Genomic DNA, 57,131 nt, shown 5'->3' with positions numbered 1-57,131 from the left:
CCGACGGCGGCGGACCTGCCGCAGCCGAGCGGCATTCCCGGCGTGCCGACGAAGGACATTGGTGGCCGGTTGGCCCCGGTGAAAAAGGGCCTGTGGCTGCTCAAGGGGCTCAAGCACTCCCTGAGTGAGCAGGACCCCGCCCACCATGATGTGCCGCAGGCGAACCTCGCGCCGATCGAGGCCCGCTGGTTCAGCCTGAGCCGCGTCGACGGCGCCACCGTCACCACCGCCGACGGCCGTGGTGTCGTCTACCGCAAACGCGACCGTGCGAAGGCCGCAGCGCTCGCGAAGGAGGCCTACGCCCTGCAGAAGGAAGTGGCGGAACGCTTCGACGAGTTGCGTGAGCGCTACCGGGCCGCCCACCCGGAGCTGGTCTCCCTGCGCAGTTGGGAGCAGATCTTTGGCTAGTTTCACCGACCGCGAAGCAGACCTCCTGGTCGCCCTGCAGCAGCGTTGCGGCACCCCCCGGGTGCTGCAGGCAGCGCGCGGGCTGTCCCACTTCGGCGAGCACGCCCTCGGCTGGTTCGCGCTGGCGGGGGCGGGCATGCTGCTCGACCGCCGGCACCGCTGGGCCACCGTCGGCGTCTCCGCGTTTGTCTCCCACGCCGCCTCCGTGGTGCTCAAGCGTGTGGTGCGCCGCCGGCGCCCCCACGATCCCCGCATCACCGTCGGTGTTGCCACCCCCAGCAATTACAGTTTCCCGTCGAGCCACGCCACCTCCACCGCGGGCGCGTTGGTGGCGGCGGCGGTGATTCTGCGCACCCCGTGGCCGGTGGTGGGGGTGCCTGTCATGATGGCGTCGCGTATGGTACTCGGCGTCCACTACCCCAGTGATGTTGCCTGCGGCGCGGCGGTGGGTGCCGCCACGGCCGCCCTGGTGGCGCGAAAGGATTTCCGTTGAGTGAGCAACTGTTGGGCTCTGAGCCGCATACCGCCGGCGTGGAGCCGCCGGCGAGCGCGCAACCCCCGAAGAACCTGCCGGACGCCATGGTGAAAGCGCTGCGCCCGAAGCAGTGGGTGAAGAACGTTCTCGTGCTGGCCGCCCCGGCGGCCGCCGGCGGGGATGTGTTGTTCCACCACCGCACCCTCATCGATGTGGGCATCGCGTTCGCGGTGTTCTGCATGGCGGCGTCCGCCATCTACCTCATCAACGATGCCCGCGACGTGGAGGCCGACCGGGCGCATCCGACGAAACGCTACCGGCCGATCGCTGCCGGCATGCTGCCGGTGAACCTGGCGTACATCATGGCGGTGGTCCTCATCGTCGCCTCCGTCGGCGTGAGTCTGCTGGCGACGTCGGGTGTGAACTTGGCGATCGTCATGGCGGTCTACATTGCCCTGCAGTTGGGGTACTGCTTCGGCTGGAAGCACCAGCCCGTCATCGATATCGCCCTGGTGAGCTCCGGGTTCATGCTGCGCACCATGGCTGGCGGTGTCGCCGGCGGCATTGCGCTGTCGCAGTGGTTCCTGCTGGTGGCCGCCTTCGGCTCCCTGTTCATGGCCTCCGGCAAGCGGTACGCCGAAATCCTGCTCGCGAAAGAATCCGGGGCGAAGATCCGCAAGTCCCTGGAGGGCTACACCGCGACCTATTTGCGCTTCGTGTGGACCCTGTCGGCGACGGCGGTGGTCATGAGCTACGCCCTGTGGGGCTTCAACCTGTCGAAGGTGGCGGTGTCGCCGGCGGCGGGGGTGTGGTACCAGATTTCGATGGTGCCGTTCACGGTGGCGATCCTGCGCTACGCGGCCGACGTGGACCGTGGTGACGGTGGGGCGCCGGACGAGATTGCCTTGTCGGACCGGGTGCTGCAGGCCCTGGCGGTGCTGTGGATGGCGTGCATCGCGATGGCGGTGTACGTGATCCCGGGGTTGGGCTAGTCGCCACCGGGGCTCGTGCGGGATTGGATGGCAGAGATCATCCGATCCCGCATTTTTTGTGCCCAGGGGTGGTCGGGTGATGCCCATCATAGGTAGGAGAAGATGTGTGGCCAGGGGCTGCCGGTGTACGTTAAGGTAACGATTCGGTCTCAAGCGACGATGTAGCTGGAGAAATTCCCGCCCCTTTCTGTGGGGCCCGATGGCCAAGGAGAACCATGTCCCGACGATTGTTGCGTGCCCTCGGCACCAAGGTTGCCGCTGTGGCGGTGGCGGCCGCGACCGCGCTGACGATTGCCGCCCCGCCGGCGCACGCCGGCAACCGCGACTGGTTGCGGCCCGACGCGACCGGTACCTGCGAGTGGGATGGTGCCGGCTACTGGGTGCAGCGCTGCGACGTGTGGTCGCCGGCCATGGGCCGCGCCATCCCGGTGCTCATCCAGCCGGCGGGCCGCGGCGGCGACGCGGGCCTGTACCTGCTTGACGGCATGCGGGCCGACAATAACTTCACGGGGTGGACGGTGTACGCCGACGCCCCCGCCACCTATGCGGATTCCAATATCACTGTGGTCATGCCGATTGGTGGTGCGGGTTCCTTCTTCACGGACTGGGATGCCCCGGCCACGTTCAGCTCCTCGCAGCCGGTGATCTACAAGTGGGAGACCTTCCTCACCGCGGAGCTCCCCGGCTACCTGCAGCAGCACTTTGGGGTGAACCCGGGCCGTAATTCCATTGCGGGCCTGTCGATGGGTGGCACCGCCGCCCTGAACTTGGCGTCCCGGCACCCGAACCAGTTCCGCCAGGCGTTGAGCTTCTCCGGGTACTTGACGACGACGGCGCCGGGCATGCAGACGCTGCTGCGGATGGCGCTCATTGATACCGGCGGGTTCAACCTGAACTCCATGTACACCTCGGTGTTGTCGCCGCGGCGTTTTGAAAACGACCCGTTCTGGAACATGGGTGGCCTGCGCGGCATCGACACCTATGTGTCCGCGTCGACGGGGTTGTGGACTCCGGCTGATTTGAACCTCCCCTTGGCGTCGCGCGTCATGGGCTGGGCGCTGGAGTTCCTGTCGCGGAATTCGACGGTGGCGTGGGAGTTGAAGGCCCGGGCGATGGGCCTCAACCCGACGGTGGAGTACACGCCGGCTGGTGTGCACAACTGGGGTATTTGGACCGACCAGTTGCATCGCACGAAGGGCCGCGTGCTCGACGTCATGGGCGCCTGGTAAAGCGTCATCCCCGGAACGGCAAGGAAGTTCCGGGGATTTTTTTCTGACACGCCGGGTGCGCCCCTGGCAAAAGTCTCAAGTTCAACTTAAACTTGAGGAAAGTTTTGGTCGCGCCCGCGGCCACGCGATCCACACGCCCACCGGGGCGGCCGGGGGAGGGGAACCCCCGGGCGGCACACCCTTCGGTGGCGAGCTTCTGCGACCTGGTGTGGAGTCGCACGCCCAACGATTAAAGGACGTCACACCCTCCCATGCGCAACAGTTTTCAGTCCCCGAAGCGGCGCTACCTCGCCATCCCGGCGGCACTGGCCGTCGGCTTGGGCGCCCTGACCCTCCCGGCCGGCGCCCAGAGCTCCCTGTTTGGGTCCTCCAGCAGCATTTCCGACTACCTGCAGGACGATTCCGCCCCGGAGCGCACCCCGCTGCGCACCGACTTCCCCAAGATTGAGGGCCTCCCGGAGGGAGTGTCCGTGGAGAAGCAGGAGTGGCTCGGCGACCGGCGCGTCGCCCTCTACATCCGCTCCGCCGCCATGCCGGAGAAGCCCATCCAGGTGCAGATCCTCCTGGCCCGCGACTGGTTCTCCCAGCCCGATAAGACCTTCCCCGAGGTGTGGGCACTCGACGGCCTGCGCGCCAACGAGCAGGAGAACGGCTGGACCCAGCACACCAACATCGTCACCCAGTACGCTGACCGCAACGTCAACGTCATCCTGCCCGTCGGCGGCGAAGCCTCCTTCTACACCGACTGGGAGCGCCCGGACAACGGCAAGAACTACAAGTGGGAGACCTTCCTCACCCAGGAGCTGCCGGCGGTGCTCAAGCAGGGCTACCGCTCCAACGGCAAGCGCGCCATCACGGGCCTGTCGATGGGCGGCACGGCCGCCATCAACCTCGCGGAGCACCGCCCCGACCTCTTCGACTTCGTGGGCTCGTTCTCCGGGTACCTGGACACCACCTCGCTGGGCATGCCGATGGGCATTAGCGGCGCCCTGCAGGACGGCGGCGGCTACGACGCGAACGCCATGTGGGGCACCCCGGGCACGAAGCGCTGGGTCGACAACGACCCGAAGCTCGGCATCGAAGCCCTCAAGGGCAAGGTCGTCTACGTGTCCGCGGGCAGCGGCACCGACGACTACGGCAAGCCCGGCTCCGTCGCCACCGGCCCCTCCAACATGGCCGGCATCGGCCTGGAGGTCATGTCCCGCATGACGACCCAGACGTTCGTCGACCGCGCGAAGCGCGCCGGCGTCGACGTCATCTCCCGCTTCCGCCCCTCCGGCGTGCACAACTGGCCCTACTGGCAGTTCGAAATGTCCGAGGCGTGGCCCTACATGGCCGACGCGTTGGGCGTGCCGAAGGAAGACCGGGGCGCGGACTGCACCCCCGTCGGGCTCATTGCCGAGGCAACGAAGTCCGGCGAGTTCGGCACCTGCATCAACAACGAGTACGACCTCGCCGGCGGCAAGGCGGAGGACTTCACCGCCGGCCGTGCGTTCTGGTCCGCCGACACCGGCGCCCACGTCCTCATCGGCCGCATCAGCGCCCGCTACTCGGAGATGGGCGGCCCTGAGTCCTGGCTCGGGTTCCCCATCACCAACGAGCAGATCACCCCCGACGGGCGTGGCCGCTACGTGCACTTCCAGAACGGCTCCATCTACTGGACCCCGGAGACCGGCGCGCAGGCCATGCCGAAGGACATGTTCGACGCGTGGGGTGAGGAAGGCTGGGAGGCCGGCCTCCTCGGCTACCCGATCTCCGAGCCCGTCGCCGGCCCCGACAACAACGACAGCCTGCTGGTGCAGCAGTTCGAAAACGGCTACGTCGTCCGCAACGGCGACAAGGCCTTCGTCGTCAAGGGTGAGATCGCGAAGCGCTACACCGCCATCAACACCGTGAAGTCGAAGCTCGGCGCCCCGACCAGCAACGAGATCGCCATCCCGGGTGGCGTGCTGCAGAACTTCGACAACGGCAGCTTCTACTGGTCGCCCGCCACCGGCGCGCACTTCATCACCAACGGTGATATTCGCGACGAGTGGGGCAAGCGCGGCTGGGAGCAGGGTGAGCTCGGCTGGCCGACCTCCGACATCACCAACATTCCCGCCGGCGGCCTGACGATGGACTTCCAGCACGGCACCATCCGCCAGCTCATGGGCATCGTCCACGTCGACAAGAAGTAACCCGCCCAGAAGTCTCTGGCCCCACGGCTTGTTCTCACGCCGCGGGGCCAGACGTGCATATGCAAGGAGTACGCATGTCCCGATCCACTCTCATTGCCCTCGTCGCCCTGAGCGCGGGGCTTGTCGCCTGCGGCAGCGCCGCGGAGGAGGAGCAGGTGCCCAGCACCGTCGCCCCCCTGCCGCCCGCCGCCGCCCCCGCCGCGCCCTCCTCCTCGTCCGCGCCGGCGCGGACCACCACGACGACGCCCGCCCCGCAGGACCGCACGCGGGAAATCAGCGAAATCCCCACCGTCGCCCCGGGCCGCCCCGCCGAGGAGCAGGCCTACCTGGATGACCTGCCCGGCATCCGCGTCGAGGGCGTCGAAGACCAGCTGGTGGGCATCGCCCAGGACGTGTGCCTGGCGAAGTCCAACGGCACCACCAGCTACCTCGTCGAGGGTTTCGCCGGCCAGCTGCAGGAGCAGGGCTACCTCGATGTCGACCCCGCGGCGGCGGCCGCCACCATCACGGACGCGGCGACCCGCGCGTTCTGCCCCTAGGAGGCTCGCGTGAAAAAAGGCCTGACGATTCTCGCGGCCCTCGTGGTCGTGCTCCTCATCATCGGTGGCGTGTTCCGCTACGTCACCACCCGCGAGGACGCCCCGCTCGTGGCACCCCCGGCCCCGCCCGTCCCGGCACAGCCCGACTGGTGCCCCCGCGTCGAAGTGATTGCCGCCCCCGGTACCTGGGAATCCAGTGCCGAGGACGATCCCATCAACCCGCACGCCAATCCGCAGAGCTTCCTGCTCACCGTCACCCGCCCCCTGCAGGAGCGCTACGCGCCGGATGATGTGAAGGTGTGGACGCTGCCGTACACGGCACAGTTCAAAAACGTGCAATCCCCGGACGAGATGGGCTACGACGAAAGCCGCGACGAGGGGACCTCCCGGCTGCGGGCGGAGCTGCTGACGATGCACGAGCAGTGCCCAGCGACGAAGTTCCTCCTCATGGGCTTCTCCCAGGGGGCGGTCATCGCCGGCGACATGGCGAACACCATCGGCACCTCCGAGCAGCCGATCCCCGCGGAGAACATTCTGGGCGTCGCCCTCGTCGCCGACGGCCGCCGGGAGCCCGGCGTCGGCATCGACCCCGGCTACCAGGTGCCCGGAGTGGGCGCCGAGGTGTCGCTCGAGTTGCTCAACCCCGTGGTGCAGTTCGTCATCCCGGGGGCGACGATGCGCGGCCCCCGCGCCGGTGGCTTCGGCACCCTGGCCGACCGCACGTGGGAAATCTGCGCCCCCAACGACCACATCTGCGACCTGCCCATCGGGGTGACGGATGCGGTGGCGCGCGCCGAAGCGGTCGTGTCGAACACGGGCATCCACGCCCAGTACGCCACGAACCCGGACGCCCTGCCCGGGGTGACGGCCACCCAGTGGCTCATTGACTGGGCGAACGGGCTCATCGCGGACGTGCCCTAAAACAGGGGCAGTTGGTCGTCCGGCTCGTCTTTCGCCGGCCGCTGCCCGTAGCGGCGGGCCGCGGCGTGGCGGGTGATGCCGAGGAAGCGGCCAATGTCCTCCCACGTCGCGCCCGCGGCGCGGGCGTCGGCGACGGCGGCGCGCTGCCGTTCCTGGGCCTCGGCGGCGTCGATGGCGCAGGCTTGGACTCGGTGCAAGGCGCGCTGCAGTCGCGACGTCACAAGTGTCTCCCTCGGTCGGTGGGGGTGGGCTCGCAGTTAGTGTTGCACCCCCACTGCCTTTTCCGGCGCGCACAACACGCCACATCCGGTAATATGAGTGTTTCCTCAACTTCGCGTGGGGTGGGCGCTCAGTAGAGTAGACACCACCCCCACTATCTCAAGGAGCCCGAAATGGATCTGTCGCAGGCGATCGGCCAGTTCTTCGACGAACGTGGCAACATTAACCTGCCGCCCCAGCTCACGCTGGCCGGCCTGTCGGAGATGCTGTACCAGGCGGACACTGACGGCGGCCGGCACTGCCTGCGCTTCTGGGACTACTCCGCCAGCCGCGACGGCGTGGCCGTCGACTACACTCGCGACGGCATCAACACCCGCATCAAGGCCATCGCGGCCCGCCTGCAGCAGACCGGCACCATCGGCGACCGGGTGGCGATCCTCAACGGCAACGCGCCCGAGTACATCTTCGGCTTCATGGGCGCGCTCTACGCCGGCATGGTGCCAGTGCCGTTGTACGACCCGAACGAGCCCGGCCACGCCGACCACCTCACGGCGGTGCTCGCGGACGCGCAGCCGAAGTTCGTCATCACCACCCAGGCGGCGGCCGCCGCCGTGCGCCGCCTCTTTGCCGACCGGCCCGCCGCCGAGCGCCCCCGCATCCTCGCCGTCGACGCGCTGCCCGACACCGTCGCCGCCGACTACGTCAACCCGCTGACGACTGACGCGGGGCGGGCGGCTCTCGCCCACTCCCAGGGCGCGCCCGTCGACCTGCCGGCGTTTTTGCAGTACACCTCCGGCTCCACCCGCACCCCCGCCGGTGTGGTGCTGAGCAACCGCTCCATCATGACGAACGTGCTGCAGATCTTCGCCGCCGCCCAGCTGCGCACCCCGCTGCGGCTCGTCAGCTGGCTGCCGCTGCACCACGACATGGGCATCATCCTGGCGGCCTTCGTCACCATCCTCGGCCTCGAGATGGAAATGATGACGCCGCGGGACTTCATCCAGCAGCCCCGCCGCTGGACGCGCCAGCTGCACGCCCGCGATGAGCTCACCACCTACACGGTGGTGCCGAACTTCGCCCTCGAACTCGCCGCCCGCTACGGCCTGCCCGAGGACGGGGAGGAGCTCGACCTGTCGAGCATCGACGGCGTCATCGTCGGCTCCGAGCCCGTCACCCCGAAGGCGGTGGACCAGTTCCTCACCGCTTTCGCGCCCTTCGGCCTGCCGGACGGGGTGCTGCGCCCCTCCTACGGCCTGGCGGAAGCCTCCCTGCTGGTCACCACCCCGCAGACCCCGCAGCGCCCCCGGGTGGTGCACGTCGACCGGGAGGAACTCGCCGCCGGCCGCGCCGTCGTCGTCGACGACGGGGTGGCGCTCATGAGCAACGGCTCCGTGGTGCGCCCCCAGCAGCTCGTCATCGTCGACTCCGCCACCCGCGCCGAGCTGCCCGACGGGCAGGTCGGTGAATTGTGGTGCCACGGCGACAACATGGCCACCGGCTACCTCGACCGCCCGGAGGAAACCCTCGCGACGTTCCGCAACACGCTCGCCTCCCGCCTGCCGGAGAACTCCCGCGCCGAGGGCGCGGCGGACGACGACCGCTGGATGGCGACCGGCGACCTCGGCGTGTTCATCGATGGGGAAATCTTCATCACCGGCCGCATCAAGGACCTCATCGTCGTCGCGGGCCGCAACCACTACCCGCAGGACATCGAGTACACGGTGGAGCACGCCTCCACCCACATCCGCCCCAACTGTGTCGCCGCCTTCGCTCTCGACGCCGACGAGGACACCGAACAGCTCATCATCGTCGCCGAACGCGACCTCGGCACGAGCACGGATGGGGATGCGGAGGCCGCCGAGGCGATCCGCGCCGCCGTCGTCGCCGCCCACGGCATTACCCCCCGTGAGGTGCTCATCGTCGCCCCCGACGATATTGCCCGCTCCTCCTCCGGCAAGATCGCCCGCCGGGTGATGAAGACCCGGTACCTCGCGCGCTAGTAGCCACAGCCCCGCAGACTGCGGGGCTGTTTTTTCTTGCGGGTGTATGTTGTCCACGGGGGAGACGTTGAAAGGATGGATATGAAGAAACTGAGCATTCTCGCCGCCACCGCGGCCCTCGTGGTGTGTGCGGCACCCGCGCAGGCGGCGTCGTCGGAGACCTCGCACGAGCTCAGCTCCGCGCCCGAGGGCCTGGTGCGCACCGTGTTCGAGTCGGGCAGCTCCGCCAGCTCCGACATTGCCACCGTCATTGAGCAGTGGGCGACTGGCAACGCGGACGCCGAGGTCTACCTGGGCGACATCGCCGACGACATCCTTGACGCGGTCCTGCACAAGCCTTTCGCGCCGCGCCGCTGCCTGGAAGGCCCCGCCCAGCGGGTGCCCACGGACAACCCGCTGCAAGAAGAGCTGGTGTACAAGCAAGTCGTGTGCCCCCGCGGCGTCGGCGCAGGAGAGATCCTCGCCCCCGGTGAGGGCGCAGGCCCCTGGAATTAAGCAGTCACACACCCCGCCTCCCGGCGGGGTGTTGTTGTCTTCGCCCGGGCGTGCCGGGCTAACACATCACCCACCCCGGGCGATACTCTCCAAGGTGATTATTCTTCACGGAAAGGCCTTATGACATGGATGCACGCAACGTCGCCGAGTTGAAAGCGTGGTTGCGCGACTGGGTGGCCGCTGCCTCGGGGCTCCCGGTCGCCGATATTGCTGACGATAAGCCGATGGAAATGTTCGGCCTGTCGTCTCGCGACGTGGTGCTCCTGTCGGGCGAACTAGAAAACCTCACGGGCCAGCGGCTCGATGCGACGATTGCGTACGAGTACCCCACGATTGGTGCGCTCGCGGAGCGGTTGGTCTCCGGCGCCCCGGAGCGCACCGCGCGCCCCCGGGCGCGGGTGGTGGCGCCGACGGCGGAGCTCGCCGATCACGATATTGCGATCGTGGGTATGGCGGCTCGCTATCCGGGTGCGGGGAACCTGGAGCAGATGTGGGAGCTGTTGTCGGCGGGGCGGAGTGCGACGGGGCAGCTGCCGATGGGCCGCTGGTCGGAGTACGCCGACGATGAGGTGATGACGCGCCGCATGGCGGAGACGAACACCACCGGCGGCTACATTGAGGACATTGCCTCCTTTGATGCGGAGTTTTTTGGTCTGTCGCCCCTGGAGGCGGCGAACATGGACCCGCAGCAGCGTCTCGCGCTGGAGGTCGCGGTGGAGGCCCTGGAGGACGCCCACCTGCCGGCCAATGAGCTGCGCGGCCAGGCAGTGGGCGTGTTCGTGGGGTCTTCGAACAATGACTACGGGATGCTCATCGCCGCCGACCCCGCGGAGGCGCACCCCTATGCGCTGACGGGGACCGCCTCGTCGATTATTGCCAACCGGGTGTCCTACGCCCTGGATTTCCGGGGCCCCTCGGTGAGTGTGGATACGGCCTGTTCCTCCTCCCTGGTGGCGGTGCACCAGGCGGTGCGTGCCCTGCGGGGTGGGGAGTGCGATGTGGCGCTCGCCGGCGGCGTGAACATCATGGCCTCCCCGTTTGTGTCCACCGCCTTCGGTGAGCTCGGGGTCATTAGCCCCACGGGTGCGATTCACGCGTTCAGTGAGGATGCGGATGGGTTTGTGCGCTCCGACGGCGTGGGCCTCGTGGTGCTCAAGCGGGTGCGGGACGCGGTCGCCGACGGCGACGACATCGTGGCCGTCATCAAGGGCACCGCGGTGAATTCCGATGGGCGTTCCAACGGGCTGACCGCCCCGAACCCGGACGCCCAGATCGATGTGCTGCAGCGCGCCTACCTGGATGCGGGCATGGACCCGCAGCAGGTCGACTACGTGGAGGCCCACGGCACGGGCACCATTCTGGGCGACCCGATTGAGGCGAGTGCCTTGGGCGCGGTGCTGGGTGCCGGCCGGGACAACGCTCGTCCGCTGCTGCTGGGCAGCGCGAAGACGAACTTTGGGCACGCGGAATCCGCCGCGGGCGCGGCGGGCCTCATCAAGGTGGCGCTCGCGATGAAGCACGGGGTGCTGCCCCCGAGCCTGCACTACGCGGGCCCGAACCCCTACATTGATTTCGATGCCGAGCACCTCGAGGTGGTGGAGGATCCGCGGGAGTGGCCCGCCTACTCGGGCCGCCCGGTGGCCGGTATTTCCGGCTTCGGTTTCGGCGGCACTAACGCCCACGCCGTCGTCGCCGCCTTCGACGCGGAGGAGTACCCCGGCCTCGTGGCCTCCACGCGGGGCGTGCCGCAGCTCGATGATGCGAAGGTGCAACTGCCCGTCAGTGGGCTGCTGCCGAGCCGCCGCAAGCAGGCCGCCGCAGCGCTCGCCGAGTACGTGGAGGGGGTCGATGACGCGGCGCTGCCGCTGCTCGCCCGCAGCCTGGCGCGCCGCAACCACGGCCGCAGCCGCGCCGTCGTCACCGCTGCCACCACGGAGGAGGCGCGCCGCCTGCTGGGGCTCGTCGCCGAGGGTAAGAAGGCCATCGGTGTGGAGGTCGCGGATCAGCCGCTGAAGCCCGGCCCGGTGTTCGTGTACTCCGGGTTCGGTTCCCAGCACCGCAAGATGGCGAAGGATCTGGTGGCCACGAGTGACGTGTTTGCCGCCCGCCTGCGCGAGCTGGATGAGATCGTGCAGGTGGAGTCCGGCTGGTCGATGCTGGACCTCATCGACGATGATGCCCAGACCTACGACACGGAGACCGCGCAGGTCACCATCACCGCCATCCAGATCGCGCTGACGGACCTCCTGGCCCACCTGGGTGCCCGCCCCGCGGCCGTCATGGGCATGTCGATGGGCGAGATTGCCGCCGCCTACGCGGCCGGCGGCCTCGACGCCCGCGACGCGATGATCATTGCCTGCCACCGCAGCCGGCTCATGGGCGAGGGGGAGAAGTCCCTCGCAGAGGACCAGCTGGGTGCCATGGCGGTCGTCGAGTTCGCCGCCGAGGACTTGGCCGAGTTCGTGGCCGCCCACCCCGAGTACGCGGGCATTGAGCCGGCCGTCTACGCCGGCCCCGGCATGACCACCGTCGGTGGCCCCCGTGCGCAGGTCACCGCCCTGGTGGAGAAACTCGAAGCCGAGGGCAAGTTCGCGCGCCTGCTCAACGTCAAGGGTGCGGGCCACACCTCCGCCCTGGATCCGCTGCTCGCGGAACTCGCCGCCGAAATGGCGGAGATCACCCCCCGCCCGTTGCAGGTGCCGTTGTTCAGCAGCGTGCACCAGGGGCAGGTGTACCCCGCGGGCGCGGTCGTGCACACCCCCGACTACTTCCTCACCTGCACCCGCTACCCGGTGTACTTCCAGGACGCCACCACCCAGGCGTTCGCGGCCGGCCACACCATGCTCGTGGAGATCTCCCCGAACCCGGTGGCGCTCATGCCGATGATGAACACCGCCTTTGCGACCGGTAGTGGCGACAGCCAGCTGCTGTTCGCGCTCAAGCGGAAGGTCGATGCCAGCGACTCCCTCCGGGAGCTGCTCGCGAAGCTGTACGTGGCGGGCCAGCCGATCGTGTTCCCCTCCGCGGGGGAGAAGCTCTTCGGCCCGGCGGTGCAGTGGAAGCACCAGCGGTACTGGACGGCGGCCCGCCCGTCCTCCGGCAGCCACCAGCTGCCCGGCCACCAGGTGCGGCTGCCGGACGGTTCGGCGGCGTTTTCCACCCACGCGGACCTCGTGCCCTCGGCCGCGGCGCTCGTGGAGGCGGCGGTCGCCGCCACCGACCCCAGCCTCGAGGTCGTCGCCGTGGAGGAGCGCTCCACCCTGCCGCCGTCCGGTGAGCTGACGACCGTGGTGACCACCCACCTGGGTGGGGCGACGGTGACGGTGCACCGCATCATGGGGGAGCAGTCCGTGCTCCTCGCCGAGGCGTTCGCCGCCCGCGGCAGCCTCGTGCCCGCGGCGCCCGCTGCGGCGGAGCCGGCCGCGCCCGTGGAGGAGGAACTCCACGTGGAGACCGTCCGCTGGGATCCCGCCACCGAGACGGTGGAGGAGCGGCTGCGCGCCATCGTCAGCGAGTCCATGGGCTTCGACGTCGAAGACCTCCCCGGTGAGCTGCCGCTCATTGACCTGGGCCTGGATTCGCTCATGGGGATGCGTATTAAGAACCGCATCGAGCACGACTTTGAGATCCCGCCGCTGCAGGTGCAGGCGCTCCGCGACGCCTCCGTCGCGGACGTCGTCACCATCGTCGAGGACCTCGTGGCGAACCGGGGTGCCGCCCCGGAGACCACCGAGATTCCCGCCGCGGACACGCCCGAGCCGTCCGCCGCGCCCCAGGGCGTGGGCGTGGCACCTCGTGACGCGTCGGAGCGTCTCGTGTTCGCCACCTGGGCGACCTGTACGGGTGCTGCCGCCGCCGGCGTGACCAGTGAGCTTGCCCCCGTCGACGAGGCCACCGCCACCGCTATCGCTGAGCGGCTCACGGAACGCTCCGGTGCGGAGATCACCGCCGCCGACGTGCAGTCCGCCGCCGCCCTCGAGGACTTGGCGAACCTGGTGCGCGAAGGCCTCGAAACTGAGGTGGAGGGCAACATTCGTGTGCTGCGGGCCCGCCCCGAGGGCTCCACGCAGCCCGCGGTGTTCTTCTTCCACCCGGCCGGCGGGTCCTCGGTGGTGTACCAGCCGCTCATGCGGCGCCTGCCGGAGGACGTGCCCGTCTACGGTGTGGAGCGCCTCGAAGGGCCCCTGCAGGAACGGGCCGCGGCCTACCTGGATGAGATCCGCGAGTACTCCGACGGCTTGCCGATCATCCTTGGCGGCTGGTCCTTCGGCGGTGCGCTCGCCTACGAGGTCGCGCACCAGCTGGTCGGCTCGGATGTGACGGTCGCCCACATTGCCCTGCTGGATACCGTCCAGCCGAGCGAGCCGGTGCCCGACACGATGGAGGAAACCCGCGCCCGCTGGGAGCGGTACTCGGCCTTCGCGAAGAAGACCTACGGCCTGGACTTCCCCGTGCCCTACGAGATGCTGGAGACCGCCGGCGAGGACGCGCTGCTGCAGATGATGGCGGAGTTCCTGTCCACCACCGACGCGAGCGAGCATGGCCTGTCGGCCGGTGTGCTGGAGCACCAGCGGGCGTCCTTCGTCGACAACCGCATGCTGGACAAGGTGCACCTGGAGGACTGGGCGGACGTGGACGTGCCGGTCACCCTCTTCCGCGCGGAGCGCATGCACGATGGTGCGATCGAGTTGGAGCCGCGCTACGCGTCGATTGCCCCGGACGGTGGCTGGTCGGCTATCGTGAAAGACTTGGAAATCGTCCAGCTGGTCGGCGATCACCTCGCCATCGTGGACGAGCCGGAAATCGGGAAAGTTGGCGCGTACCTGACGCGCCGTATCCAGCAGATGCAAGGAGAGTAACCGCTGTTGAGTACCACGGCCGAAAAACTCGCTGACCTGCGGGCCCGCCTGGACAAGGCGCAGGATCCCGGCAGTGAGAAGTCGCGGGCGAAGCGTGACGCGGCGGGGCTGACGACCCCGCGGCAGCGCATCAACCGGCTGCTCGACCCCGGCTCCTTCGTTGAGATCGGTGCCCTGGGGCGCACCCCCGACGAGAAAGACGCCCCCTACGGTGACGGTGTGGTCACCGGCTACGGCCGCATCGGCGGCCGCCCGGTCGCCGTCTACGCGCACGACAAAACTGTCTACGGCGGCAGTGTGGGCGTGACGTTCGGCCGCAAGGTCTGCGAAGTCATGGACATGGCGATCAAGATTGGGTGCCCCGTCATCGGCATCCAGGACTCCGGTGGCGCCCGCATCCAGGATGCGGTGACGTCGCTGGCAATGTACTCGGAGATCGCCCGCCGGCAGCTGCCCCTGTCGGGCCGCAGCCCGCAGATCTCCATCATGCTCGGCAAGTGCGCCGGCGGCGCCGTGTACGCGCCCGTCACCACCGACTTCGTCATCGCCGTCGACGAGCGCGCCGAAATGTACGTCACCGGCCCGAACGTCATCAAGGAAGTCACCGGCGAGGTCATCACCTCCGCCGAGCTGGGTGGCGCGCACCAGCAGATGGAAAACGGCAACGTCTCCTACGTTGCTGTCGATGAGGAGGACGCCTTCAACTACGTCCACGACCTCCTCGACCACCTCCCGAGCAGCTGCGACGAACCCGGCCCCGTCTTCGCCGCCCCCAGCGACGCTGACATCATCCACGACAGCCTCGATGCGTTCATGCCGGACGACTCCAACGCCGGCTACGACATGCAGGAGTTGTTGGGCAAGATCTTCGACGATGACAACATCCTCGAAGTGCAGCCCGAGTTCGCGCCGAACATGATCACCGCCTTCGCGCGTATCGACGGCCGCTCCGTCGGCGTGGTGGCGAACAACCCCATGCACTTCGCGGGCTGTATCGACGCCGACGCGGCGGATAAAACCGCCCGCTTCATCCGCATCTGCGACGCCTACAACATTCCCCTCATCTTCGTCGTCGACACCCCCGGCTACCTGCCGGGCGTCGACCAGGAACGCGCCGGCCTCATCCACCGCGGCGCGAAGCTCGGCTTCGCCGTCGTGGAGGCCACCGTGCCGAAGATTTCGCTCATCGTCCGCAAGGCCTACGGCGGGGCGTACGCCGTCATGGGGTCGAAGAACCTCACCGGCGACATCAACCTCGCGTGGCCGACCGCGCAGATCGCCGTCATGGGTTCCGCGGCGGCGTTCGTCATGATCCAGGGCGCGAAGCTCGAAGGCGCGCCCGCGGAGATGCGCGCCCAGGCGAAGAAGCTGTTCATGGACTTCTACGACGAGAACATGACCAGCCCCTACGGGGCCGCCGAGCGGGGCTTCATCGACGCGATGATCGAGCCCTCGCAGACGCGGCTGGCGTTGCGGCAGGCGCTGCGGCAGCTGGACACGAAGCGGGAAGAGACGCTGCCGAAGAAGCACACCATCATGCCGATGTAACCACCCCCGGCGGGGTGGTACAAAGGGATGATTTCGCGGGAATCTCTTGACGGAGGCCGTTGACAAAGGCAACCTTAGCCTTAGTCAATCTGCCCTTGAGGAGTTCCGTGAACTACTACCTGCTGCTGTTCACCCCACCGCTCATCGCGGTCGCGGGTGTCGCGCACCCACTCGCCGGCGGGGTGCTCGCCCTGGTGGGTGCCGGCGGCTTCGCCCGCGCCCACCAGGGCGTTCCCATTCCCCTCTACGCCGCACACTGCCTCCTGGTGTTCTTCGCCTTCATTGTGTGCGCAATCCTGGCGGCGGGCGCATGAGCCGGGAACAGATCACCCTGCTGAGCATCTCCGCCCACCTGCTGGGTGGGATCGTGCTGTGGGCGCTGTGGACGAGCGAGCTGCGCCAGGGCCTCGCCGATGCCGGCCTGGGCCTCGGGTTGGAGCTGTCCTCCGAACTCATGGCCTACGCGCTGGGTAGCGCCTACCTGCTGGCGGGCTTCGTGCTCATCACCTCCCGCATGGAATTCCGTGGCGGCGCCGACATCGCGGTGGCGGTGCTGTACGGCGCGGCGGTGCTGCTGGGGCTGGGGTTCGGGGTCTTCGGCGTGTTCCTCTCCGACGCGGTACCCCTGGAGGCTGAATTCCGATGGTAATGCTCATTGTGGCCACCGGTGTGGTGGTGGCGTTCCTGCTGGGCGGCTACCCCGAGCCGGTGATCGTCGTCGTGGTACCGCTCGTGGGGCTCGCGTGCGGCGCGTTCCTCCGCCGCCCCTACCTGGCCGGCGTGGTACTCGCCTGCGGGCTCACTGTCTTCTCCCTGGGGATCCATCACCTCGCGGCCGAGCGCGTCGCCGAGTGCGTGGAGGTGCTGTCATGATCCGCTACGCCGTCCTGGTCGCGCTCGGCCTGCTGGCCCCGCTCGTGCTGCCCACAGACGTGTTCGGCCCGTTTGGGCTGCGCATGCTGGGTTTCTTGCTCGCCGCCTGCGCGCTGTTCGTCGGCGCCGCAGACATGTGGGAGAAACAGCAGAAGCCGGGCTGGTTTGTGGCCAGCTCGCTGCTCATCACCGGGCTGACGCTGTGGCTGTTTCCTGTGTCGTACTGCTGAGCACCGCGGCGAAGTCCTCCAGCTCGGCGGGCGTGTGCGTCGCCATGACCGTCACGCGGAGGATCGCCGCACCCCGCGGCACCGTGGGGTAGCGGATCGCCGGCACGAAGAACCCGGCCTCCAACAGCCGCTGGGAGGCCGCCACGGCGGCCTGCTCTGCGCCGATGGGGATGGGAATGATGGGGGTGGTGGCGGGCGCGGGGATGAGGCTGTAGTGCAGCAGCGCGTCGCTGAGCACCCGGATGTTGCCCTGCAGGCGGGCCACCACGTCCTCGGAGTCGATGACGTCGAGGGCGGCACACACCGCGGCGCACGTCGCCGCCGGGGTGGCGGTGGAGAACACGAAACTGCGGGCCTGGTTGCGCAGCAGGGTGGCGGTGTCACCGTCGGTGAGCACGAAGCCGCCTTCGGCGCCGAGCGCTTTGCTCGCGGTGCCGACGACGACATCCGGGTAGCCCTCACCCCAGGTGGTGCAGCCCTCCAGGTGGCCGCGCCCCGTCGCTCCCAGCGTGCCCGTCGCGTGCGCATCATCGATATACAGCTCGCCCCGGCCCCGCAGCCCGGCAATGTCGGCGGTATCGCCGTCCATGCTGAACACCCCATCGCTGACGATGAGTGCCCGCTCCACGCCCGTGGTGTCCGGGAGCGTGCCGTGCGGGTAAATCACCTTCCGCGCGCCCGCGAGCCGCAGCCCGTCGATGATGCTCGCATGATTCGCCGCGTCACTAAACACGGTGGTGTCCTCATCGACGAGGACCTGCAGGGCGGAGAGGTTCGCCTGGTAGCCGGTCGCGAAGAACACGGCGTCGGGGGCGTGGAAGAACTCCGCCAGGCGGGCCTCCAGGGCGGCGTGCAGCTCCGTCGTGCCGGTCGTCAGCCGGCTGCCGCCGGAGCCGCAGCCGAAACGCCGCAGCGCGGCCTCAGCTGCGGCCACCACCCGCGGGTGGGTCGATAGACCCAGGTAGTTCGAGGAACTCAGTAGCGTCAGCCGCCGCCCATCAATGAGCGCGTGCGGGTGCTGCGCGGTGCCGAACTGGCGCAAGCGGCGCTCCAGGCCCGCGGCCGCCCACGCCTCGTTGCGCGCCCGGGAACGCGCCGCCAGGCTCACGGCTCCACCACGACCGCCCGGCCCTCCCAGAAGGCGATCGCATCGGCGAGGCGGGGGTCGGTGGGGCTGGTCGCGTCGACGACGAACACGCGAGTACCCTGCGGGGACCCGGGGGCCTTGATGCCGGTGATGCGGTGGTAGGTGCGCCCCGTCGACACATACCCCGTCGTGTAGTCCGGGTCGTCGGAGATACACACCTCCGCCACACACACCTCAGGTGCGAGCACCTTCGTGGCCAACGCCAGGGCCTCCAGGCGGTGATTCTTCGCGCTGGAATCCGTGCGGGCCGCATGGTCAATGTGGCTGACCCGCACCCCGCGCGCAGGGTCGGCCTCCAGGCGGTCGCCCGTGGACGCGGACACCACCATCGCGCCCCGCAGGCCCGTCACACTGCGCACCAGCTCGAGGACGCGGGTCCGGGCGGGCACGTGCGCCAGCAGCCCCAGGATGATCGCGTCGGCCTCCGCAGGGTTTGTAGCCGTGTGCTCACACACGGTCAGTTGGGGCAGGTACTCGACATCGTCGACCACGTCCGCCGAGAGCCGGATACTGTCCGGGGTGCCCTTGGGGTGGTTGAGTGCCCGGGCGACGAGTTCGCTCGCGATGCCGGGAAGAGCGTCCGCCTCCGCGAGGCGCTCCGCGCCATTGATGTGGGCGCCATCGCGGCTGGCGCGCATCCGCAGCGAGTACATCACGCCCCAATCCGCGGGATGGCGGCCAGGAGGGTGCGGGTGTAGTCGGTGGCGGGCGCACCAAACACGTCCGCCACAGCGCCCCGCTCGACGACGCGGCCGGAATCCATGACGATGACGTCCTCGCACAACTCCCGCACGACGCCCAAGTCGTGGGAGACGAACACCAGCGACAGCTGGTAGGCCTCGCACAGGTCGGTGAGCAGGTTCATCACCTGCGCCCGCACCGAGACGTCGAGGGCGGACACCGGCTCGTCCGCCAGCAGCACCTTCGGCCGCACGGTGAGCGCCCGCGCGAGCGAGATGCGTTGGCGTTGCCCGCCGGAAAACTCGTGCGGGTAGCGGGCCATCGCGTCACTGCCAATGCCCACCTCGTCGAGGACCTCCGCGACGCGGGCGGTGCGCTCCGCGCGGGGCCGGCCGCCGAGGGGTTCGCCGACACTATCGGCGATCGTCATGCGGGGGTCGAGGGAGTCGAAAGGATCCTGGAACACCACCTGCAGGTCCCCGTGGCGGGCCACCGTGCCCGTCGTCGGTGCCAGCAGCCCCGCCAGGATCTTCAGCAGGGTGGTTTTGCCCGACCCGGAGCCGCCCACAACGCCCAGCCGCGCGCCCCGGGTCACGGTGAGGTCCAGCGGCTCGAGGGCGTCGACGTGGCTGCGGCGGAACCACCCGGAGGTGTAGCGCTTCGACACCCCGCTGGCTTCCAGGAGGATCTCCTCGCCGCGGGGCGGGAATTGCGGGGAGCCCAGCTTCTGCCCCGGGGCGTAGGAGCCATCCTGCGCGGAGCGCACCGTGTACAGGTGGCCTTCCGCGTCGCGGGCCGTCAAGTCACTGGCCGCGAGCAGGCCCTTCGTGTACGCCTCCTTGGGGCGGGTGAGGATCTGCTCGGTGGGGCCCTGCTCCACGATGCGGCCCGCCTGCATCACCACGATTTTCTCCGCCACGTGGGACACCAGGCCGAGGTCGTGGGTGATGAACAACAGGCCGAGGTTGCGCTCCTCGACGAGGTCGATGATGAGGTCGACGATGTCGCGCTGCACCGTCACGTCGAGGGCGGTGGTGGGCTCGTCGCAGATGAGCACGTCGGGGGAGTTCGCCAACGCCATCGCGATGAGGACCCGCTGCCGCTGCCCGCCGGACAGCTCGTGTGGGAACGCGCGGATGTGGCGCTCGTCGAGGGCGACGTCGGCGAAGAGTTGCCGGACGCGCTCGTCGACATCGCCGTCGTAGTGGTGGGTGGACAGCACTTCCGCCACCTGGGCGCCGGCCCGCATGAGCGGGTCGAGGGCCGTCATCGGTTCCTGGAACACCATCGCGATGCGTTTGCCGCGGATGCGGCACAGTTGCCGCTCCGGGGCGCCGATGAGTTCCTCCCCGTCGAGGGTGACCGAGCCCGACACCGCCAGGTTCGGGGGCACCAGCCCGATGATCGACAGGGCGGTCAGTGATTTCCCGGAGCCGGATTCGCCGATGAGGCCGACGCGTTCGCCGCGGCCAATGGTGAACTCCACGTCGGCGACGATGTCGCCAATGGCCACGTTACTCACCTGAATCATTGGCGCTCCTTGTGCTTGGGGTCGAAGTAGTCGCGCAAACCATCACCGAGGAGGTTGAAGCCGAGCACCGCGCACGCGATCGCCGCGCCCGGCCACACGGCGAGCATGGGGGAGGACCCCAGTGCCGCCTGCGCGGATTGCAGCATGCGCCCCCAGGAGGGGTCCGGCGGCGGGGTACCCAGCCCGAGGAACGACAGGGCCGCTTCCGCGAGGATCGCCAGCGCGAACGCCACGGAGGCCTGCACGATGACGATGCCGACAATGTTCGGCGCGATGTGGCGGGCCGCGAGCCGCACCCCCGTCACGCCATTGATGCGGGCGGCGGCAACGAAGTCGCGGCTCATGAGCTGCCGGGTGCCGGCGCGCGCCACGCGGGCGAAGCCGGGGATGCCGGCCACGCCGATGGCGACCATCGCCGACAGGGTGGAGGCGCCGAAGATCGCGCCGGTGACGATCGCCATGAGCAGTGCCGGGAACGCCAGCAGCACATCGGAGATCCGCATGACGATCTGGTCGGCCCACCCGCCGCGCATGCCGGCCAGGATGCCGAGGGGCGTGCCGAGGCCCATGCCGATGCCGACGGCCACGACACCCACCATGAGGGAGATGCGGGCGCCGACCATGAGTTGGGAGAACACGTCCCGGCCAAAGCGGTCCGTGCCGGCCCAGTGCTGGGCACTCATCCCGAGGAGACGTTCACTGGGTACTGCGTGCAAAGGATCGTACGGAGTCCACGCGAAGGACAGGGCCGCCATCGCGAGGATGGCGCACACGAGCACCGCGCCGACGATGCCGGAGAGGGGAAAACGCTTCGTCATCGGGTGCGCATCCTCGGGTCGAGAAGCAGATAGGCAATATCCACGGCCATGTTCACCACCAGGGTGATGGCGACGAGGATCATCACGATGGTTTGTACCACCGGCAGGTCGCGGTTGATGACCGCGTCGAGGAGCATGCTGCCCAACCCGGGCAGGACGAACACGCGCTCAATGACGACGGCACCGACAATGAGGCCTGCGAGCTGCAGGCCCGCGACCGTGACCACCGGCAGGGCCGCGTTGCGCAGCCCGTGGCGGGTGAGCGCCTGCCAGTGGGTTTTGCCCGCCGCGCGGGCGGTGCGCATGAAATCCTCCCGGAGGATGTCGAGCACCGCGGAGCGCACATAGCGGGTCATGATCGCCCCCTGCACGGCCGACAGGGCGCACACCGGCAGGATGAGGCGGAGGAAGAATTGGGTGGGGTTCACCGCGGGGGGAACCCAGCCGTTGGCGGGCAACCAGCCCAGCTTCACGGCGAACAGGCTCACCAGGAGGATACCGGCCAGGAAGCTGGGGATCGCGATGCCCAGCTGGCTGGCGGCGGTAATGAGGTGGCCGTCCGTGTGGCGGGAGCGATAGGCCGCCCACGTGCCGAGCGGGATCGCGACCGCCAACGACACGGCAAGCCCGCACACCACGAGCACGAGGGAGACTTGCAGCCGGTCGGCGACGAGGGGAGAAATATCGGCCCCGGAGGTGAGGCTGGTGCCGAAGTTCCCCGTCACCAGGCCCACAATCCACTCCACATATTGGGTGAGCAGGGGCCTGTCGGTGCCAAGTTCGGCGCGCTTGAGAGCAAGCAGCTCCTCGGAGGCATTGACACCCAGGGCGATTTCCGCCGGGTCCCCGGGGATGATCCGGAGCAGGAAGAAAATCAGCAGGCTGGATAAGACAATGGTGAGGAGGTAGCGCGCCACGTGCCGGGTGATGCGGGCAACCATCAATTAGTGAGCTTTCTTCTGGATCTCAGCCAGCTTCATGCCGGGGGCGACGCTGGTGGCGTCGACGCCCTCGATGTCCTTGTCGTGGACGACGATGTTCGGCAGGTTGAACAGCGTGTCGGCGGCCGCGTCTTCCATGATGGTGTCGACGGCCTTCTTCATGTTGTCCACCTGGTTGTCGCGGGTCGCGGCGTCCAGGTACTGGCGGGTGGTCTCAGAATCGTAGCCCAGGTAGTAGTCCGGGTTGCCGAACATGTTGGGAATGTCGCGGGCCTCGACGTGGGCGATGATGCTCATGTCGTAGTTGTGCTCCTTGTACACCTTCGACAGCCACACGGCGGGGAACTCCACCGGCTCGATGGTGACGTTCAAGCCCACCTCGGCGAGCTGGGAGACGATGATCTCGGAGGAGGCCTGCGCGTAGGGCAGCGACGGCACGGAGATCGTCAGCTGGGTGCCCTCGGCGACGCCGGCTTCCTTGAGCAGTGCGCGCGCCTTGTCCGGGTCGTAGGGGTAGCGCTTGGACTCTTCGTACCAGGGGTCGGTGGGCGGCACCGGCGCGCCGCCGGTGTCGGTGCCCATGCCGTCCCAGGCGGTGTCGATGACGTCCTGGCGGTTGATGGCGTACATGATGGCCTGGCGGACGCGCACGTCGTTGAAGGGGGCCTTGCGCTGGTTCATCGACAGGATGACTTCGCCGTTGGTGGTGCCGACCTCAATGTCGTACTTGCCGGTGGCCTGCAGTTCCTTCATCAGCTGGGGGGACTGCAGGGAGTAGATGATGTCCACGTCGCCGGACTGCAGCGCGTTGGAGGCGCCCACAGGGTCGGCGAAGTAGCGCAGCACCGTGGTGGAGTTCTTCGGCTTCTCACCCCAGTAGTCCTCGCGGGCGCCGAAGCTCAGCGACTGGCCGACGGACCAGTTGGTGACGGTGTACGGGCCGGTGCCGACGGGGGTGGTGGCGAGATCGTCGACGCCGTTCGGGGTGAACATCGCGCCGATGAGGGTGCCCATGTTCCACAGCCAGTCGGAGTTCTTCTCCGTGAGGGTGACCTCGAGGGTGTGCTCGTCGATGACGCGGGTGTCAGCGACGGGGTCCATGTTCTTCTTCAGGCCGTTGCTCCACGCATCGGACTTCACGCGGTCGATGGAGAACTTCGCGGTCTCCGCGGTGAACGCGTCACCGTTGGAGAAGGTCACGCCCTTGCGGAGGTGGAAGGTGTAGGTCTTGCCGTCGTCGGAGACATCCCACTTCTCCGCGAGCAGCGGCTGAACGTTCGCGTCGTCGTCGATGGCCACGAGGCCCTCGTAGACGTTGCCCATGAGTGCGGCGGGGATGGCGGCACCAGCGGTGGTGGTGAAGTCCAGGCTTGCGGGCGGGGCGGCGAGGGCGATGGTGACGGTGTCACTGCCCTGCGCGTCGTCGAGTTGGGTGGAGGTGCTGCCCGCGCTGCAGGCGGTGAGCATTCCCACGGTGGTCAGGGTGGCCAGGGTCAGGCCCAGGCGGGCCCGCCGGCGGCGGGGAAAGAAACGAAGGTTGTCAGCCATGGCAGAAACTATAGCGATCTGGTGGCCGCATGCACGCCAAAATTACCCCCGTTGGGGGTGATTCCACTGGATGAGAATGTGTACTTGCAGCCCAGGATGCATGAGCGGACCCGCACATCTGTACAGCGTTTAAAAGATAGTACTTTGTGGCCAAATGGGGCCACACCGCATGGATGGGGGTAAGCGCACAATCCACCCGGAGTGTTCATAGAAACCCACATCACCCGCCGATATGCGCATCGCGCGCGGCCGGACGCGCGCAAGGTGCTACCAAGCGGCGGTTTACTCGGGCGCGAAGTCGTGCCGGCTATCCGGCACCAGGCCCAGCCACGCGAGCTCCAACTCCATCTGGGTCAAGAATGCGGCCGCGTGCATGGCGTACCCCAGCCCGTCGCTCGCCGCATAAGGGATGTGCGCGAGCTCCGCGACAAACGCGCCCGTCACATCCGGCGAACCCTTGGCGTCAAGCATCTCCAGCCGCCATGCGGCACCAATGTCCCCGCCAGCTGCGTCCTTGGCGAGCTTCTCCATCCCGCGGGCATTGATCGCGCCCTCCAGTTCCCGCGCCGCCGCCACCGCCGTGTGCACGGAATCCACAGTGAACGGGCCCACCCCGCAGTGGGCGCCCAGGGCGCTCAGGCCCTCAGCGAAGAGGGGCGCCACATCGGCGGCAGTGGCCGAGTCCCCGAGAGCGCCCATGAGGGCGGCGGCCACGGCACCCCCGTCGCGGGCATACATCTCGGAGAGCAGCTGCCGGTAGCGTTCCCACGGCATGCCCAGCGGCGTGCCGCCCCCGTCCGACTTGACCTTGGTAGGAAGCTCGGGGATGGAGTGTCGCAGCAGAAACGCCAGAGTGTCTTTGTGGACGAAATCTCCCGCCAGCGCCCTGGATTCCGGATGGTCCTGGGTTTGCCCCATGCGTCGCCCCTCGAGGGCGGAGAGCCTGTCATCCACGAGCGAGATCGTGTGGACGAGCGGCTTGAGGAGCATCTCTGGGGTGAGTTCCTCCTCCCAGGCTTCAGCGAGCATGTACAGCAGGATCGCCTGTGCGGTGGGCTCGCCATGCTCGTCGAGGTTGAGTGCGGTCTTGGCTGCACTCAACAGTTCCGGGTGATCGCTCAAGGGCATCGTGGGGTGTTCCTCTCTGTGTGGGCACACCCACATGTCCTTCACGAGGGTGCTGGTGTGGGCAGGTGCCTAGTCGGCGAAATAGATCTCTCGCGGCAGCAGCGTGTCCTCGTCGAGGAGCAGCACATCCGCCGGGTAGCCGGGGGCCAGCAGCCCGAAGCGGTCCTCCACGCCGATGGCGCGCGCCGGGTGGCTGGTGGCGGCAGCCACCGCCACATCGAGCGGCACGCCGACCGCGCGAACCGCGTTCGCGACCGCCCGATCCATTGTCAGGGTCGAGCCCGCGAGCGCCCCGCCGTCGCTGAGGCGGGCGACGCCGTCGGCGACGTCGACTTCCAGGGTGCCGAGCATGTAGTGCCCGTCCGGGTGGCAGGTGGCGCTCATCGCGTCGGTGACGAGCACGATGCGCTCCGGGGCCTGCTCAAACAGGGACCGCACCACGGCGGGGTGGACGTGGATGGTGTCGTTGATGACCTCCAGCCAGACGCGCTCGTCCCCGAGGGCGGCGATGACGGGGCCGGGGGCCCGGTGGTGGATGCCATTCATCCCGTTGAACGCGTGGGTGAGGATCGTGGCCCCGGCGTCGAAGGCGGCGCGGGCCGTGTCGTAGTCGGCGCTCGTGTGCCCCACCGCGGCCGCCACGCCCGCCTGCCGCAGCAGGGCGATCGTGTCCTGCCCGCCGGCGCGCTCCGGGGCGAGGGTCATCTGCACGAGGGTGCCGCGCGCCGCCTCCAGGAGGCGGCCGGTGGCCTCCGGCAGTGGGTCCCGCAGCAGGTGCTCCGGGTGGGCGCCCTTGTGGCTGGGGTGCAAAAACGGGCCCTCCGGGTGCAGGCCGAGGACCCGGGGATCCTCCTCCACGAGGTCGGCGGCAGCGCGGATGCGCTTCACCATGACGTCCAAGTCATCGGTGACGAAGGACAGCACACTGCGGGCGGTGCCGTGGGCACGGTGTTGCCGCAACGCCACCCGGGCGGCCTCCACCCCGTCGTCGTAGGCCGCACCCCCGCCCCCGTGGTGGTGGATGTCAATGTAGCCCGGCACGAGCGGCGCGCCCCCGCAGTCGACGATGCGCTCCGCTGCCGGCCAGGCCGCCGCCTCCTCCGTGGTACCGACGTGGGTGATGATGCCCCCCTCGGTGCGCAGCGCACCCTGGTCTCTCACCTCACCGGCACGGCCGGTGAGGAGTGTGGCGTGGCGGAACAGTGTCGATGCAGACATGGGGGAGGTCCTCACGATGGGAGCGAAGTGGGCTACGAAAAACGACCGCTAGCGGCGGCGCACCGCCGCCACACCCCGCCACCCGAGCAACAGCAGGCCGGAGGTGACGGTGGCGACGATGATGAAGCTGATGTGGGGCACGTGCCCGTGGCGCACACCCCAGATGCTCAGGCCCGCGACCGCGGTGCCGAGCCACACGGCCACCCCACTGCCCAGCCGCGCGGGCGCCCGCCGCACCTGCGGCAGGAGGAGATAGATGGCGAGGGTGCCGGCGAGGAAGGGCAGCATCGTGCCGAACCAGCCACCCACACTCAGCGGCATCTCCGGGGTATTGTGCGCGATTCGCGCCAGCAGCGCGAAGAGGGCGACGGCAGCAGCATCGAGGGCAACGTTTTTCCACATGATGCCCTTAAGCCTAATCCTTAACCCCGGCCCTCGGCGGCGCGGGACGCCCGCACCGTCTTGCCCACATCGACGTAGACGAGGGCGTAGACCACCCAGCCGATCGCGACGAGCGCGAAGAAGGTCACCACCCGGAACACCAGGGCCGCCCCCAACGCCACCGTCGCCGGCAGGCCCGCGGCCACGAGGGTGCCCGTTAGCGCCGCCTCCACGGGGCCAATCCCACCCGGGGTGGCCTGCACGGTGCCCGCAATCTTCGAGGTGACGAACGCGAGCACCACCCCCATGATCGTCGTCTCGTCCTGGGCGGCCTCCCACAGCGGCGGGCGGCCCTGCACCGCCCACACGCACGCCCACAGCACCACCACGTCGGCCACCCAATTGAGCAAAGAAAACACAGAGGTGACCAGGAAGCGGGCGGGGGAGAGGTGCACCGCATCCAGTTGGCGGATCTGCCCGATGAGCTCCTCCACGCCGGTGTCCCGAGGGCGGCGGCGGATCGAGTTGATGGCCCCCTGCACCCAGGTCGCCACCGGGATGATGAGCTCCGGGCGGTGCGCCAGCAGGTACACCAGCCAGCTCACCGCCACACAGGCCGCAAGGGTGGCCACCAGGGAGGACAGGGACATGCTGGCACCCAGGACGAACACCGCCGCCACCCCGAGGGCGACGAGCCACATGGTGCTCAGCGTCGCCGAAAGCACAATCTGCCAGGAGCACAGCAGTGCGGAGGCACCCCAGCTGCGCATGACGTTGAAGCTGAGCAGCGCGGCAAACGCCTGCCCGCCGGGCAGGGTTGCCGACCAGGCGTTGGCGGCCAACGCCAGCGAGGCGCACGACCGCAGCGGCACCCGCACCCCGCCCGCCGCCAGCAAGCTGCGGTTGACCTCCGCCATCGCGGCGATGGCCACCGCCGCCGCCACGCAGGCGACCGCCAGGGCCGCAGGATCCGCGGCACGGATCTTGCCCGCCGCCTGGGCGATGACATCCCAGTAGCGGACGACGAAGAACACCAGGGCGGCCGCCACGACGACGGGGAGAAGCCACCGGGCGATGGCGCGTGCCCGGCCCACCCTAACGGTTGTCCTCTAGGCGGCGCAGCAACTCCTGGAAAGGAATGAGCTCCTCGTCCTCGGCGGTGGTGCGGCCCGCGCGGGCGGCCGCCGCGTCGTCGACGACGGCGTGCTCCACCGGGGACTCGGGCTCCTGCGCGAGGTGGGCCGTGCCGCTGAGCACCGGCACCGCCGGCGTCAGGTGGGAGAAATCATCCGCGGAGGCGTGCCCCAGTTTCTCCGAGGCGCGCTTGACGAATGCCGGCGCCCACCAGTTGTCCTCCCGCAGCATGTGCATGACCGCCGGCACGAGGAGCATGCGGATGATCGTCGCATCGAGCAGCAACGCCACGATCATGCCGTAGGCGATGTACTTCATCATGACGATCGTGGAGAACCCGAAGGCCCCACACACCACAATCATGATGATCGCGGCGGCGGTGATGATGTTGCCGGTGTGGGAGGTGCCGATCCGGATTGCATCGTCCGTGCTGCGGCCCTGCTCCCGGGCCTCCACCATGCGGGAGAGGAGGAACACCTCGTAGTCGGTGGACAGCCCGTAGATGATCGCCATGATGAGCACGAGCACCGGGCTCATCAGCGGCCCCGGGGTGAAGCCCAGCACCTGGGAGCCGACCCCGTCGACGAAGACGGCGGTGAGCACCCCGAGGGTGGCGCCCATCCCGAGCAGCGTCATGATGATCGCCTTCGCCGGCAGGATGAGGGACCCGAAGACGAGCGCCATGAGGATGAACGTGGCAATGACGATGTAGGCCGCCATGAACGGCAGCGTGTCGAAGAGCGCCTCGATGGACTCGACCTCGAGGGCGGGGTTGCCGCCGATGTACATCTCCACCCCGTCGGGCACCTCCACCGCGCGGAGCTGCTCCACGATCGAGGCGTTATCCTCCCGGTCGATGATGCCGGCCGCGAGCACCGTGGTGCCGTCCTTCGTGGGCTGGCTGGGGGAGAACCGCCCGGTAATGCCATCGACCTGGTTGACCTGGTTGTAGATCTGCACCAGCTGGGAATTATCGGCGCCGGTGACGACGACCTTGATGGGGTCGGTGCGGAACTGGGGGAAGTTCGCATCAAAGGTTTCCTGCGCGGCGCGCACCTCATCCGCCGGCGGCAAATACGTCTCATTGATGCCGCCGAACTTCACCCCACCCAGCGGCAGCGCCAGCGCTAAAAGGCCGGCCACGATGACGACGGTGACGGCGACGGAGTGCCGCATCGCCCACGCGGGAATCCGCGCCCACAGGGAGGCTTCGAGACGCTCCTCCGTGAGCGGGGCGCGGCGCAGGGAAAACTTGTCGATGCGGGTGCCCAGCAGGCCAAAAATGCTCGGCAGCACCGTGATCGACAACAGTGCCGCGAGCCCCACGGCACTGATCGCGCCGTAGGCCACCGACTTGAGGAACGCCTGCGGGAACAGCAGCAGCCCCGAGAGCGCGACGGCGACCATCGCCGCGGAGAACACCACCGTCTTGCCCGCCGTCGCGGTCGCAATGATGGTGGCGCTGCGCACGTCTCGGCCGGCGTCGAGTTCCTCCCGGAACCGGGAGACCAAAAACAGCCCGTAGTCGATCGCCAGGCCCAACCCCAGCAGGGTCACCACCGACTGGGCGAACACGTTGACCTGGGTGACGTGCGCCAGCACCGCCAACACGCCCAAGGAGCCGGCGATGGACAGCACGCCCACGATGAGCGGCATCGTCGCCGCCACCAGCGACCCAAACACCACGATGAGCAGCAGGCCCACCGCGGGCAGGGCGTAGATTTCCGCGCGGGAAATATCCCCGCTCATCCCATCGTCGAGCGCGTCCGCGATCGCGGTCTGCCCGGCGACTTTCTGGGTGACGGGAATCGTCGGGTCGACGAGCTGGTCCTCGACGGCGCGGAAGTTCTTCAGCACGTCCTCGCCGTCGCCGCGCACACCGATCGCGGCAAACGCCATGTGCTTGTCCTGCGTCGCCAGCTGCGGGGTGCGCTTGTCGAAGTAGGTGGTGACCGCATCGATCGTGTCGGGGTTGGAGTCTTTCAAGGACTGCAGGTGCGCGCGCACCGCATCAAACACCGCCGGGTCGTCCACCGTGGTGCCCGGCGGCGCTTCGTAGATGATGACGACGTCGCCGCCGTTATCGCGGCCGAAGACGTCGTGCTCAATGCGGGCGGCCTGCGTCGACGAGGACCCCGGATCGTCCCACCCCTCCTGGCTCATGAGATCCGCCAGCTGGGTGCCGAACAGCCCAAACAGGGCCGCGATCATGGTGACGATGACGATGGGTACGGCGACGCGGTGCCGGTAGGCGAAATGACCCCACTTCTCAAACACTGCGCGCGTCATCCCCTTTCCGCTAGAAACGATAGTCAACCACCCTACTCTACTGGGTGGGCTGCGTGCCCCCGAAGAAACTCACGCCCCGGCACGCCTGCGAAAATCTACCCCTGGCAGCGCAAACCCACCCCGCGAGGAGGTCTCGTGGGGTGGGCAGCGCAACAGTCGGGGCTACACCCGGGCCCGCCTCACGCATGGCGGCGGGCGCATGGGTGGCTTAGAGGAGGTTGTCCAAGGAACGGAAGGGCTGCAGCCACGCGCCGCCCTCAGGCAGGTGATCCAGGTTCACCCGCGGCAGCGGCTCCCGGAACACCCCATCAATGTCCTCCAGGTCGACGAACCCGAGGGTGGTGGACCCCACCGCCCAGGCGGCGTGCTCCGCGAAACCCAACACCGTGGTGTCCACGCCCTCGGCGGTGTGGCGCTCCAGGGCCTCCTTGAAGTTCTGCCCATCGGCACTGGCCACCACGAGGCCGGCCAACACGCCCTCCTCCGCGCGGGCCTCAATGTGCGCCAACATGTCGGGATCCACATCGGAATCCTCCGTCATCTTCGGCTTCGCGAACACCGCGAAGCCGACATTCCGCAGCGCTTCCACCCAGGGGCGGATCGAATCCGCACTCCCCGGGGTCACATTCGTGAACACTGTTGCCTCGGGCTGAATGTCCAGGCCCGTGGCGCGGGACAGGTCCTCGGCGCGCTGCACCAGCCAGCGGCCCACCGCATCGAAGCGGGGCCGGTGGGCGCTCGTCGGGCGGGACCCCAGGATGGCACCAAGGCCCATGTCGAGGTTCGGGGCGTCCCACACCAACAGCAGCGTGTTGGGGCCGGGCGCGGGATACGAGGGGAAGTTCTGCACAAGAACTCCTTCCACAGGTGGGTGAGTGCTCCCCGGGGCTGGCCAGGGAGAGAAAAATCAGAACAACAAGAAGAAAAAAGGGGGGAGAAGAAGAGAGGCGAAGAGAGAAAAAAGAAGAAGAGAAAGGGCAGTGAGGTGAAGAAGAGGGGCGCCGGTGCTGCTGCTAGCGGCGGCGCCAGAGGTACTCGCGGATGATGTGGTCTTTCTCCAGGCCCTTGCCCTCAAACTTGGTGATGACCTGCCGGTCCGTCAGCTGCGGGCAGTCCTCCCACGGCCACCCCATGAATTCCAGGGCGGGCTCGACATCGACGAGCTCGTCAATCCACTCGGCGTAGTCGGCGTGATCGGTCGCGACGTGCAGCACCCCGCCCGGCTTCAGGCGGGAAGCAATGAGGTTGAGTGGGCCGGACTGAATGATGCGGCGCTTGTGGTGGCGGGCCTTCGGCCAGGGGTCGGGGAAGAAGATCCGCACCCCGTCGAGGGAGGCGGCGGGGAACATGCGGTTGAGGACCTCGACGCCATCGCCGCGGACCATGCGAATGTTGTCGATCTCGCCGCGCACAGTCGCGCCCAACAGCTTCGCCAGGCCGGGCTTGTACAGCTCGACGGCGATGATGTTGGTGTCCGCCTCCTTCGGCGCCATGGCGGCGGTGGAGGTGCCGGTCCCGGAGCCGATCTCCAGGATGGTGGGGTGGCCGCTGCGGCCAAACCAGGCGTCGACATCAATGATCTCGTCGGCGAGCTCCCGGCCCAGGCGGGGCCAGTTGTCCTGCCACATCTTCTCCTGGTTGTCGGTGAGCGTGCCGCGGCGGAAGCTCACCGCGCCGAGGCGGGGATAGTCGAGGCCGGTGTCGAACTCGGACTGCAGCGGGCGGCGGCGGGTGGGGGAATTATCAGTACTAGTCATTGTGGGTCATTGTGCCCGCTCACAGCGCAGAAAACAATTGTTGTTCCCCGCCCCCAGTGCGCGCCCCAGGTGCCGTCGGCCACCGGATAGCACCAGTGCCACCAGGTGCGCGAGTAGCGCTCCTGCTGCGGGTGGGGCTGGGGTGTGGGCGAAAACCACACGCATGGCATCCGCGGGCGTGGTGTGGGCGGGAACGGTGCGCCCGCCGGGTGCCCGATTGGGAAACGTCCCACCGGCCACATTGACGAGTTTTACCCCCATCCTTACCCCCATTGCGGTGCATCTGTGGCGTAGCGTAGCCCACAGCGAGGTGGGGGAAATGTGCGACTACCGGGGGCAATGGAACTGGATATGACAACACGGCCCGGGGCGGGCGAAAAAACGGCTGCAACTCGGCCCGCAGCGCGCTAGGGTGAACCCGTGGATGCCTGTTGCGTCAGGCCCCCCTCCCGCGCACGTTAGTTCAATGTCAGGAGACTTCCATGTCCCACACCGTCATCCCCGGCCTCAAGGGCGAGGCCCCCACTCGCAACGAAGAGATGCTGCGGTGGATCGCCGACGCCGTCGAGCTCATGCAGCCCGACGCGGTTGAGTTTTCCGACGGCTCCCAGGAGGAATGGGACCGCCTCGCCCAGGAGCTCGTGGATGCTGGCACCTTCATCCGCCTGAACCCGGAGAAGAAGCCCAACAGCTTCCTTGCCCGCTCCAACCCCGAGGATGTGGCCCGCGTCGAGTCGCGCACCTTCATCTGCTCGGAAACCGAGGAGGGCGCCGGCCCCACCAACAACTGGGCCGACCCGGTGGCGATGAAGGCCGAAATGACCGAGCACTACCGCGGCTGCATGAAGGGCCGCACCATGTACGTGGTGCCCTTCGCCATGGGCCCGGTCGACTCCGAGCACCCCAAGCTGGGCGTGCAGCTCACCGACTCCCCCTACGTGGTGCTCTCCATGCGGATCATGACCCGCATGGGCAGCGACGCGCTCAACAAGATCGGTGAGCACGGCGGCTTCGTGCGCGCACTGCACTCCGTCGGCTACCCCCTGGCCGAGGGCCAGGAGGATGTGCCGTGGCCCTGCAACGACACCAAGTACATCACCCAGTTCCCCGAGACCCGCGAAATCTGGTCCTACGGCTCCGGCTACGGCGGCAACGCCATCCTGGCGAAGAAGTGCTACGCCCTGCGTATCGCCTCCGTCATGGCCCGCGACGAGGGCTGGCTGGCGGAGCACATGCTCGTCATGAAGCTCACCTCGCCTGAGGGCAAGTCCTACAACATTGCCGCCGCCTTCCCGTCCGCCTGCGGCAAGACGAACCTGGCGATGCTGGAGCCCACCATCGAGGGCTGGAAGGCCGAGGTCATCGGCGACGATATTGCGTGGATGCACTTCGGTGAGGACGGCCGCCTGTACGCCATCAACCCGGAGAACGGTTTCTTCGGTGTCGCACCGGGCACGAACTACGCCTCCAACCCGAACGCCATGAAGTCCATGGAGCCGGGCAACACCATCTACACCAACGTCGCCCTCACCGACGACGGTGACGTGTGGTGGGAGGGCCTGGAGGGCAACCCGGAGCACCTCATCGACTGGCTGGGCCAGGACTGGACCCCGGACAGCGACCGGCTGTCCAGCCACCCGAACTCCCGCTACTGCGTGCCGCTCGACCAGTGCCCCATCGCCGCGATCGACGACTTCAACAACCCCAAGGGTGTGCCGATCGACGCGATCCTCTTCGGTGGCCGCCGCCCCGACACCATCCCGCTGGTCACCCAGGCCTACGACTGGAACCACGCCACCATGATCGGTGCGCTGCTGGCCTCCGGGCAGACGGCCGCCGCAGAAGGCCCCGTCGGCTCCCTGCGCCACGACCCCATGGCGATGCTGCCGTTCATCGGCTACAACGCCGGCGACTACCTGCAGCACTGGATCGACATGGGCAAGAAGGGCGGCGACAAGATGCCGGCCGTGTTCCTCGTCAACTGGTTCCGCCGCGGCGACGACGGCCGCTTCCTGTGGCCCGGCTTCGGTGAGAACTCCCGCGTGCTCAAGTGGATCGTCGACCGCATCGAGGGCCGCGTCGGCGCCCGGGAGACGGTGGCCGGCCACACCGCCAACGTCGAAGACCTGGACCTCACCGGCCTCGACGTCGACATCGATGACGTGCGCGAAGCGCTGTCCGCGCACCCCTCCCAGTGGGAGGGCGACATCGCCGACAACGAAGCCTGGCTGGAAAAGCTCGGCCCGAAGGTGCCCGCCGAGGTGCACGAGCAGTTCGAGGCGCTGAAGCAGCGCGTCCGCGCCGCTCTCTAACCCACCACACCCCCGCCGCGGTTGTCGCGGCGGGGGTGTCGTGTGTCTAGCGTGCCCGCAGCACGAGCACCAGGTTGCTGGTGAAAAACTCCCGCAGCACCGGCACCCGCACCACCCACCACGCCCAGCGCGGATGGTAGCGGGGGTACGCCCACAACAGCTCCCCGTGCGGGGTGCGCTGAGCCCACCGCAGGCCCGCCGCGGCGGAGACCGCGAACAGCGACTCGCCGAAGACGTTTTTCGGCGGGTGGCCGTGGGTGGCGGTGTAGCGGTCCCGCGCCCACGCCCCACCGAGGTAGTGCTGCCACAGGCCCGTCTCGTGGCCGCCGAAGGGCCCCAACCACACGGTGTAGCTCACGATCACGAGCCCGCCGGGGCGCGCCACCCGCAGCATGTCTTCCCCCATCGCCCACGGGTCGGCGACGTGCTCGGCGACGTTGCTGGAGACCACCACATCCATGCAGTTGTCGCGGAAGGGCAGGTCGAGGCCGCTGCCGCGCACCGCACCCGGTACCCGGATCCCGGCGGCCGCCATCTCGCCGACGTCGGGCTCGACGCAGAAGTACTCCATGCCCCGGGCGGCAAAGGCCTCGTGGAAGTAGCCGGGCCCGCCGCCCACATCCAACACGGTGGTCGCCTGGACGCCGGCGTCCGCGCACAGGCCCGCCACGAGCTCAGCTGTGTCCTCGGCGAGCGGCCGGTAGAAGCGGGCGGGTGCGGTCTGCTCAAAGCGGAAGGATGCGAGCAGCCGCAGGCTGCGCGCCAGCGTCGCGCGCCGGCGGGTGGTGGTGGGGCGGGGGCACATAGTGGCCTAGAGTACCGCTAGACTACCGCTGGTGAACGTGCTCTTCCTGTCCTGGCGTGACAGCCACCACCCCGAAGGGGGCGGCAGCGAAGCCTACGTGGAGCACATCGCCGAGTACCTCCACAGGCTCGGGCACACGGTGACGATCCGCACCGCCCGCCCCGCGGGCTCAGCGGCGCGCAGCACCCGGGAGGGCGTGGCCTACGTGCGGGGCGGGGGCCGGCACAGTGTGTACCCGCGGGCGCTGGCGTGGCTGCTGTGGCGGCAGCTCCGCCGCCGCGGCCCGGACGTCATTGTCGACGTGCACAACGGCATTCCTTTCTTCGCCCGCCTGGTGACCCGCACCCCGGTCGTGGTGCTCAGCCACCACTGCCACCGGGAACAGTGGCCCGTCGCAGGTGCCGTGTTGGGCCGGGTGGGCTGGTTTCTGGAATCCCGGCTCAGCCCCCTGGTGCACCGTCGCACCCCGTGGGTGACGGTGTCGGCCCCCAGTCGGGAGGAACTCGTGGGCCTCGGGGTGCCGGCGCAGAACATCAGCATTATCCGTAATGGCTGCGACCCGGTGCCGGCCCCCCTGGTGGAGCTGCCGCGCACCCGCCCCCACCACGTGGTGTGCGTGGCGCGGCTGGTGCCGCACAAGCAGCTGGAGCACGCCATTGATGTCGCCGCCGCCTGTGAGCGCACCCGCCCCGGCCAGGTGGCCCTCGACGTGGTGGGGTCCGGCTGGTGGGAGGACAGCCTGCGGGCCCATATCCAGGCCCGCGGGGTGGGCCATGTGGTGCGCCTCCATGGGCACGTGTCCGAAGAGGGCAAGCATGCCCTGCTGGCGCGGGCGTCGGTGCACCTCATGCCGAGCGCGAAGGAGGGCTGGGGGCTTACCGTCATGGAGGCCGCACAGCACCGGGTGCCGACGGTCGGCTACCGGGCGGCGCGCGGCCTGCAGGACTCCATCGATGATGGCTCCACGGGCCTGCTGGTGGACACGTATGAGGAGCTGCTCACGGCCACCCTGCGGCTGCTGGACGACCCGGTGCTGCGGGGCCGGCTGGGGGCGGCGGCGCAGGCGAAGGCACAGCAGCTCAGCTGGGCGGCCGCCGGCGCGGACTTCGCGCAGCTGCTAGAAGCAGTAGCCCGCAGGTAGCCCACGCGCAGGTCAGCGCCACCGCCCACGCGGGCCGGGGTGTGGTGACGATGGGGGTGAGCAGGTGTAGGCCCTCGTCGTCGAGGACCGCGCCAACACGGTGCACGGGGTCGGCTGCGGCTGCCACATAGTCGGGGTTCGGCGGGTCGACGGTCTCGCCATCGACGACGAGGGTGCCGGGTGGGACGACGTCGAGGACTTTTCCGCGGGGATCGACAACCACCCGGCCCTGCCACTGCACCGTCGTGGACGGCGGCGCGATGAGCAGGCGGCGCTCGCCGACCTGCGATACAAGGTGCGCCAGCTGTGGGGGCCGGGTCGGCGTGATGGCCTCCATGGCCTGCGGGGCACCCCACACGCCCGCGAGCCAGCACACCGCCACCACCGCCGCCACCCGCCGCCCGCGGAGTGCGGCTGCGCCGGCGAGTGCGGCGGGCAGCATGAGGAGCACGAGTTTCTGCCCGTCGCGGAGAAGACCCCCGCCGGGCAGCGCGGTGAGCACAGTGCCGGCCGCCCCCGGGAACAGGCACAGGGCACTCGCGCCGCCGGCGCCGAGGAACCACAGCACGAGCAGGCGGCGGGGGGTCGAGCGCCACGCCGCGGCAAGCAGCAGGACGCTGGCGAGCGCGCCGAGGGCACCAACCCGGGCGGTGAGGGTGGCGTCCGCGTTCCAGATGCCGCCCATCCCCAGCACATCCACCACGGATGAGGGGGCGAAGGCCCGCACGCTCGCAGCCGTGATCGTCGTGCCGGCGGGGTGCAGCAGGCTCGGCACCAGCCACGGCAGGCTCGCCGCCACACCCGCCGCCCCCAGCAGCAGGCGGCGGCGGTGGCTGCCGGCCGCCACGACACCGATGAGGGTTGCGGCGACCGCCCCGGTGGGGGTGAGCGACGCCCACCACAGGGCCGCCACCGGCCGCCACCACGGCCCATCGATGTGCGCCAACAGGGCCGGCAGGAGGAACCACGCGACGACGAGCGACCAGTGCCCCTGCAGGAGACGCTCCACGACAAAGGGGTTGAGGAAGAGCACACCCGCGGCCCAGGGGCCGGCGGACGCCCAGGCAGCGCGGCCGCCGACCACCGCCGCCCCCAGCACCACGAGCCGCACGACGAGCGGCTCCAGGCCGAAGGGGACGAGCCCCAGCAGGGCGTCCTGGGGGGTGGCGCGCGCCGCACCCGCCAGGCCGAGGGCCTGCGGGGTCAGCGCCATGTGCGGCAGCACCACCATGTCGCGGGCAAGCAAACTGCCCGGCAGCACAAAGGGCCACAGCACCATGGCCGCAGCAGCCACCACCGCCGCGGCGGGCAGGTATTTAGCCGCGGCGGCGCCAGGCATACGCACCCCAGGCCACCAAGACCACGCCGAGGATCAGGCCGAAGAATTTGAGCCGGAACAGCCACGCGAGCCGGGTGGCGCCCTCATCGGCGGTGGCGAACTGCCGGGCCTGGGTCTCCTCATCCCAGGCGGCGGTGACGACGAGTGCCGTGCGGTCCGCGCTCGTCGGCTGCGCAGGATCACGGAAGTGCGCCCGCGCGGTGGCCTCTGCTTCCTCCGGGGAGGAGGCGAAGAAGTAGTGCAGCTGCTCCTGGCCATTGACGATGACCCCGGTGTGGGGCTCGACGCGCAGGTCCCTGCTCACCGCGTAGTAGCGGGTCATGACCACCGGCTCCTCGGGGTCCTTGCCCAGGGCGGCCAGTTCCTCCGGGGTGTACCAGCGGCCCATGGTCGACCGCATCCGCATGCCGGCGAGTACTGCCTTGTCCTGTTCGCTGAGCGCGCCGTCGCGCTGCAGGGCGCGGGAGGTGGCGGTGAACATGTCGACGGCGCCGACATCCTGGTGGAAGTGGTACACCGTGCGGCCGTGGATTTTTTCCTCATTCACGAAATCGATCGGGGAGGAGGCCTGCGCGGTGGTGTCGAAGTAGGGGTAGGAGCGGGGCGCGGTGTCGAAGGGGAACTGGTACTGCAGGCCGTCGCGCACAAACCCACCCGTGGTGTCATCCAACCCCAGGTCGGGGGCCGTCATGTGGAACGTGGAGGTGGGCTCGTCGACGGGGAAGGCCGCATGCCGGTGCAGGGTCACCGTGTCGACGGAGGCGCTGACCAGCGCATCGGGTTCGGGGATATCGGTCCGCAGCAGCACATTGCCGGCCCGCAGGGTGATGTCGTCCCGGTTGGAGGGCTCCACCGCCGCAATGTGCCGCACCCCCTGCACCGGCACCTCGCCGACGAAGCAGTGCATGGGCATCGCCTCACCAGCACAGGTGGGGTCGGCGGCGTGCTCCGCCAGCGGGGTGTTCGTCGCGAACGCGCGGGCCTGCAGCAACCTCGCGGTCGCCACGGCCGTGGAGGTCGTGCCGCCCGCGTCCAAGGGAATCGTCTTGAGCTGCGGGATGAGCACCGCCGGCATGAGGGCGGTAAACGCCACGAGCCCCGCGCCGCAGCCCAGTGCGAGGCGCGCCCACCGGCGCCGGGTTGGGGGGTGGTTACCCATGCTGGCCGCCTTCCACTAGGTTTGCTTCAGCCATGTCTGCACCATCGTACGCACCCCGCCCGGCCTTCCTGGATTCCCTCGAAGGCCTGCGCGCCGTCGCCGCGTTCGGGGTCATGGGCACCCACCTGGCGTTCCTCGGCGGCATCGGCGCGGAGTCCCCTGCGGGCGCGGTGTTGGCGCGCGCGGACTACTTCGTCGCCGTGTTCTTTGCGCTCTCGGCGTTCCTGCTGTGGCGCCGTCACCGGCGCACACCCCGCACCCGGGTGGCGCTTGCTCGCTATGCGCGGGCGCGGGTGCGCCGCATCGTGCCGGCGTACGTGGTGGTGGTTCTCGGGGTGATGCTCCTCGTACCCGCCGCCCGGGGCACCTCGCCTGCGGTGTGGGCGGCGACGGTGACCTTCACCCAGATTTACCTCCCGGCGGGGCTAGCACCTTCGCTCACGCACCTGTGGTCCATGGCGGTGGAGGTGGCGTTCTATGCGGTGCTGCCGTGGCTGCCGCGGCGCAGATGGGCGCTCGTGGCGCTGGCGGTGGCGTCCGTGGGGTGGGCGTGGGTGCCGTTCGTCGCCCACCACACCCCCGGTGGGGTCAACGGGCAGCTCTTCCCACCCGCCTTCGCCCTGTGGTTCGCCGTCGGCATCGCCGCCGCCGAGTGGGAGGCCCACGGTTTTCCCGCGTGGCTGCGGCGCGCCGCCCGCTGGCGGGCCGCCTGGTGGTTCGCCGCCGTCGTGGTGCTGTGGGTGGCCGCCCAACCGTGGTTCGGCCCCCAGGGGCTCGTCCACCCCAGCCCGGCGGAGTTTAGCCGCCGCATCCTCGCCGGCGCCCTGTTCGCCGCCCTAGTGCTGCTGCCGTACGCGGCGCGTCCCGCCCCGAGTGCGTTGGCGGCGTCCGGGGTGCGTTTCCTGGGGCGGATCTCCTACTGCGTGTTCCTCGTCCACCTGCCGGTGGTGGAGATCGTCATGGCCTACGCCGCCATTCCGATGTTCAGCGGCCGTTGGTCGCTGTTCCTGCTCACCGGGGTGCTGAGTATTCCGCTGACGGTGGCGGTGGCGTGGCTGCTCTACGAGCGGGTGGAGAGCAGGCTGGCGATGACGACGCAGCCGGCGGCCGCCACCGGCCACTCGGCCCCCGTATAGCCGGGGCCCAGGGTTAACCACCAGCAGGCAGCAAACGCCCCACCCGCGGCGAGCAGGCACCTGCGCTGCGGGAACCACGCCACCACGCCGGCGGTGACGAGGCCCGCGAGAATACCGGGGATGCCGCCCACCACCCCGCAGAGTGCCACCGCGCCCGCCCACCAGGCGGGCCACAGGCGGGATGGGGTGGGACGCGGCAGCTGGTCCTGTGGCGCGGGTGCGCGCCGACGCGCCGCCACCCCGCACAGCACCACCGTGAGCACCGCGACCACGCCGCCCGCGGCAAGCCCCACCCGGTAGGTGCGGGCGCCCGCGAAACTCACCTCCGGGCGGGTGGCACTGAGACTTCCCACGAGGCCCGCCCCGAGGGAGATCTGCTCCCCGGTGACGCGCACCCCCGGGGCCTGGGTCAGCCCGGTGTTCCACACCGGCAGGGGACTCGGGCGGGCGGGGGAGTAGCCCACCTCCTGCAGCATCACCCAGTGGGCGCGGGTGGACAGCGTGTGCGTGCCCGCCGCCAGGGTGACCTCCCCGCAGGAGGCGGGTGTCCCATCGATTGTCAGCGCACACTCGTCGGCCGTGAGCGTCAACCGCATGCTGCGGGGAAGGGTGAAGGTGCGCTCCAGGGTGGGGCTTGCGACCTGCAGGCGGCTGAACAGAAACAGGCGGGCGTGTGTCGCCGGGGGCACCTCGATGCGGGGCACGAGCTCCACCCCGTGGACGTCGACCTCCGCCAGGCCCGTGCGGCCCCGGGACCCCGGCAGCGCGATGCGCACCTGATCGGTGGGCCCGCCGGGCACCCGCACCGTCACCGGAAGACCCGGGGTGGCGTCCACCCGGACCGGGTGAGCCGGGTCCGCGCCTGAGACCTGCAGCTGGGCGGGGCGCCCCGTGATCGTGACAGTGACCTCCGGGCGGGTGGTCGTCGCCCGCACCGTGAACGAGGGATTGCGATCCCCCGGCGCCGGATACCACGCGGTGAGTGCATCGCCATCGAGGGCGTACTGGGGGGCGCGCTCCTGATCCGTGCCCACAGCCTGCGCGTCGGAGGCCGACGAGGACACCACCACCGGGGACCCCGGCACATCCGCGCCGCCGTAGGCCAGCACCGTCTCCGGGGAGGTGGCGGGATAATCCCGCGCCACACCCCGGGCGCCACCCTCATCGCCGGCCTGGAGGAAAGAACTATCCGCCCGATCCACCGCACCAAAATTATGGGCCACCCGCGCCGGCGTATCGGTGACGATCTCCGGGTCCGCGTCCACTAGCGTCACCGGCACCCCCACCAGGGCACTGATGAGGGCCACAGCCTCCCCGCCGGCAGCCGCCGGCACCGGCAGCACATGCCCCGGATTCGCCGCCGGGGGCACGGCCACCACGTGGTAGTCACCACAATCTGTCACGCGAAGACCCGCCTGGTGCGCGCGGTCTATCAAGCGGGCCGCCGTCGCCCGAGTGCCGGGACTATCGCCCCGCACAATGAGCTGGCCGATGCCGAAACTCCGGGCCGCCGCAAAGGCCTTGTCCGCCGGCACCGACTCCGCCAGCAGCACCCGCTGCAGCCCATCGAGGCCGCGGATCGTCTCCGGATGCACCAACGGCACCGCATCACGCACCGCCCACGGCACCCGCAACAGCGGCTGCAACGGTTCATCCCGCGTCCACCCCCACTCCTGGTGGGCAAAGGGGGCCGCCGGCAGGATCAACGCCCGCCCATCCGGGTGCGCATTGACGAAGTCTGCTGTGCGGCGCACATCCTCCGGCACCTCCTCATACGCCCCCACCGGCAACAGCATGCCCACCGGCGCCAGCGCCGCAAACAACACCAGCACCCCCCAGGCGCGCCGGGTCGAGTCAGAGGCGGCCTCCACCGCCCAGCCCACCCCGAGCGCCAACGGCAGCCGCAGCACCACATCCCACTTGTGGACGTTGCGCAACGCCACCCCGGTCGTATCGAGGAACTCCCGGTAGGCGGGCCCGAAGGGGCCGGCCGCCGCGGCGATAGCGCAGAAGCCCACGAGGAACATCACCACCCACGTCCGGCCGCCCCGCCGCGCGAGACCGAACACGCCGGCGGCGGCCACGAGCCCCGTGACGATGATCGCCACCGGCTGGAGGGCCAGGTGGTGGGCGGCGGTGCGCTCCACGGAGACGAACGCCACCCAGTGGGAGGTACCCCGCAGGGCCTCTGCGGCGTTGGCCACCCGGGTGGTCGCCCAGGCGGATTCAATGAAGTCGACGAAAGGCACCGCGTACGCCCCCAGGACGAACAAGGGCACCAGCCACCACAGGCTCACCGCGACGAGGAGCGCGCCGAACGCCAGCAGGCGGGGGAGGTTGCGCTGCGCGGCGACGACGAGGAGGGCCGGCAGGATCGCCAGTGCGGTCACCGTGGCGTTGACCGCACCCATGCACGCCACCGCCAGGGTGGCCTGCGGCAGCCCATCGAAACGGCTCTGTGGCCGCAGTACGGCGGCCACCGCCCAGGGGGTGAGCATCGCCGGCCACGCCTCCGAAGAAATCGTGCTGAGCACCCCGATGATGCGGGGGGCGCACACAAACGCAGCGACCGCGGCACCCCGCGCCCACGGCGACACCATGCCCACCTTGTGGGTGAGCCGCAGCATGCCGGACGCGCCGACGCAGAGCAGCAGCCACCACCACAGGCGCTGGATGAGCCACTCGGGGCCCGGCAGGAGGAAAAACAACCCCTGGGGGAACAGGTACCCGAACGCCTGGTTCTGCACCTGCCCGAAGGGAAAGACCTCGCTATAGGCGGAGGTCGCCTGGGCGAGAAAATGCCACGGGTCCGCCACCAAATCGTGCTTCGTATCGGCCGCGATGGCGGGCCCCGGGAGGAACACCACCGCGGCCGCCACGGCCCAGCACGCGAGGTGCAGGCGGCTAGTTGCGTGAGCCGTACTCGACGCCGCCGAGAAGCGCATCATCGGTGACTTCCGTGTCGGCCGGCAGGGAATCCGTGGCCGACAACTGGGCGGCACCGATAACAGCCACGGTGCCGAGCACCGCGCCGATGACCGCCGCGGCGAGCGCCGGGCCGATCGAACGGCGCGTCAAAGAGTCAGACTCGTAGGCCACGACACTTCCTTCACAGACGGGGAGAAAAAGGAGACAACTAGCTTTCCGGGGGCACGATGAACACCGGCAAGCCGGCGTGGTTCATCACATTATCCGCCGTGGAGGACTGCCACAGCGAACGAATCCCCGTCACCGCCCGCGTCCCCGTCACAATGACGTCGGGCTTGAGTTCTTCGGCGGCATCCACAATCGCCGACCAGATCGCGGTGGTGGACTCCACGAGGTGGGCGCGCGCCACCAGGCCGAGTTCTTCCGCCAACGCCACGCCCTCCTGGCAGGTTGCCAGCGCCTCCGCGTAGGCCGGGTCGTCGCCGGCGATCTGCGTCCAGTCGGCCTGCTTCATGCCCGCACCACCCGCGGCGCGCGCGGCCTGCTTGTGCAGGGGCTCAAAGGCGGTGAGAATGTCGACCGCCCGGGGGCGCAGCAGCCGCGCCGCGGACGACAATGCCCGGCGGGCTTCCTCCGAGCCGTCGAACGCGATGAGCATCCGCAGGTCTGTGTCGTTCACGTGCATCACGCCTTACATACTGAAAGGGTCGGGGCTTGCTTCCGCGCACAAGGGCTGCGCGGGTGCGTGTGCTCTACCGTAGTATGGTGCAACCGAGGAAGAAAAGGAGCGGCGGGCGTGAAACGTGCGGGCGTGAAACGTGGCGGTGCAGCACTCGTGGCCGCCGCACTGGTGACGGGCTGTAGCCCCACCGACCCCACCGCCCCCGTAAGCCAGACCAGCGCCCACCCCACCCCCGCCAGCACCCCGCCGACCACCACGGCCCACGTGCCCACGGAAACCCCCTCTGCGGCGCCGACACAGGCGCCGGCGCCGGAGTTTGATGTGCGGGCGGATGCCGCCCACACCCTCATGGTCGGGGTGAAAGACTACGCGGACGCCCGCACCGCACTCGCCCAGGGCGTGGGCGGCATTTTCATTGGCAGTTGGACGGACCCCGGCCTCGTCGCCGGCGACACCCACACCATTGCCACCCTGCGGGAGGAATTCCCCCGCCCCTTCCAGGTCGCGATCGATGCCGAAGGCGGCCGCGTGGTGCGCCAATCCGGCCTGTTCGGGGCGCTGCCCGCGCCGCGTGTCATGGCTAGTCAGTGGATCCCGGAGGCCGTGCAGGGTGCCGCTTATGATCTGGGTACCCGGCTGCGGGCCGCCGGCATCACCGTCGATTTCGCGCCCGTCGTGGACCTCGACGGCGGGCCCGCCGGCGCCGCCATCGGGGACCGGAGCTTCTCCGAGGACCCGCAGGTCGCAGCGGTGTACGCCACCGCCTTCGGGCAGGGGCTGCTGGATGCGGGCGTGCAGCCCGTGTTCAAGCACTTCCCCGGCCACGGGCATGCCAGCGGCGATACCCACACCGGGGAGGTGACCACCCCGCCGTTGGCGCAGCTGCGGGCCGCCGACCTGCTGCCCTACGGGCAGGTGCTGCGGCTGCCGGGGGCGGCGGCCATGGTCGGCCACATGATTGTCCCCGACTTCGGGGAGCGCCTGCCGTCGAGCCTCAACCCCGAGGTCTACGGCCTGCTGGCCCGCGGCGATTACCCCGGCGGGGCGCCCTTCGACGGGCTGGTGTACACCGATGACCTGTCCGGCATGAAAGCGATTAGTGCGACGTTGCCGGCAGGCCAGGCCGCCTGCGAGGCGGTCATCGCGGGCGCCGATGTGGCGCTGTGGATTTCCACCGACCAGGTGGCGGACGCCACCGACTGCCTGGTGGGGGCGGTGGAGTCCGGCCGGCTGGATGCGGCCCGCCTGCACGCGTCGGCGGAGAAGGTCCGGGCGGCTGCTGCGTTAAGATAGCCCGCGTGGAAAGAAGCACCAGCCCCCACCCCCGCCGGCACCGCGGCGCGAAGATCGCCGGCGGCGTCGTGCTCGGCGTCCTGATCGCCGGTGGCGTCGCCTACGGCGCCGATTTTGTGCTCATGAAGGACCGGGTGCCGCGCGGCACCGTCGTCGCCGGCACCAGCATCGGCGGCATGGACCACGCGGAAGCGCGCCGCACCCTGGAGGGCATTGCCTCCACCCGGGATGCCGCGCCTGTGGTGGTGCACGCCGGGACGAAAGACACCACCTTCATCCCCGCCGAGGCGGGGCTGACCGTCGACGTCGACGCCACGATCGATGCCGCGGGGGAAACGTCGTGGAACCCGGTGCGGCGCATCACCAGCTTCTTCACCACCCACCCCGTGGACTTGGTGTCCACCGTCAACCAAGCCCAGTTCGGGCCGGCCGCCGAGAAGGTCGTCGCCGACCTGCACGCCGACCCCACCGATGGGGCGGTCCGCCTCGTCGACGGCCGCGTGGAGACCACCCAGGCGGCCGACGGTCAAGACGTCGACCCCGTGGAGGTCCGGCAGCAGATGACCGCCCACTGGTTGGACAGTGAGCTCACCCTGGCGGCCACGCCGAAGAAGCCCGCCATCGGCGCGGACGCGGTGACCGCCGCGGAAGCGGTGGCGGCGAAAGCCCTGTCCGGCGACATTATCGCCACCGGCCGCGACGGGATCGACGGCATCATCCCCATTGAGCGCATGGGCGACATCGTCACCTTTGAGCCGAAGGACGGGCAGCTCGCACCGCAGGTCGATGCCGGCAAGGCCAAGGACCTCCTGGCGGAAAACCTGTCCGCCACCGAGGTGGAGCAGCGCAACGCGAAAATTTCCTTCGTCTCCGGGTCGAAGACCGTCACCCCGTCTGCGGATGGGGTGAAAATCGACTGGGAGGCCACCATGGATGGCTTCACCGACCGGGTCATCGGCTCCAAGGAGCGCGAATTCCCGGCCGTGTACAAGGACGAGAAAGCGACCTTCACCACCGCCGACGCGGAGAAAGCCACCTTCGACGACACCGTCGGCTCCTTCACCACCGGTGGTTTCACCTACGCCTCCGGGGTGAACATTCGCCGCGTCGCCCAGATGGTCGACGGCGCGATCGTCGCCCCCGGGCAGACGTTCAGCCTCAACGGCTACACCGGGCCCCGCGGCACCGCCCAAGGCTTCATCGAATCCGGCATCATCTTGAACGGGCACGCGGATAAAGCCGTCGGTGGTGGCATCAGCCAGTTCGCGACGACGCTGTACAACGCCGCCTACTTCGCCGGCATGGAGGACGTCGCCCACACCGCCCACTCCTACTACATCAGCCGCTACCCGGCCGGGCGTGAGGCGACCGTGTACGAGGGGGCCATCGACCTCCAATTCAAAAACACCTCCCCCTACCCGGTGCTCATCCGCGCGAGCGCCGACCAGGCGAACGTCACCGTGAGCCTGTTGGGGAAGAAGACCGTCACCGTGGAATCCGTCAACGGGGGCCGCTGGGCGCAGACCCAGCCGCAGCCGATCAACCTCAGCGGAAGCGATTGTGTGCCCTCGAGCGGGGCGCCCGGGTTCACGACCTCGGATACGCGCATCATCCGGGATCTGTCCGGTGCGGAAGTCTCCCGGGAGACCACCACCACCGTCTACGACCCGGCGCCCATCGTGCGCTGCAGCTAGACACACCAGCAGGTGCCCCCACGTGGGGGCACCTGCTGCATTTTTCCCACCCCCGCCCGCGCACCTGTGTCACTATGGGGGCACAGTGACTTATCGAGGTTGGAAAAGGGGTTGTCCCATGAATGGTGTGCTTGCCGTGGCGATGGCGTCGATGATGCTGCTGCCCGCGATCCTCATGTGGGCCATCGCGGAGAAAGCCGCCACCGGCCAGCTGCAGCGCAACAGCATGGCCGGCATCCGGATGGCGCCGCTGACGGAATCGGAAGAACAGTGGCAGGCCGGCCACGCCGCCGCCCGCCCCATCCTGCGGCTGTTCCTCGGGGTGCAGCTCGCACTGACGGTGGTGTGCGTGGCGGTGTATTTCCTCGCCGGCGACGGCCCCTTCGCGATTGTGCTCATGCTGCTGCCCGTGGTGCTCCTCGGGTTCCTTGGCTGGGCGGTGGTCGCCGCCCGCCGCGCCGCCGAGAAGGCCTAACGGGTGTGGGCGGCCAGGGTGCGGGCCGCCACCACCAGCCACGCGGCCACCAAGCAGCCGTAGGAGACGAACGCCATCACCGTCAGGGTGCTGCTGCCCGTGTGGGCCGCCAGGCCCGTGATCCCCGTGACGCAGGTGCCGACGGGGAAGGTGAACGACCACCACGTGAGACTAAACGGCAAGCCGTGGGCGATGGTGCGCACCGTGATCGTCGCCGCGATCGCCGCCCACAACAGCGCAAACCCCAACACCGGCACCCCGTAGAGCACCCCCATGGCCTCGAAGGCGCGCGCCAGCGCAGGGGAGACCGCCAGGTGCGCCTGGGTGGCCAAATTATTCGTCGCCGTGATCGACTGCCCGAGGGGCCCCAACACAATCCACAACGTGGGCACCGCCGCCGCAGCACCAATGTTGTGGTGCGCGAGTCTGCTCCACAGCAGGGTGATCATGATGAGCGACACCAGCAGCGACAGCCCAAACATGGCGTAGCAGGAGAGCAGCAGCACCAGGCGCGGCTCCCCGGCGGGAGTGTGCGGCACCAACAGGGCGCCCGTCGCCGCCGACACCATCGGTGGCACCACCGGCATAAGCCAGCCGGCGAACGCATCCTCCCGCCCCACATCGTTGCGGGTGAACGTCAGCACCGGCAGCAGCACCGCCGTGACGAGCCCGCCCAGGGTGCCCAGGGTCCACAGCACCCAATCGATGGTGACCGCCCAGCCGCCCAGCAGCGGCTCCCCGAGCAGCAGGGTGCCCGCCCCGACGGTGAGCAACGCCATGGGTGGGGCGCCATAAAAGTGCCCCATGGTGGGGTGGCGCAGGTGACTGCGCGCCACCTCCGGGTAGCGCACCCAGTGCACGCCGGTCTTGATCACCAGGATGACGAGCCAGGTGCTGGCGGCCAGCCACACCCCGGTGGCGAAGAGGCGCACCGCAGGGTTGTCCGTCGGCAGGCCGGCGGCCGCGGTGGCGACGATGCCGGTGCCCATGACGCTGGCGAACCAGTTCGGGGTGAGGTTCGCGGTGATTTTCTCCATGGGGATACAGTGCACCGCGGGTGCGCGCAGCACCTAACAGCCGCCGGCTGTGGGCCTACAATGAACAGTTGTACCCGCAGGCAGAAGACAGGATAAGGGCGTGGATCTTGGGCAGGTGGCGGCACTCGCCGCACTGGAAAAGGAAGGCAGCGTGTCGGCGGCGGCTGTGGCCCTCGGGATCAGCCAGCAGGCATGCTCCGCGCGGCTGCAGGCGCTCAGCCACAGCGTCGGCCGGGCGCTCACGGCGCGCACGCCCCACGGGCTGGTCCTCACCGACACAGGCCGGGTGGTGCTGGGGTGGGCGCGGCCCGTGCTGGCCGCCGCCGGCGACTTCGACTCCCTCGTGTCGACACTTTCCCACCGCCAGGGGCTGCGGGTGGGGGCCTCGCTCACGGTGGCGGAGTACCTGCTGCCCGGCTGGTTGGCGCACTACCCGGGGCAGGTGCAGCTGGAGGCCGCGAACTCCGCCACGGTGCTGAGCCGGGTCGCCGCGGGCGACCTCGACGTGGGCTTCGTGGAAACCCCCACCCTGCCGGTAGGGCTCAACAGGCGCCTGCTCGGGTGGGATGAGATGGTGGTGTGCGTGGCGCCCGCCCACCCCTGGGCGGGCACGAGTATTAGCGCTGCTGAGCTCGCCCGCACTCCACTGATCGCCCGGGAGGAAGGCTCCGGGACGCGCGCCACCGTGGACGCCGCCATCGACTGCGTGGAGCCCGCCGCGACCGTGACGACGACGGCCGCCGCCCTCGCGCTCGTGGCGACGGGCGTCGCGCCGTCGGTGCTGCCGCGCCGCTGCCTCGACTCGCGCCTGGTCGAGGTGCCGTGCCCGGTGCGTTTCGCCCGCCCTATCCACGCGGTGTGGCTGGTGGCGGGCGATGCGACGCAGCGACTGCTTGCGGGGTGCGATGTGACATACTCACCCCTATGAAAAAGTACGACCATAAGGTGAGTTGGCTTGTCATCGCCGCTTTCCTCCTCGGCATCGCCGCCTTATTTGGGCTCGCGCCTTCGGGCAGCGACGCGAACTCCACCGCCCCGCAGACACTGCCCACCACCAGTGACTCCTACCGGGCCGGCGAACTCGCCGCCCGCTTCCCCGGTGGTGACACCCTGCCCGCCATTGTGGTCTACCACCGCGACGCCGGCATCGGCGCCGACCTCGCCGCACTGCAGGACCTCCCGCAGCGCGCAGCCGACGCCCTCGGCGCGACCGCCGGCCCCGTCATCCCGGTCAATGACACCACCGCCCAGGCCACGATCAGCCTCGACGGCTCGCTCAGCGGCTTCGGAGTCACCGATGCGGTCACTGAGCTCCGCAGCAGTGTGAAGGCCTCCGCGCCGGAGGGCGTCGACGCGTTCATCACCGGCCCCGCCGGCTTCGCCGGGGACACCGCCCAAGCATTCAAGGGCGCGAACTTCACCCTCCTGGCCGTCACCGCCCTCGTCGTCGCCGTGCTCCTCATCCTCACCTACCGCTCGCCGATCCTGTGGATCGTGCCGCTGCTCGTCACGGGGCTCGCCGACCGGGCGGCCGCGATCGTCACCACCTGGCTGGCGGACGCCACGGGCTGGTTCAGCGCCGACGGCTCCACCAGCGGCATTACCTCCGTGCTCGTGTTCGGTGCCGGCACGAACTATGCGCTGCTGCTCGTCAGCCGCTACCGGGAAGAGCTCCACCGCGAAGCTGACCACTCGGTCGCCCTGCGGCGCGCCTGGCGGGCCAGCATCCGGCCCATCGTCTCCTCCAACTTGACGGTGGTGCTCGCGCTGCAAACCCTGTGGCTGGCGAGCGTGCCGAGCCTGACGAACCTGGGCTTGAGTTCCTCGATTGGTTTGCTCATCGCCCTCGGGTTCTCCCTCGGGCTTTTGCCGCCCCTGCTGGATGTGTGCGGCCGGCGGCTGTTCTGGCCCCGCATCCCCCGCGTCGGGGAGCACACCGACGCCGAGAACATCTTCGGCCGCGTCGCGGCCCGCGTCAACGCCCGCCCGGTGGCGTTCCTTGTCCCGCTGCTCGTGGTGCTGCTCGCGCTCGGCGGCGGCATGTGGGGCACCCGCCTGGGGCTGAGCACCACCGAGCAGTTCCGCACCCCCTCGGAGGCCGCGGAAGCGGCAGCGCTCCTGCCCGCCGCCTCCCCGGTGCTGGTGTACACCCCGGCGGGGGAGATTGAGCAGGCCGTCGCGGACGCCACCGCGGTCGACGGGGTGACGCTCGTCGGCCAGCCGCAGACCAGCACCGACGGGCAGTGGCAGCGCGCCACCCTCATCGTCGACGGCGACGACCCCGCCACCGTGGAGGCCATCCGGGAGCACACCGACGCCATCGTCGGCGGGCAGATCGCCCAGGCGATGGACAATAAGGCCGGTACGCTGCGCGACATGACCGTCATCGTGCCGCTCATTTTCCTCGCCGTGTTCCTCGTCCTCATGGTCGTGCTCCGGGCCTGGGTGGCGCCCCTGCTGCTGCTCGCGGCCGCCGCCTTGTCGACGTGGGCGGCGATCGGCGCCGGCACGTTCGTCTCCACCCACCTCTTCGGCTTCCCCGGGCTGGATACCTCGGTACCGGTGTACTCCATCCTCTTCCTCGTCGCCCTCGGCATCGACTACACCGTCTTCCTCGTGTTGCGCGCCAAGGAAGACACCCCTCGGCTCGGGACGCGCCAGGCCATGGTCCACGCAGTGAACGCTACCGGCGGGGTCATCACCAGCGCCGGCGTCGTCCTCGCCGCCGTGTTCGCCGTCCTCGGGGTGCTGCCGCTCATCACCCTCACCCAGGTCGGTATCCTCGTCGGCTTCGGCATCATCCTCGACACCTTCCTCGTGCGCACCCTCGTCGTGCCCGCACTGTTTGCCCTCCTCGGCGACAGGATGTGGAAGTAATGCAGCAGTTCCTCGTGGCTCTCGCCGTGGGCTTGGGCATCAGCGCGGTGGCGTTCCTGCCGCTCGTGGTGTGGCAATACCAGCGCTACGGCCGCTTCTCACCCAGCCGCACCTTCTGGTCCGCCCTCAGCTTCACCTACGCCTCCGGACTCATCGCCTACACCCTGTTCCCCCTGCCGCAGGAATGCACCCGCAGCGGCCACATCGTCGTCCTCGACCCCACCGAGTACTTCCGCGACATGGCCCACCACTTTGCGGGCATGAGCCCCGCCCAGATGGCCACCAGCTGGGACGTGCTCCAAATGGTGTTCAACGTGGCCCTGTTCGTGCCGCTCGGGGTGATCCTGCGGGACTTCCTCGAACTGCGGCCCGGGCGCGCCATCCTCACCGGCTTCCTTGTCAGCCTGCTGGTGGAAACCACCCAATACACCGGCAACTTCGGCCTGTTCTGCCAGTACCGCGTCGCCGACGTCAACGACCTCATCACCAACACCCTCGGCACGGCCGTCGGTGTGGCGATCGCGGCACTCATCCCGAACTTTGTGGCCAGCCCCGCCCAGCTGCGCGCCACCCGCACCACCGCCCGCCCCGTGCACCGGGCCCGCCGGGCCGGCAGTATGCTGCTCGACTACCTCACCATGGTCATCGCGGCCGAGTTGGCGTTCATCCTCGTGGTGGTGGTCCGCTGGGCGCTCGACCCCGCCACCCCCATCGCGGAGCAGCAGCCCGGGTGGGAGTGGCTGCCCGGGGTGGCGGCCCTCCTCGTCGTCTACGTGCCGGCCCTTGTCGGCAGTGGCGCCAGCATCGGGCAGCGCATCGTGTGGCTGCGCCCCAGCCCCGCGCCCCGCTGGCGGCTGCTGTTGCGGGCCAGCATCGCCGGCCTGTGGGCCCTCGGCACCCTCGGGGTGCCGGTGGCTTCAGGGCTGTTCAGCCTGCTCGCGTTCGCCAGCCTGGTCTCGCTCATCTGGACGCTGCGGGGCATCTCCGGCGTCATCGCCGGGGTGGACATTATTGATTCGCGGCCTGCTGCAGCGCCGAGATAAACACATCGACCGGCTGCGCGCCGGACACCGCCAGGCGCTGATCAAACACCATGAACGGCACCCCCTGGATGCCCATCGCCTGCGCGGTGCGCTCATCGTCGCGCACCTGGTCGGCGAAATCATCGCCCGCGAGCAGCGACTCCACCTCCGCGGTCGGCAGCCCATGGGCGGCCGCAATATCGCGCAGCACCTGCGGGTCGCTGATGCTTAGGCCGCGCTCCAGGTAGGCGCGCATGAGGTCCTCCCGCACCGGCTCCGCCTGGCCGTGCGCCGCCGCCAAGTGCAGCAGGCGGTGCGCATCAAAGGTGTTCGTAAACACCGCGTTGCGCCAATCAAAGGTGACGCCCACGGCCGCCAACTGGGCGGCAATCTGCTCCTGCGAAGCCACCGACTGCTCGTGGCTCATGTTGTACTTCGCCGCAATCGCGTCGACGAGCGGCTGCGTGGGTTCCTTCGGCAGGGTGGGGTCCAGCTCGAAAGAGTGGTGGTGGATCTCGGCCTCGATGCCGGTGGCATCCAGGGCCTCATTGAGGCGCGCCATGCCGATCTGGCAGAAGGGGCACACAAGGTCAGTGAAAACATCGATTCGCATACCCCACCCAACACCCGCCACGCCGGGTTATTCCCGCGCCAACAGTCGGCCCTTGATCTCACCCCACGCGTAGCCGCCCACCCCATCGGCCCGCACCACCCTGTGGCAGGGCACCAGGAGCCCCACCGGATTCGCCGCCACCGCCCGGGCGACTGCCCGCGCGGGCCCCAACTGCCCATACGTCACAGTCCGCCCTCGGGGGATGCGCCGCAGAGCGCCCCACACCCGCTCCTGGAAGGCCGTGCCCCGCCACGCTACCTCCACCACTGGGTCCTCGCCCGCGTAGTAGGCCTCCACCGCCCACGCCGCGACCGGGCCCTCCACGAGGGGTGGTCGGAGGCTCGGGTGGGCGCGCGCCACAATCCGCTCCGGGGAATCCCAGCCCGCGGCCACCACCAGGCCGTCGCGCTCCACGAGACAAAAATCCCCATCCGGGGTAGGCACGATACCGAACATGCCGCCAGCCTAACCCGAGACGCACACAACCCCTCCGGCCCCGGCATTGCGCCAGGTCAGGAGGGGTTGTCATGAAAATTGGAGCCGATGACGGGAATCGAACCCGCGCCGCCTGCTTGGGAAGCAGGAGTTCTACCATTGAACTACATCGGCAGCGCGTCCCACTATAGCAGAAATAGCGGGCCGTGCATGACAGGCGTGTTGCGCCTGGATTAGAGGCTGATGGCGGGGTGGAGTCGCTTCATCGTCCACATGCGGTCGCGGCGGGCGCCCAGTGCGGTGATCGCAATGAACAGGGCGGTGAAGCCGGCGATCGCGATGGAGGACACCCAGATGCGGTGGTCGAGGTTGCCGTACATCAGCTCCCGGAAACCGTTGACCGAATACGTCATCGGGTTAATCGGGTGCAGCCACTGGAACAGTGCCGGCTCCGTCTGCACGGGGTAGAGGCCACCGGAGGACAAAATCATGAACATGAGCATCGCCATGGCAGCCACCTTGCCGGGGCCGGGGCCGAGCACCACGTTGAGCATCTGGTTGAGGGCGGTGAACATGATGGACACGCCGATGGAGAACACGTACAGCCAGAACGGGTACCGGGCATCGAGGCCGACAGCGTAGAGGGTGACGGCGACGATGGTGGCCGCCTGCACGGTGGCGATGAGGCCGCCGGGCAGCAGGCCGTCGAGGGCGGCGCGCAGCGGGGCGACACCGGAGGCGACGGCCCGGTTCTGCATGGGGCGCATGAGCAGGAAGATGATCATGCCGCCGATGAACATGGCCAGGGAGAAGAAGAAGGGGGCGAGGCCGCCGCCGAAGGTGTTCGAGCCGGCCTCGTTGGTGGAGGTCAACTCCACGGGCCCGCCGAGCACACTGGCGGTGCCTTCGCGCTGCGCGGCCGTCCAGCGGGGCACCGCCTGGGAGCCCTCCTTGAGCTTCGTGGACAGCTGGCCCGTGCCGTCGGCGAGTTTGCCGGCGCCCTCGTCGAGCTGGCTGATGCCATCCACGAGGCTCAGCGTGCCCTCGGCGAGCGGGGTGGTGCCCTCCGCCTGCAGGCGGTGCGCGCCCTCCTTCAGCTGCTGGGCGCCGTCGTTGAGCTGCTGCACACCGCTGGTCAACTCACCGATCTTGCCGGGCAGTTCGCCGGTGCCGGCGCGCAGCTGGTCGAAGCCGCCACGGAACGGGGCGGAGGAGTCGCCCAGCTGGTAGGCGAGCTGCTGGGTACCGGACGCGAGCTGCCGCAACTGCAGGGTGGCGGGAGCCTGGGGGCCCAGCGCCTGGGTGTCGATCTGGGTGGCGAGCTGCTGCAGCTGGGCGGCGGCGCGCTGCACCTCGGGGTTCGGCACCCCCTGCAGCTGGGTGGCAAGGCGGCGCACATCGTTCGCCGTCGATGCCTGCGCGGTGGTGATCCCGTCCAGGCGGGACTTCAGCTGCTGCACCCCATCATTAATCTGGGTGGCGCCCGCAGCGAGATGGTCGACGCCGCCGCCCAGCTGGTCCACACCCTGGGTCAGCTGGGTGAGCTTCCCGGTCGCCTGGCCCACCGCCGCATTGAGGGTGGCGGTGCCATCGGCCAACTGGTCGGCGCCAGAGGCCAGCTCACCCATCTTCGTGTTGAGGGTGCCCGCACCCTGGGACAGATCCTGCGCGCCCGTGAGCGCCTTATCGAGGCCCTCATCGAGCTGCTGCGCACCATCGTTGAGCATCGACGCGCCCAGGGCCGCCTGGTCGAGGCCCGTGCCGGCGGACTGCACACCCACGAGCACCTTGTCGATCGCCTGCGCACCAATCTTGTTGCTGATGACCGGCAGCATCGTGCGCATGACGTTCTCGCCGATCATGGTGGACAGGTAGCCGTTGGCGTCGTTGTAGATCGTGTTAATGACCGCCCGCCGCGGCTCACCCGTGGCAGGGGAGGCCACCGCCTCGGAGAAATCGGGGGTGAGCTCGACGACGAAGTAGTAGTCGCCTTCCTTCACCCCGTCGAGAGCCTCCTGCTTGGAGACGAAATCAAAGTTGATCTGGTCGTTCTCCTTCAGGCCCTCGACGACCTCGTCGCCGGCGTGGAGCGGCTTGCCAGAGACAACCGTGCCGCGGTCCTCATTGACGAACGCGATGGGCAGGTCCTTGACCTTGCCGAAGGGGTTCCAGAAACCCCACAGGTACAGGGCCGAATACAGCAGCGGGATGAGGCACAGCGCCAGGATCGCGATGCGCCCCAGTTTGCTGCGTTGAAAACGGCGCAGTTCGGTGCCGAGAGTCAATCCGGAGATCACAGGTCCTCCTCGCGGATCGCGCGGGCGCCGGTGTGTTCCGGCTGAAGGTGCGCCGCGTCAGTAAACAATTCAATGAGGGTGTAGTCGGGGAGAATCTCCGCCGGAATGTCGTTGACGGAGTTCACCACCACGGGCATTTGCTCCGACAGGCGCACCAGGGTGGCGAGCAACGCCATCCAGTCGTCGTACTCCTTGACCTGATCAATGTCATCCATGACCAGCATGTTGATCTCCGCCCCATCGGCGGGGTGCAGTGCCAGCGCGATGCGGATGAGAATGCGGTCCAGGGCACCAATCTGGGAGACATACACGTCCAGCGGCGGCAAAGAACGGGACCCGAACACCGGCTCGCACAGAGAGCGGAAGTACTCCTCGTCGGCCGGGCGGGTCCACGCCAACCAGGGGCGGGTCCACGCGCGGTGCTCCGTGAACACGGTCTTGAGCTTCACGTCGCGGTCCAGCTGGTCAATCTCCTCCACGCCTGCGATCGCGACGTGGCGGCGGAAAGAGCGCGGCTTCGTCTCCCCCAGCACCTCCAGGTGGCCCGAGTCGATCTTCATGCGGCCCGAGATTGCCAACGCCAGGGCGGTGCGGCCGGAACCGCCGCGGCCCGCCAGGACCGTGAGTCCCTCGCCGGGGATACTGAAGTCGAGGGGCCCGAAAACGGGCCCCTGATCGCCAGTGATACCGATGCCCTCAGCAATGACTGCGGGAGGTTTTTCCCCGGGCAAGCCGCGGGAAGTTTGACGCGCCGTCGTGGCGGCGCTGCTATAACGCTTCTGTGACATGGTGCTTTCGCAAATATGAGAACTAGGGCAAGTGCGCCCACGAATCCTAGCAAAAGTGGGAGAAAAACTCCCACACACGGTGTGGGGTGTGGCCACTACACTGAGGGGCGTGCTTCTCTCCGACCGCGACATTAGAACTGCCATTGATGACGGCGACCTCGTCATCGAGCCCTTCGACCCGCAGCTCATCCAACCGTCCAGCATCGATGTGCGCATGGACCGCCTGTTCCGGGTGTTCAACAACTCCCGCTACACCCACATCGACCCGAAGCTGCAGCAGGACGAACTGACCACCCTCGTCGAGGTCGCCGAAGATGAACCCTTCGTGCTGCACCCCGGCGAATTCGTCCTCGGGGCCACCCTCGAGAAGTTCACCCTGCCCGCCCACCTCGCCGGCCGCCTCGAAGGCAAGTCCTCCCTCGGCCGCCTGGGCTTGCTCACCCACTCCACCGCCGGCTTTATCGACCCCGGCTTCAGCGGGCACATCACCTTGGAGCTGTCGAACGTGGCGAACCTGCCGATCACCCTGTGGCCCGGCATGAAGGTCGGCCAGCTGGCCCTGTTCGGCATGTCCAGCCCCGCGGAGGTGCCCTACGGGGCGGGCTCCCTGGGCTCCAAGTATCAGGGGCAGCGGGGACCCACGCCGTCGAAGGCGTACCTCAATTTCCGCTAGAAAAAAGGGCCTGTGGATAACTCCCGGGCCCTTTGTGCTGCTCACAGGGGGTGGCGGCAGCCTGTGGACCAAGGTTCCGCATCTCCAGGCGTACCTGGTACACACTGTGTGGCGAAAGGAGGTCCCCCCATGGAAGACGCATTCCTCGCCACGATCGACTACACCACCTTCGATCAGGATGTCGCCGACAAGCTCGAGCGGCTCAAGCACGAGGTCACTGTCGCGTGCGCGATCTACTCCGCCACCGCCGCCAAGAACAATGCCGGCGATCTGGTGCAGTCGCCCCATGCGGAGGACTTCTATGTGGAGCGCTACGACATGGCGCCGGCGGCCGCGCGGGCACAGATCCGCCGCGGGGAGCAGCTCATCGCCCCACAGAAGGACGCCAAGGAGCGCGAGGCTCAGGCCCGGATCCGTGGCGCTGTCCTTGCGGGCGAGATCAGTGTCGATGCCTTCGACACGGTGATGCGCGGCACCCGTAAGCAGGGCGCCCCCTACCAGGCCGCCGAGTACTACCTCACCCGCCGCGACGGCGGCAGCCTCAAGCAGCTCGCCGACACCATGAAGCGCACCACCCCCTCCCCGGAGCGGGTGTACGCCAAGCGCAGCTTTGAAATCCACGCCCAGGACGAGCAGGGCGGCTGCCGCGTGCGCGGCTACCTGCCGCCGGACTACGCCGCCCGCCTCCAATCCCAGCTCGACGCCGCCATGGCGAACGACTACCGGGGCGACGACGAAGACCGCAGCCGACAGCAGCGCTCCGCCGATGCGCTCGTCACCCTCGCCAGCGGCGACACCCAGGCCCAGCTCGTGGTGAGCGTCACCGCGAAAGAACTTGACGAAGGTTGCGACGGGCTCATCGCCAGCACCGGGGACGTCCTCCAGCC

At 69.1% G+C, this 57,131-nt stretch carries 51 protein-coding genes and 1 tRNA gene (2 of these 52 cut by a window edge); 26 read left to right on the top strand and 26 right to left on the bottom strand.

Annotated elements, in window-relative coordinates; translation table 11 throughout:
* From C1Y63_RS04340 to C1Y63_RS04310, 7 genes are all read left to right on the top strand, one after another.
* Positions 1-408, top strand: the end of a protein-coding gene (locus C1Y63_RS04340) for a glycosyltransferase (protein WP_106015242.1). It extends 1,548 nt beyond the left edge of the window; the window shows 408 of its 1,956 coding nt (coding positions 1,549-1,956); its start codon lies off the left edge, out of view; it ends in the stop codon at positions 406-408.
* Positions 401-901 (top strand): phosphatase PAP2 family protein, encoded by a 501-nt coding sequence (locus tag C1Y63_RS04335; protein ID WP_106015241.1) that lies wholly within the window; start codon positions 401-403, stop codon positions 899-901. The genes C1Y63_RS04340 and C1Y63_RS04335 overlap by 8 nt, the downstream gene beginning before the upstream one ends.
* Positions 898-1,875, top strand: coding sequence for a decaprenyl-phosphate phosphoribosyltransferase (locus tag C1Y63_RS04330; protein ID WP_106015240.1), 978 nt, complete (start codon positions 898-900; stop codon positions 1,873-1,875). The genes C1Y63_RS04335 and C1Y63_RS04330 overlap by 4 nt, the downstream gene beginning before the upstream one ends.
* 215 nt (positions 1,876-2,090) lie before the next feature.
* A complete protein-coding gene (locus C1Y63_RS04325; RefSeq protein ID WP_106015239.1) occupies positions 2,091-3,104 on the top strand; it encodes an alpha/beta hydrolase family protein in 1,014 nt (337 codons plus the stop codon).
* A gap of 251 nt (positions 3,105-3,355) precedes the next feature.
* Positions 3,356-5,281 (top strand): alpha/beta hydrolase-fold protein, encoded by a 1,926-nt coding sequence (locus C1Y63_RS04320; protein WP_106015238.1) that lies wholly within the window; start codon positions 3,356-3,358, stop codon positions 5,279-5,281.
* 74 nt (positions 5,282-5,355) lie between these two features.
* Entirely contained in the window at positions 5,356-5,820 is a 465-nt protein-coding gene (locus tag C1Y63_RS12655; protein WP_158256082.1) for a DUF732 domain-containing protein, read from the top strand.
* Positions 5,821-5,829: 9 nt separating this feature from the next.
* Entirely contained in the window at positions 5,830-6,741 is a 912-nt protein-coding gene (locus C1Y63_RS04310) for a cutinase family protein (RefSeq protein WP_106015237.1), read from the top strand.
* Here the strand turns inward: C1Y63_RS04310 and C1Y63_RS04305 are convergent.
* Positions 6,738-6,962, bottom strand: a complete 225-nt coding sequence (locus C1Y63_RS04305) for a helix-turn-helix domain-containing protein (protein WP_106015236.1) — start codon at positions 6,960-6,962, stop codon at positions 6,738-6,740. The genes C1Y63_RS04310 and C1Y63_RS04305 overlap by 4 nt on opposite strands.
* 171 nt (positions 6,963-7,133) lie before the next feature.
* On the opposite strand from C1Y63_RS04305, the gene C1Y63_RS04300 reads away from it, so the two are divergent.
* The 8 genes from C1Y63_RS04300 (at position 7,134) to C1Y63_RS04270 (ending at position 16,965) form a co-directional block, all read left to right on the top strand.
* Positions 7,134-8,960 (top strand): FadD32-like long-chain-fatty-acid--AMP ligase, encoded by a 1,827-nt coding sequence (locus C1Y63_RS04300; protein WP_106015235.1) that lies wholly within the window; start codon positions 7,134-7,136, stop codon positions 8,958-8,960.
* An 81-nt stretch (positions 8,961-9,041) separates the two neighbouring features.
* On the top strand, positions 9,042-9,455 hold the full coding sequence (locus C1Y63_RS04295; RefSeq protein ID WP_106015234.1) for a hypothetical protein: 414 nt from the start codon (positions 9,042-9,044) through the stop codon (positions 9,453-9,455).
* Between the two features lie 125 nt (positions 9,456-9,580).
* Positions 9,581-14,314 (top strand): type I polyketide synthase, encoded by a 4,734-nt coding sequence (locus tag C1Y63_RS04290; protein WP_106015233.1) that lies wholly within the window; start codon positions 9,581-9,583, stop codon positions 14,312-14,314.
* Positions 14,315-14,320: 6 nt separating this feature from the next.
* Positions 14,321-15,862 carry an acyl-CoA carboxylase subunit beta gene (locus C1Y63_RS04285; protein ID WP_106015232.1) on the top strand — a complete coding sequence of 514 codons (1,542 nt, stop codon included), beginning with the start codon at positions 14,321-14,323 and terminating at the stop codon, positions 15,860-15,862.
* Between the two features lie 95 nt (positions 15,863-15,957).
* Positions 15,958-16,176 (top strand): hypothetical protein, encoded by a 219-nt coding sequence (locus tag C1Y63_RS04280; protein ID WP_146128856.1) that lies wholly within the window; start codon positions 15,958-15,960, stop codon positions 16,174-16,176.
* Positions 16,173-16,511, top strand: coding sequence for a hypothetical protein (locus tag C1Y63_RS12650; RefSeq protein WP_158256081.1), 339 nt, complete (start codon positions 16,173-16,175; stop codon positions 16,509-16,511). Before C1Y63_RS04280 ends, C1Y63_RS12650 begins: the two co-directional genes overlap by 4 nt.
* Positions 16,505-16,735, top strand: coding sequence for a hypothetical protein (locus tag C1Y63_RS04275; RefSeq protein ID WP_158256080.1), 231 nt, complete (start codon positions 16,505-16,507; stop codon positions 16,733-16,735). The genes C1Y63_RS12650 and C1Y63_RS04275 overlap by 7 nt, the downstream gene beginning before the upstream one ends.
* Positions 16,732-16,965 carry a hypothetical protein gene (locus C1Y63_RS04270; RefSeq protein WP_106015229.1) on the top strand — a complete coding sequence of 78 codons (234 nt, stop codon included), beginning with the start codon at positions 16,732-16,734 and terminating at the stop codon, positions 16,963-16,965. The genes C1Y63_RS04275 and C1Y63_RS04270 overlap by 4 nt, the downstream gene beginning before the upstream one ends.
* On the opposite strand, the gene C1Y63_RS04265 is transcribed toward C1Y63_RS04270, so the two are convergent.
* The 13 genes from C1Y63_RS04265 to trmB form a co-directional block, all read right to left on the bottom strand.
* Positions 16,922-18,073, bottom strand: a complete 1,152-nt coding sequence (locus C1Y63_RS04265; RefSeq protein ID WP_233195573.1) for an aminotransferase class I/II-fold pyridoxal phosphate-dependent enzyme — start codon at positions 18,071-18,073, stop codon at positions 16,922-16,924. The two genes, C1Y63_RS04270 and C1Y63_RS04265, sit on opposite strands and share 44 nt — an antisense overlap.
* Entirely contained in the window at positions 18,070-18,765 is a 696-nt protein-coding gene (locus tag C1Y63_RS04260) for a 6-carboxyhexanoate--CoA ligase (protein WP_106015228.1), read from the bottom strand. Before C1Y63_RS04260 ends, C1Y63_RS04265 begins: the two co-directional genes overlap by 4 nt.
* A complete protein-coding gene (locus C1Y63_RS04255; protein WP_106015227.1) occupies positions 18,765-20,324 on the bottom strand; it encodes an ABC transporter ATP-binding protein in 1,560 nt (519 codons plus the stop codon). Before C1Y63_RS04255 ends, C1Y63_RS04260 begins: the two co-directional genes overlap by 1 nt.
* Positions 20,321-21,142 carry an ABC transporter permease gene (locus tag C1Y63_RS04250; protein ID WP_106015226.1) on the bottom strand — a complete coding sequence of 274 codons (822 nt, stop codon included), beginning with the start codon at positions 21,140-21,142 and terminating at the stop codon, positions 20,321-20,323. The genes C1Y63_RS04255 and C1Y63_RS04250 overlap by 4 nt, the downstream gene beginning before the upstream one ends.
* Positions 21,139-22,083: an ABC transporter permease gene (locus C1Y63_RS04245; protein ID WP_106015225.1), complete on the bottom strand. Its 945-nt coding sequence runs from the start codon at positions 22,081-22,083 to the stop codon at positions 21,139-21,141. Before C1Y63_RS04245 ends, C1Y63_RS04250 begins: the two co-directional genes overlap by 4 nt.
* Positions 22,084-22,086: 3 nt before the next feature.
* Positions 22,087-23,631 (bottom strand): ABC transporter substrate-binding protein, encoded by a 1,545-nt coding sequence (locus C1Y63_RS04240; RefSeq protein WP_106015224.1) that lies wholly within the window; start codon positions 23,629-23,631, stop codon positions 22,087-22,089.
* Positions 23,632-23,913: 282 nt separating this feature from the next.
* Positions 23,914-24,759, bottom strand: coding sequence for a hypothetical protein (locus C1Y63_RS04235; protein WP_106015223.1), 846 nt, complete (start codon positions 24,757-24,759; stop codon positions 23,914-23,916).
* Between the two features lie 69 nt (positions 24,760-24,828).
* Entirely contained in the window at positions 24,829-25,977 is a 1,149-nt protein-coding gene (gene nagA, locus C1Y63_RS04230; protein ID WP_106015222.1) for an N-acetylglucosamine-6-phosphate deacetylase, read from the bottom strand.
* Positions 25,978-26,025: 48 nt separating this feature from the next.
* Positions 26,026-26,379 (bottom strand): DUF3054 domain-containing protein, encoded by a 354-nt coding sequence (locus C1Y63_RS04225; protein ID WP_106015221.1) that lies wholly within the window; start codon positions 26,377-26,379, stop codon positions 26,026-26,028.
* Between the two features lie 20 nt (positions 26,380-26,399).
* Entirely contained in the window at positions 26,400-27,452 is a 1,053-nt protein-coding gene (locus C1Y63_RS04220; RefSeq protein WP_106015220.1) for a YbhN family protein, read from the bottom strand.
* A 1-nt stretch (position 27,453) separates the two neighbouring features.
* A complete protein-coding gene (locus tag C1Y63_RS04215; RefSeq protein ID WP_106015262.1) occupies positions 27,454-29,769 on the bottom strand; it encodes an MMPL family transporter in 2,316 nt (771 codons plus the stop codon).
* Between the two features lie 220 nt (positions 29,770-29,989).
* Positions 29,990-30,631 (bottom strand): NYN domain-containing protein, encoded by a 642-nt coding sequence (locus tag C1Y63_RS04210; protein WP_369831017.1) that lies wholly within the window; start codon positions 30,629-30,631, stop codon positions 29,990-29,992.
* 163 nt (positions 30,632-30,794) lie between these two features.
* Positions 30,795-31,538, bottom strand: a complete 744-nt coding sequence (gene trmB, locus C1Y63_RS04205) for a tRNA (guanosine(46)-N7)-methyltransferase TrmB (RefSeq protein WP_106015219.1) — start codon at positions 31,536-31,538, stop codon at positions 30,795-30,797.
* Between the two features lie 482 nt (positions 31,539-32,020).
* Here trmB and C1Y63_RS04200 point away from each other — a divergent pair, with 482 nt between their 5' ends.
* Complete coding sequence (locus C1Y63_RS04200) at positions 32,021-33,850, top strand: phosphoenolpyruvate carboxykinase (GTP) (RefSeq protein WP_106015218.1); 1,830 nt, start codon at positions 32,021-32,023, stop codon at positions 33,848-33,850.
* A gap of 46 nt (positions 33,851-33,896) precedes the next feature.
* Here the strand turns inward: C1Y63_RS04200 and C1Y63_RS04195 are convergent, their stop codons facing one another.
* Positions 33,897-34,655 (bottom strand): class I SAM-dependent methyltransferase, encoded by a 759-nt coding sequence (locus tag C1Y63_RS04195; RefSeq protein WP_106015217.1) that lies wholly within the window; start codon positions 34,653-34,655, stop codon positions 33,897-33,899.
* 31 nt (positions 34,656-34,686) lie between these two features.
* On the opposite strand from C1Y63_RS04195, the gene C1Y63_RS04190 reads away from it, so the two are divergent.
* Positions 34,687-35,796, top strand: a complete 1,110-nt coding sequence (locus tag C1Y63_RS04190) for a glycosyltransferase family 4 protein (protein WP_106015216.1) — start codon at positions 34,687-34,689, stop codon at positions 35,794-35,796.
* Here C1Y63_RS04190 and C1Y63_RS04185 read toward each other — a convergent pair.
* Positions 35,735-37,135 (bottom strand): hypothetical protein, encoded by a 1,401-nt coding sequence (locus C1Y63_RS04185; RefSeq protein ID WP_106015215.1) that lies wholly within the window; start codon positions 37,133-37,135, stop codon positions 35,735-35,737. The two genes, C1Y63_RS04190 and C1Y63_RS04185, sit on opposite strands and share 62 nt — an antisense overlap.
* A complete protein-coding gene (locus tag C1Y63_RS04180; protein ID WP_106015214.1) occupies positions 37,113-38,294 on the bottom strand; it encodes a DUF3068 domain-containing protein in 1,182 nt (393 codons plus the stop codon). Before C1Y63_RS04180 ends, C1Y63_RS04185 begins: the two co-directional genes overlap by 23 nt.
* Positions 38,295-38,326: 32 nt before the next feature.
* Here C1Y63_RS04180 and C1Y63_RS04175 point away from each other — a divergent pair, with 32 nt between their 5' ends.
* Positions 38,327-39,430, top strand: coding sequence for an acyltransferase (locus C1Y63_RS04175; protein WP_106015213.1), 1,104 nt, complete (start codon positions 38,327-38,329; stop codon positions 39,428-39,430).
* On the opposite strand, the gene C1Y63_RS04170 is transcribed toward C1Y63_RS04175, so the two are convergent.
* Genes C1Y63_RS04170 through C1Y63_RS04160 form a run of 3 tightly spaced genes read right to left on the bottom strand, consistent with a single transcriptional unit; the run spans position 39,355 to position 43,016 of the window.
* Positions 39,355-42,378 carry an alpha-(1->3)-arabinofuranosyltransferase family protein gene (locus tag C1Y63_RS04170; RefSeq protein ID WP_106015212.1) on the bottom strand — a complete coding sequence of 1,008 codons (3,024 nt, stop codon included), beginning with the start codon at positions 42,376-42,378 and terminating at the stop codon, positions 39,355-39,357. The two genes, C1Y63_RS04175 and C1Y63_RS04170, sit on opposite strands and share 76 nt — an antisense overlap.
* Positions 42,335-42,529 (bottom strand): DUF2613 domain-containing protein, encoded by a 195-nt coding sequence (locus C1Y63_RS04165; RefSeq protein WP_106015211.1) that lies wholly within the window; start codon positions 42,527-42,529, stop codon positions 42,335-42,337. Before C1Y63_RS04165 ends, C1Y63_RS04170 begins: the two co-directional genes overlap by 44 nt.
* Before the next feature lie 37 nt (positions 42,530-42,566).
* On the bottom strand, positions 42,567-43,016 hold the full coding sequence (locus C1Y63_RS04160; RefSeq protein ID WP_369831019.1) for a universal stress protein: 450 nt from the start codon (positions 43,014-43,016) through the stop codon (positions 42,567-42,569).
* Between the two features lie 138 nt (positions 43,017-43,154).
* Here C1Y63_RS04160 and C1Y63_RS04155 point away from each other — a divergent pair, with 138 nt between their 5' ends.
* The 3 genes from C1Y63_RS04155 (at position 43,155) to C1Y63_RS04145 (ending at position 46,502) form a co-directional block, all read left to right on the top strand.
* A complete protein-coding gene (locus C1Y63_RS04155; protein WP_106015209.1) occupies positions 43,155-44,333 on the top strand; it encodes a glycoside hydrolase family 3 N-terminal domain-containing protein in 1,179 nt (392 codons plus the stop codon).
* Between the two features lie 122 nt (positions 44,334-44,455).
* On the top strand, positions 44,456-46,027 hold the full coding sequence (locus C1Y63_RS04150) for a VanW family protein (RefSeq protein WP_106015260.1): 1,572 nt from the start codon (positions 44,456-44,458) through the stop codon (positions 46,025-46,027).
* Positions 46,028-46,145: 118 nt separating this feature from the next.
* Positions 46,146-46,502 carry a hypothetical protein gene (locus C1Y63_RS04145; RefSeq protein ID WP_106015208.1) on the top strand — a complete coding sequence of 119 codons (357 nt, stop codon included), beginning with the start codon at positions 46,146-46,148 and terminating at the stop codon, positions 46,500-46,502.
* Here the strand turns inward: C1Y63_RS04145 and C1Y63_RS04140 are convergent.
* A complete protein-coding gene (locus C1Y63_RS04140) occupies positions 46,499-47,539 on the bottom strand; it encodes a TDT family transporter (protein WP_106015207.1) in 1,041 nt (346 codons plus the stop codon). The genes C1Y63_RS04145 and C1Y63_RS04140 overlap by 4 nt on opposite strands.
* 100 nt (positions 47,540-47,639) lie before the next feature.
* Between C1Y63_RS04140 and C1Y63_RS04135 the strand changes: the two genes are divergently transcribed.
* From C1Y63_RS04135 to C1Y63_RS04125, 3 genes are read left to right on the top strand one after another with little or no spacing between them, the layout of a single operon-like run.
* Positions 47,640-48,467 carry a LysR family transcriptional regulator gene (locus C1Y63_RS04135; protein ID WP_106015206.1) on the top strand — a complete coding sequence of 276 codons (828 nt, stop codon included), beginning with the start codon at positions 47,640-47,642 and terminating at the stop codon, positions 48,465-48,467.
* Positions 48,464-50,416 (top strand): MMPL family transporter, encoded by a 1,953-nt coding sequence (locus tag C1Y63_RS04130; protein ID WP_106015205.1) that lies wholly within the window; start codon positions 48,464-48,466, stop codon positions 50,414-50,416. Before C1Y63_RS04135 ends, C1Y63_RS04130 begins: the two co-directional genes overlap by 4 nt.
* Complete coding sequence (locus C1Y63_RS04125) at positions 50,416-51,459, top strand: VanZ family protein (protein WP_106015204.1); 1,044 nt, start codon at positions 50,416-50,418, stop codon at positions 51,457-51,459. Before C1Y63_RS04130 ends, C1Y63_RS04125 begins: the two co-directional genes overlap by 1 nt.
* Here C1Y63_RS04125 and C1Y63_RS04120 read toward each other — a convergent pair.
* From C1Y63_RS04120 to C1Y63_RS04100, 5 genes are all read right to left on the bottom strand, one after another.
* The gene (locus tag C1Y63_RS04120; protein WP_106015203.1) at positions 51,425-52,051 is read right to left on the bottom strand and encodes a DsbA family oxidoreductase; all 627 of its coding nucleotides are present in this window, start codon (positions 52,049-52,051) and stop codon (positions 51,425-51,427) included. The two genes, C1Y63_RS04125 and C1Y63_RS04120, sit on opposite strands and share 35 nt — an antisense overlap.
* A gap of 27 nt (positions 52,052-52,078) precedes the next feature.
* Complete coding sequence (locus C1Y63_RS04115) at positions 52,079-52,507, bottom strand: methylated-DNA--[protein]-cysteine S-methyltransferase (protein WP_106015202.1); 429 nt, start codon at positions 52,505-52,507, stop codon at positions 52,079-52,081.
* A gap of 79 nt (positions 52,508-52,586) precedes the next feature.
* Positions 52,587-52,660: transfer RNA gene (locus tag C1Y63_RS04110), tRNA-Gly, on the bottom strand.
* Positions 52,661-52,719: 59 nt separating this feature from the next.
* Positions 52,720-54,783, bottom strand: a complete 2,064-nt coding sequence (locus C1Y63_RS04105) for a YhgE/Pip domain-containing protein (RefSeq protein ID WP_106015201.1) — start codon at positions 54,781-54,783, stop codon at positions 52,720-52,722.
* Positions 54,780-55,571, bottom strand: a complete 792-nt coding sequence (locus C1Y63_RS04100; protein ID WP_233195571.1) for an ABC transporter ATP-binding protein — start codon at positions 55,569-55,571, stop codon at positions 54,780-54,782. The genes C1Y63_RS04105 and C1Y63_RS04100 overlap by 4 nt, the downstream gene beginning before the upstream one ends.
* 109 nt (positions 55,572-55,680) lie before the next feature.
* On the opposite strand from C1Y63_RS04100, the gene dcd reads away from it, so the two are divergent.
* Both dcd and C1Y63_RS04090 read left to right on the top strand, forming a co-directional pair.
* Complete coding sequence (dcd, locus tag C1Y63_RS04095) at positions 55,681-56,244, top strand: dCTP deaminase (protein WP_106015199.1); 564 nt, start codon at positions 55,681-55,683, stop codon at positions 56,242-56,244.
* A 129-nt stretch (positions 56,245-56,373) separates the two neighbouring features.
* Positions 56,374-57,131, top strand: the 5' portion of a protein-coding gene (locus tag C1Y63_RS04090; protein ID WP_106015198.1) for an HNH endonuclease signature motif containing protein. 409 nt of this gene lie beyond the right edge of the window; the window shows 758 of its 1,167 coding nt (coding positions 1-758); the start codon lies at positions 56,374-56,376; its stop codon lies beyond the right edge, outside the window.

It is taken from the genome of Corynebacterium sp. 13CS0277, assembly GCF_002994655.1.
GTDB lineage: Bacteria > Actinomycetota > Actinomycetes > Mycobacteriales > Mycobacteriaceae > Corynebacterium.
Note: the sequence above shows the minus strand (reverse complement) of the source record. Positions and strands in the feature narration are given on the sequence as shown.

Excerpts from the sequence above, each read along its gene's own strand:
- C1Y63_RS04120 (WP_106015203.1), bottom strand. The coding sequence starts at position 52,051 with ATGCGAATCGATGTTTTCACTGACCTTGTGTGCCCCTTCTGCCAGATC.
- C1Y63_RS04295 (WP_106015234.1), top strand. The coding sequence starts at position 9,042 with ATGAAGAAACTGAGCATTCTCGCCGCCACCGCGGCCCTCGTGGTGTGT.
- C1Y63_RS04195 (WP_106015217.1), bottom strand. The coding sequence starts at position 34,655 with ATGTGCCCCCGCCCCACCACCACCCGCCGGCGCGCGACGCTGGCGCGC.
- C1Y63_RS04300 (WP_106015235.1), top strand. The coding sequence starts at position 7,134 with ATGGATCTGTCGCAGGCGATCGGCCAGTTCTTCGACGAACGTGGCAAC.
- C1Y63_RS04260 (WP_106015228.1), bottom strand. The coding sequence starts at position 18,765 with ATGTACTCGCTGCGGATGCGCGCCAGCCGCGATGGCGCCCACATCAAT.
- C1Y63_RS04325 (WP_106015239.1), top strand. The coding sequence starts at position 2,091 with ATGTCCCGACGATTGTTGCGTGCCCTCGGCACCAAGGTTGCCGCTGTG.
- C1Y63_RS12650 (WP_158256081.1), top strand. The coding sequence starts at position 16,173 with ATGAGCCGGGAACAGATCACCCTGCTGAGCATCTCCGCCCACCTGCTG.
- C1Y63_RS04140 (WP_106015207.1), bottom strand. The coding sequence starts at position 47,539 with ATGGAGAAAATCACCGCGAACCTCACCCCGAACTGGTTCGCCAGCGTC.
- C1Y63_RS04270 (WP_106015229.1), top strand. The coding sequence starts at position 16,732 with ATGATCCGCTACGCCGTCCTGGTCGCGCTCGGCCTGCTGGCCCCGCTC.
- C1Y63_RS04125 (WP_106015204.1), top strand. The coding sequence starts at position 50,416 with ATGCAGCAGTTCCTCGTGGCTCTCGCCGTGGGCTTGGGCATCAGCGCG.
- C1Y63_RS04240 (WP_106015224.1), bottom strand. The coding sequence starts at position 23,631 with ATGGCTGACAACCTTCGTTTCTTTCCCCGCCGCCGGCGGGCCCGCCTG.
- C1Y63_RS04290 (WP_106015233.1), top strand. The coding sequence starts at position 9,581 with ATGGATGCACGCAACGTCGCCGAGTTGAAAGCGTGGTTGCGCGACTGG.
- C1Y63_RS04150 (WP_106015260.1), top strand. The coding sequence starts at position 44,456 with ATGAAGGACCGGGTGCCGCGCGGCACCGTCGTCGCCGGCACCAGCATC.
- C1Y63_RS04170 (WP_106015212.1), bottom strand. The coding sequence starts at position 42,378 with ATGATGCGCTTCTCGGCGGCGTCGAGTACGGCTCACGCAACTAGCCGC.
- C1Y63_RS04235 (WP_106015223.1), bottom strand. The coding sequence starts at position 24,759 with ATGCCCTTGAGCGATCACCCGGAACTGTTGAGTGCAGCCAAGACCGCA.
- C1Y63_RS04245 (WP_106015225.1), bottom strand. The coding sequence starts at position 22,083 with ATGGTTGCCCGCATCACCCGGCACGTGGCGCGCTACCTCCTCACCATT.
- C1Y63_RS04145 (WP_106015208.1), top strand. The coding sequence starts at position 46,146 with ATGAATGGTGTGCTTGCCGTGGCGATGGCGTCGATGATGCTGCTGCCC.
- C1Y63_RS04185 (WP_106015215.1), bottom strand. The coding sequence starts at position 37,135 with ATGCCTGGCGCCGCCGCGGCTAAATACCTGCCCGCCGCGGCGGTGGTG.
- C1Y63_RS04225 (WP_106015221.1), bottom strand. The coding sequence starts at position 26,379 with ATGTGGAAAAACGTTGCCCTCGATGCTGCTGCCGTCGCCCTCTTCGCG.
- C1Y63_RS04175 (WP_106015213.1), top strand. The coding sequence starts at position 38,327 with ATGTCTGCACCATCGTACGCACCCCGCCCGGCCTTCCTGGATTCCCTC.
- C1Y63_RS04160 (WP_369831019.1), bottom strand. The coding sequence starts at position 43,016 with ATGCTCATCGCGTTCGACGGCTCGGAGGAAGCCCGCCGGGCATTGTCG.
- C1Y63_RS04100 (WP_233195571.1), bottom strand. The coding sequence starts at position 55,571 with ATGTCACAGAAGCGTTATAGCAGCGCCGCCACGACGGCGCGTCAAACT.
- C1Y63_RS04255 (WP_106015227.1), bottom strand. The coding sequence starts at position 20,324 with ATGATTCAGGTGAGTAACGTGGCCATTGGCGACATCGTCGCCGACGTG.
- C1Y63_RS04180 (WP_106015214.1), bottom strand. The coding sequence starts at position 38,294 with ATGGGTAACCACCCCCCAACCCGGCGCCGGTGGGCGCGCCTCGCACTG.
- C1Y63_RS04320 (WP_106015238.1), top strand. The coding sequence starts at position 3,356 with ATGCGCAACAGTTTTCAGTCCCCGAAGCGGCGCTACCTCGCCATCCCG.
- C1Y63_RS04275 (WP_158256080.1), top strand. The coding sequence starts at position 16,505 with ATGGTAATGCTCATTGTGGCCACCGGTGTGGTGGTGGCGTTCCTGCTG.
- nagA (WP_106015222.1), bottom strand. The coding sequence starts at position 25,977 with ATGTCTGCATCGACACTGTTCCGCCACGCCACACTCCTCACCGGCCGT.
- C1Y63_RS04250 (WP_106015226.1), bottom strand. The coding sequence starts at position 21,142 with ATGACGAAGCGTTTTCCCCTCTCCGGCATCGTCGGCGCGGTGCTCGTG.
- C1Y63_RS04130 (WP_106015205.1), top strand. The coding sequence starts at position 48,464 with ATGAAAAAGTACGACCATAAGGTGAGTTGGCTTGTCATCGCCGCTTTC.
- C1Y63_RS12655 (WP_158256082.1), top strand. The coding sequence starts at position 5,356 with ATGTCCCGATCCACTCTCATTGCCCTCGTCGCCCTGAGCGCGGGGCTT.
- C1Y63_RS04115 (WP_106015202.1), bottom strand. The coding sequence starts at position 52,507 with ATGTTCGGTATCGTGCCTACCCCGGATGGGGATTTTTGTCTCGTGGAG.
- trmB (WP_106015219.1), bottom strand. The coding sequence starts at position 31,538 with ATGACTAGTACTGATAATTCCCCCACCCGCCGCCGCCCGCTGCAGTCC.
- C1Y63_RS04200 (WP_106015218.1), top strand. The coding sequence starts at position 32,021 with ATGTCCCACACCGTCATCCCCGGCCTCAAGGGCGAGGCCCCCACTCGC.